This window comes from Variovorax sp. Varisp36 (genome assembly GCF_047304235.1).
Taxonomy (GTDB): Bacteria; Pseudomonadota; Gammaproteobacteria; order Burkholderiales; family Burkholderiaceae_C; genus Variovorax.
On record NZ_JBGLYU010000056.1, the window covers coordinates 1 to 43271 of the forward strand.

General features: G+C 68.2%; 34 protein-coding genes and 1 pseudogene. 12 read left to right on the plus strand and 23 right to left on the minus strand.

Features of this window, described 5'->3' with window-relative positions; genetic code table 11:
* The 3 genes and pseudogenes from ACCD11_RS24910 to ACCD11_RS24920 all read right to left on the minus strand — a co-directional run.
* Positions 1–506, minus strand: a pseudogene (locus tag ACCD11_RS24910) (histone deacetylase family protein); the annotation flags it as partial.
* 7 nt (positions 507–513) lie between these two features.
* Positions 514–1563 (minus strand): ornithine cyclodeaminase, encoded by a 1050-nt coding sequence (locus ACCD11_RS24915; RefSeq protein ID WP_413315861.1) that lies wholly within the window; start codon positions 1561–1563, stop codon positions 514–516.
* 135 nt (positions 1564–1698) lie between these two features.
* Positions 1699–3111, minus strand: a complete 1413-nt coding sequence (locus ACCD11_RS24920; RefSeq protein ID WP_413315863.1) for a PLP-dependent aminotransferase family protein — start codon at positions 3109–3111, stop codon at positions 1699–1701.
* 163 nt (positions 3112–3274) lie between these two features.
* Here ACCD11_RS24920 and gabT point away from each other — a divergent pair, with 163 nt between their 5' ends.
* The 7 genes from gabT to ACCD11_RS24955 are packed head-to-tail and all read left to right on the plus strand — an operon-like array spanning position 3275 to position 11382.
* On the plus strand, positions 3275–4567 hold the full coding sequence (gabT, locus tag ACCD11_RS24925) for a 4-aminobutyrate--2-oxoglutarate transaminase (protein ID WP_413315865.1): 1293 nt from the start codon (positions 3275–3277) through the stop codon (positions 4565–4567).
* Between the two features lie 27 nt (positions 4568–4594).
* Entirely contained in the window at positions 4595–5689 is a 1095-nt protein-coding gene (locus tag ACCD11_RS24930; protein ID WP_369648969.1) for an ABC transporter ATP-binding protein, read from the plus strand.
* A gap of 55 nt (positions 5690–5744) precedes the next feature.
* Complete coding sequence (locus ACCD11_RS24935) at positions 5745–6773, plus strand: ABC transporter substrate-binding protein (RefSeq protein WP_007827892.1); 1029 nt, start codon at positions 5745–5747, stop codon at positions 6771–6773.
* 54 nt (positions 6774–6827) lie between these two features.
* The gene (locus ACCD11_RS24940; protein ID WP_413315866.1) at positions 6828–8051 is read left to right on the plus strand and encodes an ABC transporter permease; all 1224 of its coding nucleotides are present in this window, start codon (positions 6828–6830) and stop codon (positions 8049–8051) included.
* A gap of 22 nt (positions 8052–8073) precedes the next feature.
* Positions 8074–8892, plus strand: coding sequence for an ABC transporter permease (locus ACCD11_RS24945; RefSeq protein WP_369648971.1), 819 nt, complete (start codon positions 8074–8076; stop codon positions 8890–8892).
* 14 nt (positions 8893–8906) lie between these two features.
* On the plus strand, positions 8907–9866 hold the full coding sequence (gene speB / locus ACCD11_RS24950) for an agmatinase (protein ID WP_042672569.1): 960 nt from the start codon (positions 8907–8909) through the stop codon (positions 9864–9866).
* Between the two features lie 37 nt (positions 9867–9903).
* Positions 9904–11382 (plus strand): NAD-dependent succinate-semialdehyde dehydrogenase, encoded by a 1479-nt coding sequence (locus ACCD11_RS24955; RefSeq protein WP_413315869.1) that lies wholly within the window; start codon positions 9904–9906, stop codon positions 11380–11382.
* A 39-nt stretch (positions 11383–11421) separates the two neighbouring features.
* Here ACCD11_RS24955 and uvrA read toward each other — a convergent pair whose 3' ends face one another.
* Positions 11422–17271 carry an excinuclease ABC subunit UvrA gene (gene uvrA, locus ACCD11_RS24960; protein ID WP_413315870.1) on the minus strand — a complete coding sequence of 1950 codons (5850 nt, stop codon included), beginning with the start codon at positions 17269–17271 and terminating at the stop codon, positions 11422–11424.
* 178 nt (positions 17272–17449) lie between these two features.
* Between uvrA and ACCD11_RS24965 the strand changes: the two genes are divergently transcribed.
* Entirely contained in the window at positions 17450–18565 is a 1116-nt protein-coding gene (locus ACCD11_RS24965) for an ABC transporter substrate-binding protein (RefSeq protein ID WP_007827880.1), read from the plus strand.
* Between the two features lie 18 nt (positions 18566–18583).
* Here ACCD11_RS24965 and ACCD11_RS24970 read toward each other — a convergent pair whose 3' ends face one another.
* The 5 genes from ACCD11_RS24970 to ACCD11_RS24990 all read right to left on the minus strand — a co-directional run bounded on the left by ACCD11_RS24970 (position 18584) and on the right by ACCD11_RS24990 (position 22098).
* Positions 18584–18730, minus strand: coding sequence for a hypothetical protein (locus ACCD11_RS24970; protein WP_007827873.1), 147 nt, complete (start codon positions 18728–18730; stop codon positions 18584–18586).
* A 119-nt stretch (positions 18731–18849) separates the two neighbouring features.
* The gene (locus tag ACCD11_RS24975) at positions 18850–20544 is read right to left on the minus strand and encodes an MFS transporter (RefSeq protein WP_413315871.1); all 1695 of its coding nucleotides are present in this window, start codon (positions 20542–20544) and stop codon (positions 18850–18852) included.
* 170 nt (positions 20545–20714) lie between these two features.
* Entirely contained in the window at positions 20715–21359 is a 645-nt protein-coding gene (locus ACCD11_RS24980) for a 2-hydroxychromene-2-carboxylate isomerase (RefSeq protein ID WP_413315873.1), read from the minus strand.
* The gene (locus tag ACCD11_RS24985) at positions 21356–21613 is read right to left on the minus strand and encodes a DUF1289 domain-containing protein (RefSeq protein ID WP_007827867.1); all 258 of its coding nucleotides are present in this window, start codon (positions 21611–21613) and stop codon (positions 21356–21358) included. The genes ACCD11_RS24980 and ACCD11_RS24985 overlap by 4 nt, the downstream gene beginning before the upstream one ends.
* Positions 21610–22098: a YbaK/EbsC family protein gene (locus ACCD11_RS24990; RefSeq protein WP_007827866.1), complete on the minus strand. Its 489-nt coding sequence runs from the start codon at positions 22096–22098 to the stop codon at positions 21610–21612. Before ACCD11_RS24990 ends, ACCD11_RS24985 begins: the two co-directional genes overlap by 4 nt.
* A 394-nt stretch (positions 22099–22492) precedes the next feature.
* Here ACCD11_RS24990 and nirB point away from each other — a divergent pair, with 394 nt between their 5' ends.
* The 4 genes from nirB to ACCD11_RS25010 are packed head-to-tail and all read left to right on the plus strand — an operon-like array spanning position 22493 to position 28003.
* On the plus strand, positions 22493–25024 hold the full coding sequence (gene nirB, locus ACCD11_RS24995) for a nitrite reductase large subunit NirB (protein WP_413315875.1): 2532 nt from the start codon (positions 22493–22495) through the stop codon (positions 25022–25024).
* A gap of 20 nt (positions 25025–25044) precedes the next feature.
* Positions 25045–25386 (plus strand): nitrite reductase small subunit NirD, encoded by a 342-nt coding sequence (gene nirD / locus ACCD11_RS25000; RefSeq protein ID WP_007827864.1) that lies wholly within the window; start codon positions 25045–25047, stop codon positions 25384–25386.
* Between the two features lie 51 nt (positions 25387–25437).
* The gene (locus tag ACCD11_RS25005; RefSeq protein WP_007827863.1) at positions 25438–26250 is read left to right on the plus strand and encodes a formate/nitrite transporter family protein; all 813 of its coding nucleotides are present in this window, start codon (positions 25438–25440) and stop codon (positions 26248–26250) included.
* A gap of 10 nt (positions 26251–26260) precedes the next feature.
* Complete coding sequence (locus ACCD11_RS25010) at positions 26261–28003, plus strand: bifunctional protein-serine/threonine kinase/phosphatase (RefSeq protein ID WP_007827861.1); 1743 nt, start codon at positions 26261–26263, stop codon at positions 28001–28003.
* Between the two features lie 15 nt (positions 28004–28018).
* Here the strand turns inward: ACCD11_RS25010 and ACCD11_RS25015 are convergent, their stop codons facing one another.
* From ACCD11_RS25015 to ACCD11_RS25080, 14 genes are all read right to left on the minus strand, one after another.
* Positions 28019–28939 (minus strand): hydroxymethylglutaryl-CoA lyase, encoded by a 921-nt coding sequence (locus tag ACCD11_RS25015; RefSeq protein ID WP_007827858.1) that lies wholly within the window; start codon positions 28937–28939, stop codon positions 28019–28021.
* Between the two features lie 168 nt (positions 28940–29107).
* Positions 29108–29413: an acylphosphatase gene (locus ACCD11_RS25020; RefSeq protein WP_413315877.1), complete on the minus strand. Its 306-nt coding sequence runs from the start codon at positions 29411–29413 to the stop codon at positions 29108–29110.
* A gap of 10 nt (positions 29414–29423) precedes the next feature.
* The gene (locus ACCD11_RS25025) at positions 29424–30593 is read right to left on the minus strand and encodes an acyl-CoA dehydrogenase family protein (RefSeq protein ID WP_413315878.1); all 1170 of its coding nucleotides are present in this window, start codon (positions 30591–30593) and stop codon (positions 29424–29426) included.
* Entirely contained in the window at positions 30590–31816 is a 1227-nt protein-coding gene (locus tag ACCD11_RS25030; RefSeq protein WP_413315880.1) for a CaiB/BaiF CoA transferase family protein, read from the minus strand. The genes ACCD11_RS25025 and ACCD11_RS25030 overlap by 4 nt, the downstream gene beginning before the upstream one ends.
* Positions 31817–31937: 121 nt before the next feature.
* Positions 31938–32954, minus strand: coding sequence for a Bug family tripartite tricarboxylate transporter substrate binding protein (locus ACCD11_RS25035; protein WP_413315882.1), 1017 nt, complete (start codon positions 32952–32954; stop codon positions 31938–31940).
* A gap of 25 nt (positions 32955–32979) precedes the next feature.
* Positions 32980–33369 carry a cupin domain-containing protein gene (locus ACCD11_RS25040; RefSeq protein WP_130428240.1) on the minus strand — a complete coding sequence of 130 codons (390 nt, stop codon included), beginning with the start codon at positions 33367–33369 and terminating at the stop codon, positions 32980–32982.
* Positions 33366–34115, minus strand: coding sequence for an IclR family transcriptional regulator (locus tag ACCD11_RS25045; protein WP_413315883.1), 750 nt, complete (start codon positions 34113–34115; stop codon positions 33366–33368). Before ACCD11_RS25045 ends, ACCD11_RS25040 begins: the two co-directional genes overlap by 4 nt.
* Positions 34116–34204: 89 nt before the next feature.
* On the minus strand, positions 34205–35125 hold the full coding sequence (locus ACCD11_RS25050; RefSeq protein ID WP_413315884.1) for a 2-hydroxyacid dehydrogenase: 921 nt from the start codon (positions 35123–35125) through the stop codon (positions 34205–34207).
* Between the two features lie 108 nt (positions 35126–35233).
* Positions 35234–36196: a DUF4349 domain-containing protein gene (locus ACCD11_RS25055; RefSeq protein ID WP_413315885.1), complete on the minus strand. Its 963-nt coding sequence runs from the start codon at positions 36194–36196 to the stop codon at positions 35234–35236.
* A 69-nt stretch (positions 36197–36265) separates the two neighbouring features.
* On the minus strand, positions 36266–38356 hold the full coding sequence (locus tag ACCD11_RS25060) for a biotin carboxylase N-terminal domain-containing protein (protein WP_413315886.1): 2091 nt from the start codon (positions 38354–38356) through the stop codon (positions 36266–36268).
* Entirely contained in the window at positions 38349–39020 is a 672-nt protein-coding gene (locus tag ACCD11_RS25065) for a DUF4126 domain-containing protein (protein ID WP_007827835.1), read from the minus strand. The genes ACCD11_RS25060 and ACCD11_RS25065 overlap by 8 nt, the downstream gene beginning before the upstream one ends.
* Before the next feature lie 9 nt (positions 39021–39029).
* Positions 39030–39824, minus strand: a complete 795-nt coding sequence (locus ACCD11_RS25070; RefSeq protein WP_413315888.1) for an enoyl-CoA hydratase/isomerase family protein — start codon at positions 39822–39824, stop codon at positions 39030–39032.
* Positions 39825–39837: 13 nt separating this feature from the next.
* A complete protein-coding gene (locus ACCD11_RS25075) occupies positions 39838–41463 on the minus strand; it encodes a carboxyl transferase domain-containing protein (RefSeq protein ID WP_413315889.1) in 1626 nt (541 codons plus the stop codon).
* Positions 41460–43139, minus strand: a complete 1680-nt coding sequence (locus ACCD11_RS25080; RefSeq protein ID WP_413315891.1) for an AMP-binding protein — start codon at positions 43137–43139, stop codon at positions 41460–41462. Before ACCD11_RS25080 ends, ACCD11_RS25075 begins: the two co-directional genes overlap by 4 nt.
* Positions 43140–43271 lie beyond the last annotated feature (132 nt).

The following is a 43271-nucleotide window of genomic DNA, read 5'->3' on the forward strand; positions in this document are numbered from 1 at the left end:
AATCCGGGGCCCCCGCCGGGGGGGCGGGGGGGGGGGGGGGCGGCGCGGGGGGGCGGCCCCCCCCCAACGACGCGCTGCGCCGCGGTCCACGCGCAGGCCGCGCCATGGCGCGCCGCGGCCCAGCTGCCCGCCATCAGCGGTGTGCCGGCATCGAACGAGAACAGCCCCATGCGCGCCGGAAAGCTCTTCGGCAGCACATCGGTGCGCATGCCGCGCGTGGGCCAGTACGAGGGCAGCGCATCGCGCGACACGTTGGACGGGTCGAGCGCCACCCACTCATCCCACGCATGCGCGATGAAGTCCAGGTAACGCGGCGCATGCACCTTGGCCAGCAGCGCCTCGTCGAAGGCATCGGGCGCCTGGAGCGCGCCGAGGCGGCGGCGCTCCAGTTCGTGTTTCACATGGTCGACGCGGGCCGGAACCTCGAAGCACGGCACGAGTTCGCCGCGGAACATTTCGACTCTGCCCTGGTGAAGAACGTGCTGGTCGTTGTAGATCGTGAGCATGCCGCCATCATGCCGCACGCCGCAGCACCGCCCGGCGCCGGCCCGAGGCCGTGAGGCCGAACAGGTCCTTCGGGTCGTCGAGCTCGGGCACCAGCGCGATCTGCTGGCCGATGCCGCGCTCGGTGGCGAGGCGCTGTATGTAGCGAAGCGCCGTGTAGTCTTCCAGCGCGAAGCCGACCGAGTCGAACAGCGTGACCTGTGTGGGAGTTTCGCGGCCGGGCACTTCGCCGAGCAGCACGCGCCACAGCTCGTGCACCGGAAAGTCGGCCCCCACCTGCTGGATCTCGCCCTCCACGCGGGTCTGCGGCTCGTACTCGACGAACACGCGCGCCTTGTGCAGCACGTCGGGGTGCAGCTCGGTCTTGCCGGGCGAATCGCCGCCCACCGCATTGATGTGCATGCCCGGCTCGATCATGTCGGGCGTGAGCACGGTCGCGCGCCCCTGGCAGGCGGTGACGGTGGTGACGATGTCGGCGCCGCGCACGGCATCCGCCACGGAGCCCGCGCGCACGATGTCCAGCGGCGTGCACGCCGACAGGTGCCGCACCAGCTTGTCGGTGGCGTGCGGATCGGTGTCGTACACGCGCACTTGCTCGATGCCCAGCAGCGCATGGAAGGCCAGCGCCTGGAACTCGCTCTGCGAGCCGTTGCCGATCAGCGCGAGGCTGCGCGAACCGGGCCGCGCCAATGCCTGGGCGGCCATGGCCGAGGTGGCGGCCGTGCGCAATGCGGTGGTGAGCGTGAGTTCGGAAAGCAGCACCGGGTAGCCCGTGTCGACTTCCGCCAGCACGCCGAAAGCCATGACGGTCGGCAGCCCGAGCTGGGTGTTGTTCGGATGCCCATTGACGTACTTGAAGGCATAGGCGCCGTCGTCGGCCACCGGCATGAGCTCGATCACGCCGAGGTGCGAATGGCTGGCCACACGGGCCTTCTTGTCGAACTCGCGCCACCGCAGGAAATCGTCGCGCAACGCGTCGGCCAGGGCCGTGAGGAACTGCGGAACGCCGGTCTCGTCCACCAGGCGGACCAGGCTGTGAACATCGATGAAGCGGGTCATGGCATGGCTCCTTGCGTAGCCCTGCCGCGGCGCTTCATCCCCTCACATGTTTACTCCACCATGGCTGGTTCAGGATGCGCCTGCGCCAAGGGTTGAAGCCATTGTGCGCCTGCTTGCGCGGCATTGCGAGCGACGTCAGTCGTACCTGCGCTGTTCTTCGATGCTGCGCTCCAGGAAGCGCCAGAGCCGCTCGTCCTCGCTGAAGGCCACGTTGAAGCGCAGCCAACCGGTGGGATGCGGATTGACCAGGAACAGCTGGCCCGGGCCGAGCATGATTCCCTCGACCGCAGCGCGCCGCGAGAGCTCAGAGCTGTCGGCGATGTCGGGGTGCCGGGCCCACAGGTACATGCCGGCCGCGGCCTCATGGAACAGCTCGAAGCCCAGCGCGTCCAGCCGCCTCGCGACGCTGCCCTGCGCCTGCGCGAGGCGGTCGCGCAGCGCCTTGAGATGCTTGCGCCAGCGGCCGTCGGTCACGGTGCCGAAGGCCAGGCGCTCGGTGATGTCGGAGGAGGTGAGGCCCGAGACCATCTTGAGCTGCGCCAGCTCATCGAGCAGCTCCGGCTGCGCGACCACGTAGCCGACACGGATGTTCGGCGAGATGGTCTTCGAATAGCTGCCCACGTAGACCACGCGGCGCAGCTGACCCAGGCTGGCGAGCGAGGGGCGCATCGACGCGTCCATCTCGGCGTAGATGTCGTTCTCGACCAGCGTGAAGTCGTGCGCCTGGGCCAGCTGCAGCAGTTGCACCAGCTGCGGCAGCGAAGCCATCGAGCAGGTCGGGCTCTGCAGCCGGGGCTGGGTGAAGAAGGCCTTGGGCCGGTGCTGAGCGAGCAGCGCCTCGAGCGCGGGCATGTCGTAGCCCGAAGGGATGCGCGGCACGCCGATGATCTCCACGCCCAGGAAGCGCAGCATGAACATCAGGTTCGGATAGCCGGGGTCGTCCACCAGCACCGCATCGCCCGGCTTGAGCAGCCGGCGCGCGACCAGGTCCAGGGCCTGGCTGGAGCCCTGGGTCAGCAGGACCTGGGCGGCATCGACCACGATCTGCTGCTCCGACAGCGCCTCGGCCGTCGCCATGCGCAGCGCCATGTGGCCGAAGGGCAGGCCGTAGCCGCCGATGTCGGTGCCTTCGGAGGCGAGGTGGCGCAGGCTGCGGCGCATGCCGTCCTCGAACAGCCAGTCGTGCGGCAGCCAGCCGCAGCCGGGCTTGAGCGGCAGGTTGCGGTTTTCGAAGATCTGCTGAAGGTACCAGCGGGCGTCGAAGCGGGGGTCCGGGCGGGGCGTGCTGGCCGCGCCGGCGGCGCTCTCGTCGCTGCGCCGCTTGACGAAGAAACCCGCGTTGGCGCGAGAGACCAGCAGGCCCTGGGCCACCAGCCGGTCATAGGCCTCGACCACCGTGAAAACACTGACGCCGTGCGCCGCGGCAAAGGCGCGGATCGACGGCAGCTTGCTGTCGGCCTTGAGCTTCTGGGAGCCGATCAGTCCGCGCAGCCCTTCCACGATCTGGCTTACCAGCGGCGTCGGCTGTTCGGGGCGAAGAATGAGCATCGGGGGGCGTCTCCGGCAGTCCGGGCTGCACCATATTGAGGAAAGTATGTACAGGATACAAGACCAGTACAGTCTTCCGGGCGATCACTTCCGGTGTACATGGCTGGATCGATTCGCGCGACCTAGAGTGCCGGCATTCCTCCTTCAAAGCACAGGTCGTACCATGCAACGCGAACCCCATCTCAGCAATGCCGCCCTCATGGCCCGCCGCAGCGCGGCCGTCGCCCGCGGTGTGGGCCAGGCCCATGAAATCTTCGTCGCCCGCGCCGCCAACGCTGAACTGTGGGACGTCGAGGGCCGCCGCTACATCGACTTCGCCGGCGGCATCGCGGTGCTCAACACCGGCCACTGCCACCCGGAGATCAGTGCCGCCGTGAAGGCGCAGGTCGATCTCTATTCGCACACCTGCTTCCAGGTGGTGGCCTACGAGCCCTATGTGGAGCTGGCCGAGCGCCTGAACGCACTGGCGCCGGGCGCGTTCGCGAAGAAGTCGATCTTCCTGAGCACCGGTGCCGAGGCGGTGGAGAACGCGGTCAAGATCGCCCGCGCCCACACCCGGCGCCCCGGCGTCATCGCATTCACGGGCGGCTACCACGGCCGCACGATGATGACGCTCGGCCTGACCGGCAAGGTCGCCCCCTACAAGATTGGCTTCGGCCCCTTCCCGGGCGAGGTGTTCCATGCGCTGTACCCGAACGCGCTGCACGGCGTGAGCGTGGACGACGCCCTGCACTCGGTCGAGCTGCTGTTCAAGAACGACATCGAGCCCGAGCGCGTGGCGGCCTTCATCCTGGAGCCGGTGCAGGGCGAAGGCGGCTTCTACGTGGCGCCCAACGATTTCGTCGAAGGCCTGCGCGCGCTGGCGGACCGCCACGGCATCCTCATCATTGCCGACGAGGTGCAGACCGGCGCGGGCCGCACCGGCACCTGGTTCGCCAGCGAGCAGTGGCCCGTGGCGCCCGACCTGATCACCACCGCCAAGTCGATGGCGGGCGGCTTCCCGATCTCCGGCGTGGTGGGCCGCGCCGAGGTGATGGACGCTCCCGCGCCCGGCGGCCTGGGCGGCACCTATGCCGGCAGCCCCATTGGCTGTGCCGCGGCACTCGCGGTGCTCAAGGTGTTCGACGACGAGCAACTGCTCGCGCGCAGCCGGGCGCTGGGCGAACGGCTCACGGCCGGCCTGCGCCGCATCGCGGCCGGCGAGCCGGCCATTGGTGACGTGCGCGGGCTCGGCGCCATGGTGGCCATCGAGCTGTTCGAGCAGGGCGACACCGCGCGGCCCGATGCCGCACTGACCCGCCAGGTGGTCGCGGAGGCGGCGCGGCGCGGGTTAATCCTGCTGTCATGCGGCACCTACGGCAATGTAATTCGTGTACTGGTGCCGCTCACGGCATCCGACTTGCTTGTGGACGAAGGCCTGGCGCTTCTCGCGGACAGCTTCGCCGCGCTGCGCTGATCGACCGATCCTTTCCCGGAATCCTCCATGACAGCAGAACCCTTGGTGCGCTTCCAGCGCGTCCAGAAGACCTACGACGGCGAACACCTGGTGGTACGCCAGCTCGATCTGGACATCCACCGCGGCGAGTTCCTGAGCCTGCTCGGGCCTTCGGGGTCGGGCAAGACCACCACGCTGATGATGCTGGCGGGCTTCGAGTCGCCGACCTCGGGCGAGATCCTGCTCGACGGCAAGCCGATCACCCGCACGCCGCCGCACAAGCGCAACTTCGGCATGGTCTTCCAGAACTACGCGCTGTTTCCGCACCTGAGCGTGGGCCAGAACGTGGCCTACCCGCTCACCGTGCGCAAGGTTTCGAAAGACGAGCAGCAGCGCCGCGTGCAGCGCGCGCTCGACATGGTGCAGCTGCGCGGCATGACCGACCGCCTGCCCGGCCAGCTCTCGGGCGGCCAGCAGCAGCGCGTGGCGCTGGCGCGCGCGCTGGTGTTCGAGCCGCAGCTGGTGCTGATGGACGAGCCGCTCGGCGCGCTCGACAAGCAGCTGCGCGAGCACATGCAGCTCGAGCTCAAGGACCTGCACCGCCAGCTCGGCGTGACCTTCGTCTACGTGACGCACGACCAGGGCGAAGCGCTCACCATGAGCGACCGCGTGGCGGTGTTCAACGAAGGCGTGATCCAGCAGCTGGACACGGTCGACCGGCTCTACGAGACGCCATCCAACCGCTTCGTGGCCGGCTTCGTCGGCGACAGCACCGTGCTCAAGGGCCAGCTGGACCGCGGCGGCGAGCACGCCGAGATGAAGCTGCCCGACGGCCGCGTGCTGCGCGGGCTCAACGTCGGCGGCGCGGCCGCGGGTGCGGCCGTGGAGGCCTGCATCCGCCCCGAACGCGTGGTGCTGCACCGCCGGCCGGAGACGCAGGGCACCAACATGCTCGCCGCCGAGGTGGCGCGCGTCATCTACTACGGCGACCACCTGCGGCTCTTGTGCAGCGTCGGCGGCGGCCAGACCGAAGCCACCGTGAAGCTGCCGCTGGACGGCCTCGACGGCGCCGCTGCGCCGCGGGCCGGCGAAGCGGTGGTGCTCGAATTCCCCACCGCGCACGCGCGCATCTATGCCCCCTGATCCCGGTCCGTTGTTGTTCCCTCGTTTCCTTTCATCACCCAGGAAGATTTCCATCATGAAAAAGACATTCCTCGCCTGCATCGTCGCCGCCAGCTTCGCGCTGCCGGCCCTGGCCCAGCAGCAGCTCACCGTGGTCAACTTCGGCGGCGCCAACGCCAATGCCCAGAAGAAGGCCTATTACGAGCCCTACGAGAAGACCGGCACCAAGATCATCCCGGTCGAATACAACGGCGAACAGGCCAAGATCAAGGCCATGGTCGAAACGAAGAAGGTCACCTGGGATGTGGTCGAAGTCGAATCGCCCGACGCGGTGCGCGGCTGCGACGAGGGCCTGTTCGAGAAGCTCGACTATTCGAAGATCGGCAGCAAGGCCGACTTCCTGCCGGCCGCGGTCACCGACTGCGGCGTGGGCCTGTTCGTGTGGTCGACCGTGATGGCCTACAACGGCGAGAAGCTCAAGACCGCGCCCACCAGCTGGGCCGACTTCTGGGACGTGAAGAAGATCCCCGGCAAGCGCGGCATGCGCAAGGGCGCGCGCTACAACCTCGAGTTCGCGCTCATGGCCGACGGCGTGAAGCCGGCCGACGTGTACAAGGTGCTCGCCACCAAGGAAGGCGCCGACCGCGCGTTCAAGAAGCTCACCGAGCTGAAGCCCAACATCCAGTGGTGGGAAGCCGGTGCGCAGCCGCCGCAGTTCCTGGTGGCCGGTGACGTGGTGCTGACCACGGTGTACAACGGCCGCATCGACGCGGCCAACCGCGAAGGCCGCGACCTCAAGATCTACTGGCCGGGCGGCATCTACGACCTCGACTACCTGGTGATCCCGAAGGGCGCCCCGAACAAGGAAGCCTCGCTGAAGTACATCCAGTTCACGATGCAGCCGGCCAACCAGGCGGTCTATGCACAGAGCATCGCCTACGGCCCCACCAACACCAAGGCGCTGGCCTCGCTCAGCCCCAAGGTGCTCGCCGACCTGCCGACCTCGGCGGCCAACGCCAAGGATGCGCTGCAGTTCAGCGTCGGCTTCTGGGCCGACCAGGGCGAGGCGCTCGAGAAGCGCTTCGCGTCCTGGGCCACGCAGTAAACGAGCGGCGCGAAGAAGGCCATGCACGCGGCAACGTCTGTCCCCCAGGTTTCGATGCAGGCTCCGCCCGGCGAGCTTCGGCGTGCGCTGGGGCGCGCCGAAGCCCGCCGCAAATGGCGCGCCTTTGCGCTCACGGTGCCGCTGCTGGTGTTCCTGCTGCTGACCTTGCTGGTGCCCATCGTGGCGCTGCTGCAGCGCGCGGTCGAGAACCCCGAGGTGGCCAACGCGCTGCCGCGCACCGTGCGTGCGCTCGACGGCTGGAACCGCAAGGAGGCGCCCGCGCCAGCGGCCTTTGCGGCCATAGCAGCCGATCTCGCCCAGCTGCCCGACAGCTCCGACGCGGGCGCCCTGGCGCGCCGCCTCAACACCGAGATCGCGGGCGCCCGCTCGCTGGTGATGGGCACCTTCCGGGCGCTGCCGATCGCCGGCACGCCGGAAGAAGTCAAGGCGCGCATGCTGGAGCTCGACCCGCGCTGGGGCGAGGCGCCGTACTGGCAGGCGATCGCCAAGAACGGCTCGCGCTGGACGCCCGACTACCTGCTCGCCTCGGTCGACCTGCGGCGCGACGTGGCCGGCGAGATCGAGCGCATGCCCGCCGACCAGCGCGCCTTTGCCGGCATCCTGCTGCGCACCTTCCAGATCAGCGCCGTCGTCACCTTCTTCTGCCTGCTGCTGGCCTATCCGCTGGCGTGGTGGCTGTCGACGCTGCCGGCGCGCAAGGCCAACGTGCTGATGATCCTGGTGCTGGTGCCGTTCTGGACTTCCATCCTGGTGCGCGTGGCTGCCTGGATCGTGCTGCTGCAGTCCGAGGGGCTGGTCAACCGGGGCCTCATGGGCATCGGCCTGACTGACCATCCGCTGGCGCTGCTGTTCAACCGCACCGGCGTGATCATCGCGATGGTGCACATCCTGCTGCCCTTCATGATCCTGCCGCTCTACAGCGTCATGAAGAGCGTGCCGCCCACCTACCTTCGCGCAGCCGTCTCGCTGGGCAGCTCGCCGCTGGCGGCCTTCTTCCGCGTGTACGTGCCGCAGACCTACCCGGGCATCGGCGCCGGCGCGCTGCTGGTCTTCATCCTGGCCATCGGCTACTACGTGACGCCGGCGCTGCTCGGCGGCGCGGACGACCAGATGCTGAGCTACTACATCGCGCGCTACACCAACGTGGAGATCAACTGGGGCATGGCCTGCGCGCTGGGCGCCGTGCTGCTGGTCGCCACGCTGCTGCTGTATGCCGTCTACCGCCGCATCGGCAAGGCCGAGCTGAGCCTCGGCTGAGCGGCACGAAGGACCGACAAGCATGTTCAAGCTTCCCCAATTCCCGGCCTACGCCACCTTCGCCGACAAGCTCGGCTGGTGGCTGGTGCGCGCCGGCTGCGTCGCGGTGCTGGCCTTCCTGCTGGCGCCGATCCTGGTGGTGATTCCGCTGTCGTTCTCCGACAGTTCGTTCCTGGCCTACCCGATTCCCGGCTGGTCGCTGCGGTGGTATCGCAACCTCTTCGAGTCGCCCGAGTGGGCGCGTGCGGCGCGCAACAGCTTCATCGTCGCGCCGGCCGCCACGGTGCTGGCCACCGTGCTGGGCACGCTGGCGGCGGTGGGGTTGTCGCGCACGAGCTTCGCCTTCAAGGGCCTGCTCATGAGCGTGCTGATCTCGCCGATGGTGGTGCCTATCGTGGTGGTGGGCGTCGCCACGTACCTCTACTTCGCGCCGCTCGGGCTGGCCGACACTTACTTCGGGCTGATCGTGGTGCACGCGGCGCTGGGTGCACCTTTCGTGCTGACCACGGTGCTCGCCACGCTGGCCGGCTTCAACCAGAACCTGGTGCGCGCATCGCTGAGCCTGGGCGAGACACCGTTCAGGACTTTCATGCGCGTCACGCTGCCGGTGATTGCGCCAGGCGTGATCTCGGGCGCGTTGTTCGCCTTCGCCACCTCGTTCGACGAAGTGGTGGTCACGCTGTTCCTCGCGGGGCCCGACCAGGTCACGCTGCCGCGCCAGATGTTCACCGGCATCCGCGAGAACATCTCGCCCACCATCGCCGCCGTGGCGACGCTGCTGATCATCTTCACCACCACGCTGCTGCTCGCGCTCGAATGGCTGCGCGGCCGGCGGCGCTGAACCCGCTCCACACGATGCCGATCACCACGACACCGAACCAGCCGCTCGGCGGCAACACCATGCCGCGCTTCGCCGGCCCCGGCACGATGATGCGGCTGCCGGCCGCAACTTCGCCGGAGGGGCTGGACGCGGCGTTCATCGGCGTGCCGCTGGACATCGGCACTTCCAACCGTCCGGGTGCACGCTTCGGGCCGCGCCAGATCCGCGCCGAATCGGCGCTGCTGCGCCCCTACAACATGGCCACCGGCGCGGCGCCTTTCGACCGGCTGAACGTGGCCGACTTGGGCGACGTGCCGATCAACACCTATTCGCTCGAAAAGTCGATCGACATCGTTTCGACCTTCTACGACTCGGTGCTGGCCGCCGGCTGCGCGCCGCTGACGCTGGGCGGCGACCACACCATCGCGCTGCCGATCCTGCGCGCGGTGGCGCGCAAGCACGGCCCGGTCGCGCTGGTGCACGTCGATGCGCATGCGGACGTGAACGACGACATGTTCGGCGAGCGCATCGCGCACGGCACGCCGTTCCGCCGCGCCGTCGAGGAGGGCCTGCTGGCCTGCGACAAGGTCTGGCAGATCGGCCTGCGCGGCACCGGCTATGCGGCGGACGATTTCGACTGGCCGCGCGAGCAAGGCTTCACGGTGGTGCAGGCGCACGAGGTCTGGTACCAGTCGCTCGCGCCGCTGATGGCGCAGGTGCGCGAGCGCATCGGGCCGACTCAGCCGGTCTATATCAGCTTCGACATCGACGGCATCGATCCTTCGTTTGCTGGCGGCACTGGCACTCCGGAGATCGGCGGGCTCACCGTGCCGCAGGCATTGGAGATCGTGCGCGGCTGCCGCGGGTTGAACGTGGTGGGCGCCGATCTGGTGGAGGTCAGTCCGCCCTACGACACGAGTGGAAACACTGCGCTGCTCGGGGCCAACCTCCTTTACGAAATGCTCTGCGTACTCCCCGGTGTACCTTTCCGCTGACACCGGCTACTCATTTCTCCCAGGACAACACGACACCATGGACACGAAGACTTCCCCTCTCTCGCTGCTGAACGACCCGACCCTGCTCAAGACCGATGCGCTGATCGCCGGCGAATGGACAAAGGGCGCCAGCCGCTTCGACGTGAACGACCCGGCCACCGGCCTGAAGCTCGTCGACGTGGCCAACCTCACGCGCGCGGACGCCGAGCTCGCCATTGCCGCTGCCGACAAGGCGCTCGCCGCCTGGCGCGGCAAGACCGGCAAGGAGCGCAGCATCGTGCTGCGCAAATGGTTCGACCTGCTGACCGCCAACACCGAAGACCTCGGCCGCCTCATGACCGCCGAGCAGGGCAAGCCCTTCGCCGAGGCCAAGGGCGAGGTCGCCTATGCCGCCAGCTTCGTCGAGTGGTTCGCCGAAGAGGCCAAGCGCGTGAACGGCGAGGTGCTGCCGCAGTTCGACAACAACCGCCGCCTGCTGGTGATGAAGCAGGCCATCGGCGTGTGCGCGGCCATCACGCCGTGGAATTTTCCGCTCGCGATGATCACCCGCAAGGTGGCTCCGGCGCTGGCGGCCGGCTGCACGGTGGTCATCAAGCCCGCCGAGCTCACGCCGCTGACCGCGCTGGCCGCGGCGGAGCTGGCCGTGCGGGCCGGCATTCCGGCGGGCGTGCTCAACGTGCTCACGGCCGACAGCGCCAACAGCATCGCGATCGGCAAGGCGCTGTGCGAGAGCGACGTCGTGCGCCACCTGAGCTTCACCGGTTCCACCGAAGTGGGCCGCATCCTGATGAGCCAGTGCGCGCCGACGGTCAAGAAGCTGTCGCTCGAACTCGGCGGCAACGCGCCCTTCCTGGTGTTCGACGATGCGGACGTGGACTCGGCAGTCGATGGCGCGATGGCCAGCAAGTACCGCAATGCCGGCCAGACCTGCGTTTGCGCGAACCGGCTGTATGTGCAGGACGGCATCTACGACGCCTTCGTCGAGAAGTTCGCGGCCAAGGTCAAGGCGCTCAAGGTCGGCAACGGCTTCGAGGACGGCGTGGTACAGGGTCCGCTGATCGAGGATGCGGCCCTCGACAAGGTGCAGCGCCACGTCGACGACGCCGTCGCCAAGGGCGGCAAGGTGCTCGCGGGCGGCCACCGGATGCAGGGCCAGTTCTTCGAGCCGACCGTGGTTGCCGAAGCCACCTCCGACATGCTGTGCGCGCGCGAAGAAACCTTCGGTCCCTTCGCACCCGTGTTCCGATTCAAGACCGAGCAGGACGGCATCGATGCGGCGAACAACACCGAGTTCGGCCTCGCGAGCTACTTCTACACCCGCGACGTGGGCCGGATCTTCCGCGTGGCGGAAGCGCTGGAATACGGCATGGTCGGCATCAACGCCGGCGTGATCGCCACCGAGCATGTGCCGTTCGGCGGCGTGAAGCAGTCGGGCCTGGGGCGCGAGGGCTCGCACCACGGCATGGACGACTACGTGGAGATCAAGTACCTCTGCCTGGGCGATATCCAGAAATAGGAAACGAGGAAGGGCGGGGACAGCGCCCCGCCCTGCCCGCTATCGCGCCAGCACCGGCGCCAGGGCCACCCCCGTGTGCGTGCCGAGCCGCACCACTTCCTCCGGTGCCGCCGCGGCCACGATGCGCCCGCCGGCGTTGCCACCCTCGGGCCCGAGGTCAAGGATCCAGTCGGCCTCGGCGATCAGGTCGAGGTCGTGCTCGATCACCACCACGCTGTGGCCGCCGTTCACCAGCCGGTGCAGCACGTGGATCAGCTTCTCGACGTCGGCCATGTGCAGGCCCACGGTCGGCTCGTCGAGCACGTACAGCGTGTGCGGCGCCTTCTGGCCGCGGCGGGTGACGTCGTCGCGCACCTTGCTGAGCTCGGTCACCAGCTTGATGCGCTGCGCCTCGCCGCCCGAGAGCGTGGGCGAAGGCTGCCCCAGCGTGAGGTAGCCGAGCCCCACGTCCTTCAGAAGCTGCAGCGGGTGGCTGATGTTGGGCATGGCCGCGAAGAACTCGACCGCCTCGTCCACTTCCATCTGCAGCACCTCGCCGATGCTCTTGCCGCGCCAGCTCACGGCCAGCGTCTCGGGGTTGAAGCGCGCGCCGTGGCACACCTCGCAGGGCACCTTCACGTCGGGCAGGAAGCTCATCTCGATGGTGCGCACGCCCGCGCCCTCGCAGCCGGGGCAGCGGCCTTCGCCGGTGTTGAAGCTGAAGCGTGCCGGGCCGTAGCCGCGCGCCTTGGCTTCGAGCGTGTCGGCGAACAGCTTGCGGATGGTGTCCCAGAAGCCGATGTAGGTGGCCGGGCAGCTGCGCGGCGTCTTGCCGATGGGGGTCTGGTCGACCTCGAGCACGCGGTCGATGGACTCGTAGCCCTCGACGCGGTCGCAGCCGGACCAGGCCGGGCGCTTGCCCGCGGCATCGGCGTCGCGGCCGGCCTTGGTCATGCGCTGGACCACGATGGCATGCACGCTGGCCAGCAGCACGTCGCGCGCCAGCGTCGACTTGCCCGAGCCGCTCACGCCGGTGACCACCACGAGGCGGTGCAGTGGCAGCGTGGCCGTCACGTCCTGCAGGTTGTGCAGGTCGGCGCCGTGCACGGTGAGCCATTGGCCGCTCTCTTCGGCCTTCGGGTCGGGCAATGGAACCAGGCGCCGCGCATGCAGTGGATGCCGGATCGCATCACGCAGGTAGCGTCCGGTCTGCGAATCGCTCGCCTGCTGGATGTCGGCCACCGAGCCCTCGGCCACGAGCCGGCCGCCGCGCTTGCCCGCGCTCGGGCCGATGTCGATGATGTGGTCGGCGCGGCGGATGGTGTCTTCGTCGTGCTCCACCACCACCAGCGTGTTGCCCTTGTCGCCGAGTTTGTGCAGCGCGTCGAGCAGGATCTGGTTGTCGCGCGCGTGCAGGCCGATGGTCGGCTCGTCGAGCACGTAGCACACGCCCTGCAGGTTGCTGCCCAGCTGCGCCGCCAGGCGGATGCGCTGCGCCTCGCCGCCCGAGAGCGTGGGCGCGCCGCGGTCGAGCGTGAGATAGCCCAGGCCCACCTCTTCCAGAAACTCCAGACGGCTCCTGATCTCGGGCACCAGGTCGCGCGCGATCTCGGCTTCACGGCCCGCGAGCGCCAGCCCTTCGAACCACTGCCGCACCTCGGTCACGCTCATGCGCGCGAGTTCGGTGATGCCGATGCCGCTCAGGCCATCCGCCGGCGAGGCGCCGAAGCTCACGGCGCGCGCCGTGGCGTTCAGGCGCGTGCCCTCACATGTCGGACAGGCGGTGTCGGCCAGGTCTTCCACCTCGGGCTCGGCGAAGGTCTGCTCGCGGCCCTTGTTGTCGTCATCGCGGATGGAATCGTCGAAGACCTTGCGCTGGTCCTTGCTGAGCTTCACGCCCGTGCCCACGCAGTCGGGGCACCAGCCATGCTTGCTGTTGTAGCTGAACAGGCGCGGGTCGAGCTCGGCGTAGCTGGTGCTGCACACGGGGCAGGCGCGCAGCGTGGAGAACACGTTCACACGGCCGATGCCCGAGGCCGACACGCCGGCCATCATCGCGGCCTTGAGCCCGTCGAGCTCGCTCAGCACATGCACCACGCCCTTGCCGTGTTCGAGCGCCTTGGCAAGCGCCTCGCGCAGCTCGGTTTCCTTCGCGGGCAGCACGTCGAGGCTGGCCACCGGCAGCTCGATGCTGTGCTCCTTGAAGCGGTCGATGCGCGGGAAGCCGGTGGTCGGCAGGAAGTCGCCGTCCACGCGCAGGTGCGTGAAGCCGCGCGGGCGCGCCCAGTCGGCCAGCTCGGTGTACACGCCCTTGCGGTTGCTCACCAGCGGCGCGAGCAGGCCGATGTGCTGGCCCTTGAAATTGCGCATCAGCTGCGCGGCGATGCTGTCGGGCGTCTGCGGCTGCACGGCGGCGCCGTCGTGGATGCAGTGCTGGATGCCCAGCTTCACGTACAGCAGGCGCAGGAAGTGCCAAACCTCGGTGGTGGTGCCCACCGTGCTCTTGCGGCCGCCGCGCGACAGGCGCTGCTCGATGGCCACGGTCGGCGGAATGCCGTACACCGCGTCCACCTCGGGCCGGCCGGCCGGCTGCACGATGCTGCGCGCATAGGCGTTGAGTGATTCGAGATACCGTCGCTGCCCTTCGTTGAACAGGATGTCGAAGGCGAGCGTCGACTTGCCCGAGCCGCTCACGCCCGTCACCACGCTGAACTTGCCGCGCGGAATGTTCACGCTGAGGTTCTTGAGGTTGTGCTCGCGCGCATTGACGATCTCGATCGCATGGCCGCCGGGCGCCGTCTTCGCATTGGCGATGTAGCGCCGCGCGGCGCGCTCGGCCACCTTGTAGGCCTCGGGGCCGATGGCCAGGTCGTAGTCGGCCAGCGCCGCGCCGGTGAGCGAGGCGCGGTTCTCGCGCAGCTGCTCGGGCGTGCCCTCGGCCACCACCATGCCGCCGCCCTCGCCGCCTTCGGGGCCGAGGTCGATGCACCAGTCGCTGGCGCGGATCACGTCGAGGTTGTGCTCGATCACGATCAGCGAATGGCCGGCGTCGAGCAGCTTGCGCAGCGCGCGCATCAGCCGCGCGATGTCGTCGAAATGCAGGCCGGTGGTCGGCTCGTCGAACAGGAACAGCGTGCCCCGGCGCGCCACCGACTGCTTGCTCGCGGTCGCGCTCTTCGCCGCTTCGGCGAGGAAGCCCGCGAGCTTCAGGCGCTGAGCCTCGCCGCCGGAGAGCGTCGGCACGGGCTGGCCGAGCTTGACGTAGTCGAGCCCCACGTCGGAGATCGGCTGCAGCACGCGCAGCACGTCGCGGTCGGCCTCGAACACGGTGGCCGCTTCGGCCACGGTGAGGTCGAGCACGTCGGCCACGTTGTAGCTCCTGCCCTTGCGCTCCACGCGCACTTCGAGAATTTCGGGGCGGTAGCGCTTGCCGTCGCAGTCGGGGCAGCGCAGGTACACGTCGGACAGGAACTGCATCTCGACGTGCTCGAAGCCCGAACCGCCGCAGGTCGGGCAGCGCCCGTCGCCCGAGTTGAAGCTGAACTTGCTCGCCGTATAGCCGCGCTGGCGCGACAGCGTGGCCGTCGCGAAGATCTCGCGGATCGCGTCCCAGGCGCCTACGTAGCTCGCGGGGTTGGAGCGCGCGGTCTTGCCGATCGGCGACTGGTCGACGAAGACCACGTCGCCGAGGTGATCGGCGCCGAGCATGCGGTCGTGCGCGCCGGGCGTTTCCGTGGCCTTGCCGAAGTGACGCATCAGCGCAGGCGCCAGCACATCCTGGATCAGCGTCGACTTGCCCGAGCCGCTGACGCCGGTGACGCACACCAGCCGCGCGAGCGGGAACTCGACCGTGACGTTCTTCAGGTTGTGCTCGCGCACGCCTTCGAGGATGAGCCGGTGCGTGTTCTCGCTCACGAGCCGCTTGAAGCCCATGCCGATCTTCTTGCGCCCGCCCAGGTACTGGCCGGTGAGCGTGTCGGCGTCGCGCAGCTGGTCGGTGGTGCCATCGAACACGATCTGCCCGCCGCGCGCGCCGGGGCCTGGGCCCATGTCGATCACGCGGTCGGCCGCGAGCATCACGGCCGGGTCGTGCTCGACCACGACCAGCGTGTTGCCCGCATCGCGCAGGCGCAGCATGGCCTCGGTGATGCGGTTCATGTCGCGCGGGTGCAGGCCGATGCTGGGCTCGTCGAGCACGAACAGCGTGTTGACCAGCGAGGTGCCGAGCGCGGTCGTGAGGTTGATGCGCTGCACCTCGCCGCCGCTCAGCGTGCGGCTCTGGCGGTCGAGCGTGAGGTAGCCGATGCCGACGTCGTGCAGGTAGCGCAGGCGGGTGGTGATTTCTTCGAACAGCAGCTTCAGGGCCTGTGCTTCCCCGGTCTTGGCTCCTTCCCCTGCTGGGGGAAGGCTGGGATGGGGGCTCGCGGCCTCATTCGAGGCAGCAGGGCTTGCAGGCGCTGCCGGCCCCCACCCCTGCCCTCCCCCGGCGGGGGAGGGAGAAACACCCATGCGGTCGAAGAATTTACGCAGCCGCTCGATCGGCAGCAGCATCAGGTCATGCAGGCACAACCCCGGCAGTGCCTCCAGCTGAGCCCGCGTCCACTTCGCCCCCGTCGGCATGAATCGCTTCCCGGGCGGCAACACCGCGTCTGCATCTTCCTTGCTGCCGATGCGCCAGATCAGGCTGTCGAGCTTCAGGCGCGCGCCGCTGCAGGTCGGGCATTGCGTATAGCTGCGGTACTTCGACAAGAGCACGCGGATGTGCATCTTGTAGGCCTTGCTCTCCAGGTAGCCGAAGAAGCGCCGCACGCCATACCACTGCTTGTTCCAGTTGCCTTCCTTGTAGTTGGGCGTGCCCTCGATCACCCAGTGCTTCTGCTCCTCGGTGAGCTTGTTCCAGGGCGTGTCGCGCGGGATGCCGGCGGCCTCGGCGTGGCGCATGAGGTCGTCCTGCGCTTCTTTCCACGCGGGCGTCTGGATGGTCTTGATGGCGCCGGCGCGCAGCGTGAGCTTGTCGTTCGGAATCACGAGGCCCAGGTCGACACCGATCACGCGGCCGAAACCGCGGCAGGTGTCGCAGGCGCCCACGGCCGAATTGAACGAGAACATCGACGGGATCGGGTCGGCGTAGCGGATGTCGCTCTCGGGGCAGTGCAGGCCGGTGGAGAACTTCCACACGTCCGTCGGCGCGTTTTCCTCGGCGCCGGTCGCATGCACGGTGACGCGCCCGCTGCCGCGCTTGAGCGCCACCTCGATCGCCTCGACCACGCGCGCCCGCTCGGCGCCCGATGCACGGAAGCGGTCGGCCACCACGTCGAGCACCTTGCGCGGACCGGTGGGCGTGGCCACCTCGCGCTCGGCCTGCACGCGCGTGAAGCCGCTGGCCGACAGCCACTGCGTCACTTCCTCGGCCGTGGTGCTCGCTGGCAGCTCGACCGGAAAGGTGACCACGAGGCGCGGATCGCCCGCAGCCGCCGCGCGCTCGACGATCTGCGCGTAGATGCTGTCGGGCGAGTCGTGGCGCACCGGCAGCGCGGTCTCGCGGTCGAACAGGTCGGCCGCGCGCGCGAACAGCAGCTTCAGGTGGTCGTTCAGCTCGGTCATGGTGCCGACCGTGGAGCGCGAGGAGCGCACCGGGTTGGTCTGGTCGATGGCGATGGCGGGCGGCACGCCCTCCACCTTGTCGACGGCCGGCTTGTCCATGCGGTCCAGGAACTGGCGCGCGTAGGCGGAGAAGGTCTCCACGTAGCGCCGCTGGCCTTCGGCATAGAGGGTGTCGAAAACGAGGCTCGACTTGCCCGAGCCGCTGGGCCCGGTGACCACGGTCATCTCGCCTGTGCGGATGTCGAGGTCGAGGTTCTGGAGGTTGTGCTGGCGCGCGCCGCGAATCCGGATGGAGCCCTGTGTCATGAGTGCCTTGGGGGGTGGGGCAAACATTCTAGGGAGTGGCCCATGACGGGTTCGTGCAGTACTTCACAAGGTCGGTGGCTTCGCAGGGGTTTGTCCGGATGGAGTTGAAGACACTTTTAGAAACAAATAGCACATTTGTTTTCGATTGCTTCCGAGCTTGTCGAGAGGAGAAATTTCCATGAAGAAGATGACGCGCACGCTGTGTGCCGCCGCGCTGCTGGCACTGTCGGCGGCCGGCGCTCCGGCGCAGATCCTGATCGGACAGACCGCCGGCATGACCGGCTCGGTGGCCGCGGGCGTGAACGAGACCATCGGCGGCGCCCAGCTGGTGATCGATGCGGCCAATGCCCAGGGTGGCATCCACGGCGAGAAGATCGAGATGATCCGCATGGACGACGCTTTCGACGTCAAGCGCGCCAGTGAGAACGCCCGCGTGCTGATCGAGGACAAGAAGGTGCTGGCGCTCTTCATGAGCCGCGGCACGCCGCACTCGCAGGCCATCATCCCGTGGCTCGACAAGTACGACGTGGCGCTCATCGGCCCCTCGACGGGCGCGATGGTGCTGCACAAGCCGCTGCAGAAGCACGTGTTCAACGTGCGCGCCACCTACCAGCGCGAGGCCGAGAAGGCGGTGCAGCACCTGCTGACCATCGGCCTCACGCGCATTGCGGTGGTGCATGTGACCGACTCGTTCGGCGCGGACGCGCTCGAGGGTGCGATGACCGGCTTCACCAAGGGCAAGGCCAAGCCGGTCGTGACCATTCCGGCCGACCGCGAGAAGCCCGACTACAAGACCATCGTGCCGGCCATCAAGGATGCCGATGCACAGGCCGTGGTGTGGATCGGCTCGGGCGTCGCCGTGGTGGACGGCATCAAGGCGCTGCGCGCCGCGGGCTCCGCGGCGCAGGTGGTCACGCTGTCGAACAACGCTTCGTCGGGCTTCATCAAGCAGCTGGGCGACGCGAGCCGCGGCGTGATCGTGACGCAGGTGTTCCCGAACGAGCGCTCGCTCGGCCAGCCGATGGTGAAGGAAGCCCTGGCCCTCGCGCAGGCCAAGGGCCAGGCCGAACTGTCGCCGGCCACGCTCGAAGGCTTCGCCTCGGCCAAGGTGCTGGTGGAGGCGCTGCGCCGCGCGGGCCCCAAGCCCACACGCGCAAGGATCGTGGCGGCGCTCGACAGCCTGCGGGGCTACGACCTGGGCGGCGGGCTCGAGGTGAGCTACTCGCCGCAGGACCACAGCGGCATCGATTTCGCGGACCTGTCGATCATCAGCGACGGCAAGTTCAAGCGCTGACCGCCGCGCGGCGCCTTCCTACTTCGGCGCGGCGGCGGGCGCCGTTTCGTGCGCTGCGTCGGCGCCATGCTTCTCGCCCGACATGTCGACCTTGTCGCCGGCCTTGGAAATCACGAACAGAGCGATGGCGGCAAAGACGATGAAGCCGACGGCGAGTTTCCACATGGGTGCTGTCTCCTGACGAGGTTGATTCAAGGGGCTCAAGAAAAAGGCTTCATGCGGTTGGCATGAAGCCTCTTTGTTGAACGGAGGGCGGATGGCGCCCTCCTTTGCGCGAGCAGCGATCAGTCGTTGGCGTAGATGTCCACGTTCTTCGTTTCGCGGATGAAGAGCGTGCCCACCACCAGCGTGACACCGGCGATGATGATTGGATACCAGAGGCCGTTGTACATGTTGCCGGTGGAGGCCACGATGGCGAAGGCGGTGGTTGGCAGCAGGCCGCCGAACCAGCCGTTGCCGATGTGGTACGGCAGGCTCATCGAGGTGTAGCGGATGCGCGTGGGGAACATCTCGACCAGCATCGCGGCGATCGGGCCGTAGACCATCGTCACCAGCAGCACCAGCCAGAACAGCAGCAGCACCGTCAGCACCTTGTTCATCTTCGCGGGGTCGGCCTTGGCCGGGTAGCCCGCGACCTTCAGGTCTTCGGCCACGCTCTTCTTGAAGGCGGCGATTTCCTTGGCGGAGCCCTCGTCGAACTTGAGGTTCACGACATTGCCGACCGGCGCCTCGATCGTCTTGTCGCCGATCTTCACGACGGCCTTCGAGCCCGGCGCGCCGGCCACGTTCTCATAGCTCACCGAGTTCTGCACCAGGTAGCGCTTGGCGATGTCGCACGAGCTCCTGAAGTCGATCTCGCGGGCCACCGGGTTGCCCTGGAACGAGCAGGTCGCAGGGTCGGCCGTCACCGTGACGCCGGCCGTGGCCTGTGCACGGGCCAGGTCGGGGTTGGCGGCTTCGGTCAGCATCTTGAAGACCGGGAAGTAGGTGACCACGGCCAGCAGGCAGCCGGCCATGATGATCGGCTTGCGGCCGATCTTGTCGGACAGCGTTCCGAAGACCACGAAGAACGGCGTGCCGATCAGCAGCGCGGCGGCGATCATCAGGTTGGCCGTGGTCGCATCCACCTTGAGCTGTGCCGTCAGGAAGAACAGCGCATAGAACTGGCCCGAATACCAGACCACGGCCTGGCCTGCCGTGAGGCCGACCAGCGCCAGGATCACGATCTTGAGGTTCTTCCACTGGCCGAAGGATTCGGACAGCGGCGCCTTCGAGGTCTTGCCCTCGGCCTTCATCTTCTGGAAGGCCGGCGACTCGGACAGCGAGAGCCGGATCCACACCGACACGCCGAGCAGCAGGATCGACACCAGGAACGGAATGCGCCAGCCCCAGTCGTTGAACACCGCTTCGCCCATGCCTTCGCGAACGCCCAGGATCACCAGCAGGCTCAGGAACAGGCCGAGCGTGGCGGTGGTCTGGATCCACGAGGTGTAGGCGCCGCGCTTGCCGTGCGGCGAGTGCTCGGCCACGTAGGTGGCGGCGCCGCCGTACTCGCCGCCGAGCGCGAGGCCCTGCAGCATGCGCAGCGCGATCAGGATCACCGGCGCAGCGACGCCGATGGTCGCGTAGCTGGGCAGCAGGCCGACGATGAAGGTCGACAGGCCCATGATCAGGATCGTCACCAGGAAGGTGTACTTGCGCCCGATCATGTCGCCCAGGCGGCCGAACACGATGGCACCGAACGGACGCACCAGGAAGCCCGCGGCGAACGCCAGCAGCGCGAAGATGAAGGCGGCGCCCGCATCGAGGCCGCTGAAGAACTGCTTCGCGATGATCGCGGCGAGCGAACCGTAGAGATAGAAGTCGTACCACTCGAACACGGTGCCGAGCGAGGAGGCGAAGATAACCTTCTTCTCCTCCGAGGACATGGGCCGGGGGGCCGGATGCGGCACTCCCCGTGAATCTAGTGTGGCTGCCATTGCGTCGTCTCCTGTGTGTGTGCGTTCATGCGGCGCCCGACTGTTTCGGGACCGTGAGGCATTCTTGGAGGCGCGACTGACCCGAGCCTTGCGCGAAACTGAACCGGTGCTTACGGTTTAAGGTGAAACCCGCGGGGCGCGTTTCAGGTTGTAAGAAATCCGGGGGTCGCTCAGTTTTTGCTGCTGCGCAGCAGGGACGGGCGCTGGTCCGCCGAGGTCCATTGCGGGCCGTCGAACCACGCATCGCCCGACAGGTAGGCGCGCAGCATCTGCAGGCCGTCGAAGCCCCAGAACAGGCGGCCGTCGACCACATAGGCGGGCGTGCCGAACACGCCGAGCTGCAAGGCCTCGTCGGTGTTGCGCTTGAGCAGGGCCTTGCTCTCGTCGCTGTTCGCGTCGCGCTTCGGCGCCAGCTGCGCGATGAGCGCGGCGAGGCGCGCGGCGTCGCCCGCGTCTTCGCCGCCGCGCCACACATGGCGGAAGATGGTCTCGGCCACGAAGCGGCTGATGCTGCCGTCGTCGCTCGTCGACACTGCCAGCCGCAGGTGAGGCAGCGGGTTGTAAGGGTGCGAGGCGGGCATTTCGATCCGGATGCCGTTCGTGTGGCCCAGCCAGAGCACGTGGCGGTAGGTCCAGCTGCGCTTCGACGGAATCTCCGCCGGCCCGAGCTGGCCGTGCTGCTTGAGCAGCGCCCCCAGCAGCACGGGCTTGTAGGCCACGCTGCAGCTCAGGCCTTCGAGCGCCTCCGGCAGGTGCTCGAACGCGAGGTGCGCGTAGGGCGAGATGAAGTCGAGATAGAAGTCGATGTGCTTCATGCGGCGTTGTCTCCTGAAGCGCGCCAGATGCCGGCCCGCGCCCGCAACTCTATCGCGCGCCACACGTGGCGCCGCGTTTCGTCCTCCATCCGGCTCCAGCCAGCGATCTCCGGGATGGTGCGCAAACACCCTTCGCAGAAGCCGCTCAGGCGGTCCATGCGGCACACGGAAGAGCACGGCGAGGGCACGTCGTCGGCCATGGCCTGCACGGCCACGGCGCGCTCGGCCAAGGTCTCGGCCTCGTCGAAGTTCACACCACGTCCGCCACCGGCGCGCCGGTGAGCTTCTCGAGGTCGTGCGGGCGCAGCTGGAACACCGCATGCGGATGGCCCGCGGCCGCCCAGATCTCCTCGAAGCGGAACAGCTCGCGGTCGATCAGCACCACGGGCTTGGTCACGTGCCCGACCGGCGACACGCCCCCGATGGTGAAGCCGGTGCGCGCCTTCACGAAGTCGGCGTCGGCGCGGCCGGTCTTGCCGACCAGCGCATCGACCTTCTTCTCGTCGACGCGCCTGTCGCCCGAGGTAATGACCAGCACCGCCGCCTCATCGCTCTTGCGGCGGAAGATGATGCTCTTGGCGATCTGGCCGACCGAGATGCCGAGCGCGTCGGCCGCCTGCTGCGCGGTGCGGCAGGCGTCGTCGAGCATGCGCGGGGCATGCGGATGGCCGGCGTCCTGGAGCACGCGCGAGACGCGCTGGACACCGTCGGGAAGGGAATGGAGTTCGGAGCCGCACATGGCAGGTTCAGCAGGTTCTGGGTTCATCGAGGCCCCAGAGCATACGGAAAAGCCTGCGCCGCCGCCCGGGGTGCACCAATGCGAAGAGCGTCGCGGCGCCACGGCGCACGACGCCCGTGCGTCCGGTGCCGGGCCCGGGGCGGTTTCGGTGCGCAACCGGCCGGTCAGGGCGGCCGCGGCACCCGCACGATTGGGCATGGATATTGCTTATCCCTCGGTTCACAGTGCCTCCGCTAACGACGGCGGGGTTCAAGCGAGCCGGCGGCCGACAAGCCGCGAGCTCGTCTGCTCCAACCCAATTTCGCATCCGTTCCGTCGCGGGGCTCTGCTGCCGCTGTCTGCCACGACAGCGCGGCGCTGCACCTCCAAGGGCCGGCTGCGTGCAGGACCCCCAATGAAGATCGCAGTCATCGGCCACGGCATGGTCGGCCACAAGTTCCTCGAGCAACTCCACGAGCTCGGCGTCGCGAACGCGCAAGTCACCGTGCTGTGCGAGGAGCCCCGCCCGGCGTACGACCGGGTTCACCTGTCCGAGTTCTTCGCCGGCAAGACGGCGGAAGACCTGTCGCTCGTCGAGCCGGGCTTCTTCGAACGCAGCGGCTTCACGCTGCGCCTGGCCGCGCGGGCGGTAGCCATCGAGCGGCGCAACAACACCGTCACTACGGCCGACGGCGAAGTGGTGCACTACGACAAGCTGGTGCTTGCGACGGGCTCCTTCCCCTTCGTGCCCGCCGTGCCCGGCCGCGACCGCCCGAACTGCTTCGTCTACCGCACCATCGAGGACCTCGAGGCCATGAAGGCCTGCGGCGCCCGCTCGAAGAGCGGCGTGGTCGTCGGCGGCGGCCTGCTGGGCCTGGAATGCGCCAAGGCGCTGCGCGACATGGGCCTCGAAACCCACGTCGTGGAGTTCGCACCGCGCCTGATGGCCGTGCAGGTCGACGAAGGCGGCGGCCGCGCCCTGCGCAACAGCATCGAGGCAATGGGCCTGCACGTGCACACCGGCCGCAACACGGTGGAGATCACCGACGGCGCGACCGCCCGCCACCGCATGGTGTTCGCCGACGGCACGCACCTGGAAACCGACATGATCGTGTTCTCCGCCGGCATCCGTCCGCGCGACGAACTGGCGCGCCAGAGCGTGCTGGCCGTCGGCCCGCGCGGCGGCGTGGCGGTCGACAGCCACTGCCGCACCAGCGACCGCAACATCTACGCGATCGGCGAATGCGCGTCGTGGAACGAGCAGACCTTCGGCCTCGTCGCACCGGGCTACGACATGGCCCGCGTGGCCGCCAGGCACATCGCCGGCCAGGACGACGCCGCCTTCACCGGTGCCGACATGAGCACCAAGCTCAAGCTGATGGGCGTGGACGTTGCAAGCATCGGCGACGCGCACGGCAAGACGCCGAGGTCGCGCGCCTACCAGTACGTCGACGAGCGCAAGCAGATCTACAAGAAGATCGTCGTCAGCGAGGACGGCAAGCAGCTGCTGGGCGCGGTGCTGGTCGGCGATGCCGCCGAGTACGGCACGCTGCTGCAGATGGCGCTCAACGGCATCGCGCTGCCCGCGGACCCTGAATTCCTGATCCTGCCGTCGAGCGACGGCAAGGCCAAGCCAGGCCTGGGCGTCGATGCGCTGCCCGACACCGCGCAGATCTGCTCGTGCAACAGCGTCACCAAGGGCCGGATCTGCGAGGCCGTGGGCGAGGGCGCATGCACCGTCGCCGAGCTGAAGGCCTGCACCAAGGCCGGCGCCACCTGCGGCGGCTGCGTGCCGCTGGTCACGCAGGTGATGAAGATGGAGATGTCCAAGCGCGGCATGGCGGTCAACAACCACCTGTGCGAGCACTTCCCCTACTCGCGCCAGGAGCTGTACCACCTGATCCGCGTGGGCGAGATCCGCAGCTTCGCCGACCTGCTGGCAAAGCACGGCAAGGGCCTGGGCTGCGACATCTGCAAGCCGACGGCCGCGAGCATCTTCGCTTCGTGCTGGAACGAGTTCGTGCTGAAGAAGGACCTGGCCAGCCTGCAGGACAGCAACGACTACTTCCTCGGCAACATCCAGAAGGATGGCACCTACTCGGTGGTGCCGCGCATGCCGGGCGGCGAGGTCACGCCCGACGGGCTGATCGCGGTGGGCCAGGTGGCGAAGAAGTACGGCCTGTACACCAAGATCACAGGCGGTGCGCGCGTGGACATGTTCGGTGCGCGCGTCGAGCAGCTGCCCGCCATCTGGGAAGAATTGATCGCGGCCGGCTTCGAATCGGGCCATGCCTACGGCAAGTCGCTGCGCACGGTGAAGAGCTGCGTCGGCTCCACCTGGTGCCGCTACGGCGTAGACGACAGCGTCGGCCTGGCCGTGGAACTGGAGAACCGCTACAAGGGCCTGCGCGCGCCGCACAAGATCAAGTTCGGCGTGTCGGGCTGCACCCGCGAATGCGCGGAAGCGCAGGGCAAGGACGTCGGCATCATCGCGACCGACAAGGGCTGGAACCTCTACGTGTGCGGCAACGGCGGCATGAAGCCGCGCCATGCCGAACTGCTCGCGAGCGACCTCACCAAGGCCGAGCTGATCCGGCTGATCGACCGCTTCCTGATGTTCTACGTGCGCACGGCCGACCGCCTGCAGCGCACCAGCACGTGGCGCGAGAACCTCGAGGGCGGTCTCGACTACCTCAAGGATGTGCTGCTGCAGGACACGCTGGGCCTCGGCGACGAGCTGGAAACACAGATGCAGCGCGTGGTCGACACCTACCAGTGCGAATGGAAGACCGCGGTGAACGACCCGGTCACGCGCCAGCGCTTCCGCTCCTTCGTCAACAGCGAGAAGCCGGACGAGCACATCGTTTTCGTGCAGGAGCGCGGCCAGATCCGCCCCGCCCGCGTGGAAGAGCGCGGCGAAGCCGCCTCCGACGTCTCGATGGCCTGAAAAACACCCAAGGAAATCCCATGACCCAAGACAAGCTCCAGTGGACCCCGGTGTGCGCGGCCACCGACATCCTGCCCGACACCGGCGTGTGCGCGCTGGTCGACGGCGTGCATGTCGCGATCTTCAGCGTCGGCCATGAGCAGGCGCTGTTCGCCATCGACAACATCGACCCGAAGGCGGGGGCCAGCGTGCTCTCGCGCGGGCTGGTCGGCAGCCTGGGCGAGCGCATCGTCGTGGCTTCGCCGCTCTACAAGAACCACTTCGACCTGCGCAGCGGCGAATGCCTGGAAGCGCCCGAGCACTCGGTGCGCGCGCATGCCGTGCGCGTGCAGGAAGGCCGCGTGCTCGTCGCGCTGGCTTGAGGCCTCAGTCTCCCTTTTCAGTTTCGTCTTTATCGCTTCCAAGGAACCAGAATGGCCTATCTAGCCCCCGCCGAATTCGTCACCAAGATGGTGGACGCCGGTGAATCCAAGCTGCTGATGTCCACGCGCGACACGCTCATCCGCTCGTACATGGCGGGCGCGATCCTCGCGCTGGCGGCGGCCTTTGCCGTGAGCATCACCGTGAACACCGGCAATGCGCTCGTTGGCGCGATGCTGTTCCCGGTGGGCTTCATCATGCTGTACCTGCTGGGCTTCGACCTGCTGACCGGCGTGTTCACGCTGGCACCGCTGGCCGTGCTCGACAAGCGCCCCGGCGCCACCTGGGGCGGCGTCATGCGCAACTGGGGACTGGTGTTCACCGGCAACTTCGCGGGCGCGCTGACGGTCGCGGTGTTCATGGCCGTCATCTTCACCTTCGGCTTCAGCGAGGCGCCCAACGCCATCGGCGAGAAGCTCGGCCACATCGGCGAAGGCCGCACCATCGGCTACTCCGCGCATGGCGCCGCCGGCATGCTCACGTTGTTCATCCGCGCCGTGATGTGCAACTGGATGGTGTCGACGGGCGTGGTGGCGGCCATGATGTCGACCACCGTGTCGGGCAAGGCGATCGGCATGTGGATGCCGGTCATGGTCTTCTTCTACATGGGCTTCGAACACTCGATCGTCAACATGTTCCTGTTCCCCACCGGCCTGATGCTGGGCGGCAAGTTCACGATCATGGACTACCTGATCTGGAACGAGCTGCCCACGGTGCTGGGCAACCTCGTCGGCGGCCTGACCTTCGTCGGGCTGACGCTCTACTCCACGCACTACAAGACGGCGCCCAAGCGCGCCGCCAGCTGAGCCGGCCTGGATGCCGCGCAAGGCATTGCGCGTGACGCTCGGCCAGCATTCGCTGGCAGGGCGCAAATCGCCGGTCAACCAGGACTTCCACGGCGCCATGCTGCCCGAGGGGGCGCTGCGCGCCTCCAAGGGCATCGCAGTGGCGCTCGCCGACGGCATCGGCTCCAGCCGCGTGAGCCAGGTGGCGAGCGCGGCGGCCGTGCGGGGCTTTCTCGACGACTACTACGCGACCTCCGACGCGTGGTCGGTGCGACGCTCCGCGCAGCGGGTGCTGGACGCCACCAACTCGTGGCTGCATGCGCAGACGATGCGCAGCGACGCGCGCTTCGACAAGGACAGCGGCTACGTCTGCACCTTCAGCGCGCTGATCCTCAAGGGCCGCGACGCGCACCTGCTGCACGTCGGCGATGCGCGCATCTACCGGCTGCATGCCGGCGCGCTGGAACAGCTCACCGAAGACCATCGCGTCAACGTGTCGTCGGCCGAGTCGTACCTCGGGCGCGCTCTGGGCGCGGGCGCCAATGTGGAGATCGACTACCGCTGCTGGCAGGCTGAGGCGGGCGAGGTCTACCTGCTGGCCACCGATGGCGCGTACGCGCATCTCGACAGCGGCACGGTGAACGAGGTGCTCGGCCGCTGCGGGGACGATTTCGACGCGGCCGCCCGCCTGCTGGCAGAAACCGCGCAGGCCAAGGGCAGCGACGACGACAGCACGGTCCAGCTGCTGCGCATCGACGAGCTTCCCGAAGCCGACGCGCCGCATGCGCAGCTGCAGCGCGAAGGCCTGGCGCTGCCGCCGGCCCTCGCGCCGAGGGACCGCTTCGAGGGCTTCACGCTCGTGCGCGAGATCCACATGAGCGCGCGCAGCCACGTGTACCTGGCCACCGACGAGGCCACGGGCCAGCCGGTGGTGCTGAAGCTCCCGTCGATCGACCTGCGCGGCGACCCCGACTACCTCGACCGCTTCGTGCTCGAGGAATGGGTGGCGCGGCGCATCGACAGCCCGCACGTGCTCAAGGCCAGCACCGTCGAACGCACGCGCAGCCACCTGTACGTGGCCATGGAGTACGTGGACGGCCAGACGCTGGCGCAGTGGATGGTCGACCACCCCCGGCCCGCGCTGGACAGCGTGCGCGGCATCGTCGAGCAGCTGGCGCGGGGCCTGCAGGCGCTGCACAGCAAGGAAATGCTGCACCAGGACATGCGCCCCGAGAACGTGATGATCGACCGCACGGGCACCGTGAAGATCATCGACCTCGCCGCCACCCACGTCGCGGGCCTGTCCGACGGCAGCGGCGAGCGCCGGGCGCTCGCCATCGAAGGCACGCTGCAGTACACCGCGCCGGAATACTTCACCGGCCATGGCGGCACGGCCCGATCCGACCTGTTCTCGCTGGCGGTGATCGCCTACCAGATGCTCGCCGGCCAGCTGCCTTACGGGCTGCAGGCGTCGCGCATCCGCTCACCCGCCGATGTCGGCCGGCTGCGCTATGTGCCGGTGCGGCATTTCCGTCCCGACCTGCCTGCGTGGGTCGATGCCGTGCTGCAGAAGGCGCTGCAGCCGCAGGCGGCGAAGCGGCAGGAGGCGGTGTCCGAATTCGCGCACGACCTCAGGGCGCCGGGGCCGGAGTTTCTTCGCCCGCGGTCACCCGCGCTGATCGAGCGCCGGCCGGTGCTGTTCTGGCAATGCACGACGGTCCTGCTGGCCGCGGCGGTGATCGTGCTGCTCGGGCTGCGCGCCTTCGGGCGCTGAAGAAGACGAAGCCGCTCAGCCGGCGCGCTTGGTGCGGATCGCCTTCGACGCGCGCGAGTTCGGTTCGCGGCCCAGCGCCTCGCTGATGTAGACGCCCGCGTCGATCAGCTTGTCGAGATCGATGCCGGTCTCGATGCCCATGCCGTGCAGCATGTAGACCACGTCTTCGGTCGCCACGTTGCCCGTTGCGCCCTTCGCGTAGGGGCAGCCGCCGAGGCCGGCCGAGGACGACTGGAAATTCCACACGCCCAGTTCGAGCGCCGCCAGCGTGTTGACCAGCGCCTGCCCGTAGGTGTCGTGAAAATGGCCGGAAACGGCATCGACATCGAAGTGCGCCAGCGTGGCCTCCATCGCCCCTTGCACCTTGCGCGGCGTGCCCACGCCGATGGTGTCGGCCACGTCCACGCGCTGCACGCCAATGCCCTTCATCAGCTGCGCGAGGTAGCCGACCTTGGCCGGTGCGATCTCGCCTTCATACGGGCAGCCCACGGTGCACGACATCGCGCCGCGCACGTGGATGCCCTTCTCGCGCGCCGCGGCCACCACGGGCGCGAAGCGTTCGATGCTCTCGGCAATCGAGCAGTTGATGTTCTTCTGGCTGAAGGCCTCGCTCGCGGCGCCGAACACCACGATCTCGTCGGGCCATTCCTCGCGCGGCGCGGCGATGGCGGCCTCGAAGCCCTTCATGTTGGGCGTGAGCACCGAGTAGCGCACGCCGGGCTTGCGCACGATGCCATGCATCACCTCGGCGTTGTCGGCCATCTGCGGCACCCACTTGGGCGAGACGAAGCTGGTGACCTCGATCTCCTTCAGGCCCGCGTCCTGCAGGCGGTGCACGAGGCCGATCTTGACCTCGGCCGAGACGGGCTGCTTTTCGTTCTGCAGGCCGTCGCGCGGGCCGACGTCGACGAGCTTGACGCGGGTGGGGAGTTTCATGGGATGTCTCTTATGTCGCGGGAGGATGAAAGGCCGTCGGCCATTGTCCGACACATGGAAATGCCCTGCCAGGCACACAGGCCGCGGAAGGTAGCAATGCGCGCCTGCGGGGTTGCAAATGGTGCCAACCGCACGGCACCCGGGCTCGGACGCAGACCGAAGCGGGCGCTAGACGGTTCCCCGCTGCTCGAAGCCGCCGGGTATGCCGCCCGCGGCGACAGCGTCGAGGCGCTCGTCCACGTCGACCGCATCCACGCGCGCACCGTCCGGCCCCTGCTGCGCCCAACGGACCAGCGCTTCGACCGCGCCAGCCTCGCCGATCGCCAGCGCTTCCACGCTGCCGTCGCGTCGGTTGCGCACCCAACCCTGCACGCCGAGCCGCTGCGCGGCCTGCACCATCGACCAGCGATAGCCCACGCCCTGCACGAGGCCGCGGATGACGAGGTGGCGAGTCACGGTGATGGCGTTGTTCATGGCATTGCGATCAGTACGACTTGGGCAGCCCCAGTGCCTTCTCCGCGATGAAGTTCAGGATCATCTGCGGGCTCACCGGCGCGATGCGCGGGATGTAGCTCTCGCGCAGCAGGCGCTCCACATGGTATTCCTTCGCATAGCCCATGCCGCCCAGCGTGAGGATCGCGTTCTGGCAGGCATCGTGCGCCGCCTCGGCCGCGAGGTACTTGGCGGCATTGGCCTCGATGCCGCAGGGCTCGCCCGCGTCGTACAGCGTGGCGGCCTTGAACACCATCAGGTCGGCGGCCTCGAGGTTGGCCCAGGCCCGTGCGAGCGGATGCGCCACGCCCTGGTTCTGCCCGATGGGCCGGCCGAACACGATGCGCTCCTGCGCGTACTGCGAGGCGATGCGCAGCGCCGCGCGGCCGATGCCGATGGCTTCCGCAGCGATCAATATGCGCTCGGGGTTCAGGCCGTGCAGGATGTACTCGAAGCCGCGCCCTTCCTCCCCGATGCGATCCTCCTGCGGCACTTCGAGCCCGTCGATGAAGAGCATGTTCGAATCCACTGCCGCGCGGCCGAGCTTGTGGATCTCGCGCACCTCGACCTTGCTGCGGTCCAACGCCGTGTAGAACAGCGTGAGGCCTTGCGTGGGCTTCTTCACCTGGTCGATCGGCGTGGTGCGCGTGAGGATGAGCATGCGGTCGGCGACCTGCGCGGTCGAGATCCATATCTTGCGGCCGTGCAGCAGGTAGCTGCCGCCGGGCTGGTGCACCGCCTGCGTCTTGAGGCTGGTGGTGTCGAGCCCCGCGTCGGGCTCGGTCACGGCGAAGCAGGCTTTCTCGGTGCCCGCGATCAGCGGCGGCAGGAAGCGCTGGCGCTGGGCCTCGCTGCCGAACACCACCACCGGGTTGAGCCCGAAGATGTTCATGTGCACCGACGATGCGCCCGACATGCCCGCGCCCGACGCGCTGATGGAACGCATCATCAGCGCCGCCTCGGTGATGCCGAGCCCCGCGCCGCCCTGCGCCTCGGGCATCGCGATGCCGAGCCAGCCGCTCGCTGCAACAGCGCGGTGGAATTCATGCGGGAACACGGCGCGATCGTCGTGGTCGCGCCAGTAGTCGGCGGGGAAGTCCTCGCAGAGGCGTTCGATGGCCGCGACCAGCGAGCGCTGGTCTTCGTTCAGGGAGAAGTTCATGCTTTGCTGTCCTTCGGTGGGTCGGGTTGCAGCGTGACGCCGCGTTCGAGCATGCGGGCAATGGCCTCGTCGCCATATCCCGCTTCGCGCAGCAGCTCCACGCTCTGCTCGCCGATGCGCGGCGCGGGCCGGCGGATGGCGGTGGGCGTGGCGCCGTAGCGGCCGACCGGCGCGAGGGTGCGGATGCGGCCCTCGGTCGGATGGTCGAGCTCGGGGTAGAAATCGACGGCGCGCAGGTGCGGATCGTCGAGCAGGCTCTCGGTGCTGTGAAGGCGCGCGACGGGGATATCGGCAGCATCGAGCGCGGCGAACCATTCGTCGCTGGTGCGCGTGGCCATCGCTTCGGCGACGAAGGCGTACACCGCGCCGATGTTCGCGGCGCGCGCGGTGTGCGTGCCGAACATCGGCGAATCGCGCAGCCCGGGGCGGCCGATCAGGTCGAAGAAGGCCTGCCAGTGCTTGTCGTTGTAGATCAGCACGCTGAGGTAGCCGTCGGCCGTGGCGTAGGGCTTGCGGTGCGGCGCGAGCAAGCGCGCATAGCCGGTGGGGCCGAGCGGCGGCTCGAAACTGTGGCCGCCGAGGTGGTCGCCCATGACGAACTGCGAGAGCGCTTCGAACATCGGCACCTCGACCGCCTGGCCCTTGCCGGTGCGTTGCGCGTGCAGTACGGCGGCGAGCAGCGCGATGGCGGCCTGCAGTCCGACGGCGCGGTCGGCGAGCGTGACGGGTGCATAGCGCGGTTCGCCGCCGCTTTGCTGCGCGAACAGCGAGGCCACGCCTGCCGCGCCCTGGATCAGGTCGTCGTACGCGGGCCTGCCGGCGTAGGGCCCCTGCTCGCCATAGCCGAAGGCGCCGAGGTAGACGATCTTCGGATTGGCCCCGGCCACCGCGTCGTAGTCAAGCCCGAGCCGCGCCATCGCCTGCGGCCGCGTGTTGTAGATCAATGCATCGCAACTTGCCGCGAGCTTCAGGCAGGCCTCGCGCCCTTCGGGCTGCTTGAGGTCGAGCACGATCGAACGCTTGTTGCGGTTGAGGTGCAGCGCCATCGCGCCCATGCCGGGGTGGCGCATGGGGCCGACAGCGCGCAGGTTGTCGCCGCCGGGCGGCTCGACCTTGATGACGTCGGCGCCGAGGTCGCCGAGCGTCTGCGTGGCGTAAGGCCCCATCACCACGGCCGTGAGGTCGAGGATGCGGATGCCTTGGAGAGGTCCGGAGGTGTTCATGTCTTCGCTCCTTCCCCCGCTGGGGGAAGGTCGGAATGGGGGCAGGCAGGGCGCCAAGCAGGGACGCCGCTTGCCCCCACCCCTGCCCTCCTCCAGCGGGGGAGGGATAAAGTCGGATCACTCATTCGGGTTGAATCCCCGCAGCCTGGATCAGCTTCTTCCATTTCGCCAGTTCCGACACCGTGAACGCCCCCAGCTCCTCGGGCGTACTGCCGAAGGCATCGAAGCCCAGCTTGCTCACGCGCTCGCGGAAGGCCGCGCCGTTCGCCATCTCCGACAGCGCCTTGTTGAGCTTCAGCACGATGTCGCGCGGCGTGCCGGCCGGCGCGAACACGCCGTTCCACGAGGTGATGTCGAAGCCTTTCAGCTCGGGCGTGTCGGCCAGCGGCGGCAGCTCGGGGAAGAGCTTGGTGCGCTCCTGCGTCGTGACCGCAATCGCGCGCATCTTGCCGGCCTTCACCGTCGCAAGGCCCGCGGCGAGGTCGACCACCATCATCGACACCTGCCCGCCGATCAGGTCGGCAATGGCCGGCGGTGTGCTCTTGTACGGCACGTGCAGCATCGGCACGCCGCTCATGCGCGACAGCGTGGCGCCGCTCACGATGCCGGTGCTGTTGCCGCTCGCATAGGTCAGCTTGCCGGGGTGCGCGCGTCCCCAGGCCAGCAGCTCGGCCACGCTCTTCACGGGCAGGTCGTTGTTCACCACGAGCATGAACGGCAGGTTGCCCATGCGGCTCACGGGCGCGAAGTCTTTCACCGGGTCGTAGGGCAGCGACTTCATCAGGCTCGGGTTGGCCGAGTGCGTGGTGTTGGTCGTCATGAAGAGCGTGTAGCCGTCGGGCGGCGCCTTGGCCACGGCTTCGGCGCCGATCACGCCGTTGGCACCGGCCTTGTTGTCGACGATGACCGAGCCCTTGAGCGCCTCGCCCAGCATCTGCGCGGTGATGCGTGCCACAGCGTCGGTGCCGCTGCCGGCCGCGAAGGGCACGACGATGCGTATCGGCTGCTTCGGGTAGCCGTCCTGCGCAAAGGCCCAGGGCACTGCGCTGGCGAGGCCCGTGGCGGCACCGATGGAAATGAAACGGCGGCGGTTCGCCACCGCGACCGATGGCTCGGTCGCGTTCTTCGTTGTCTGCATTTGCTTGTCTCCGGGTGGTTGTCGTTCAGGGCCGGATCACGCGCTCCGGCAATTCCTCGTACGGCGGGCTGTAGATCACCAGCACGCGCACCGGCTCGTCGCTCACCACCGTGAAGGTGTGCATCGCGTCGGCCGGAAAAAAGCAGCTGTCGCCAGGGTGCAGCTCCTGCCGCTGGCCACCCACCTCGGCGACTGCACGGCCTTCGAGCATGTAGCAGACCTGCTCGATGCCCGGGTGCGCGTGCGGCAGCGCGCCCTTGCCCTTCTGGATGTGGCCGACCAGCACTTCGAGCTGCTTCGCGCCCACGGTCTCGGGGCCGATCAGGCGCTTGTTGAGCGTGCCGGTATGGTTGGCCGGGTGGTAGCCGGCGATCTCGTCCTCGCGGACGAAGTAGCGGGGGGTGCTTGCAGTCATCGGGGACTTTCGGTCTTGGGTTCGATGGCGAGGCAGGCCGAGCGCAGCATCGCCGCGATCTCCTCGATGCGCGCCTCCATGCGGTAGCGCGGACCGGCGACCGAGATGGCATAGGCCTCGCCGCCGATGCGCAGCGGCCAGGCCAGGCCGATCAGGTCGGGAATGCTTTCGCCGAGGTTGCCGTACCAGCCGCGCGCGGCAGAGCGCTGCAACTCGGCTTCGATGGCATCGGCGGTGGTGAGCGTGGCGTCGGTCAGCGGCGCGAGCGTCATGCCGTCGAGCAGCTTGCGGCGCGCTTCGGGCGTGAGCGTGGAGAGCAACGCACGCCCCAGCGAGTTGGCGTAAGCCGGGCGCGTCTCGCCCGACTCGGCCGTGTAACGAATGCTCTGCGGCGCGCTCAGCACTTCCAGGTACACCACCAGGCCCGCATCGCGGAACTTGGCGAACACCACGGTTTCGCGCGCAGCATCGCGCAACTCCTCGAGCGTGGCCTTCACCCGGTCGAGCACCGGGTCGTGGGCGGCGATGACCTGCGCCATCGCGAGCAGCCGGCCCGTCGGGTAGTAGCCCTGGCGGCGGCCGGTTTCGTACATGTAGCCCTGCTCTTCGAGCGTGCGGATCAGGCCCAGGCAGCTCGACACCGGCATGTCGAGCAGGCGCGCCATCTCGGACAGCGCCAGCGGCTGCTTCTCGCGAGCGAAGAGCTCGACGATCTCGATCACGCGGAATGCAGTTTTCACAGTCATGAAAATATTTTCATGCTTATGAAAAATCGGCGCTTCGGGGTTTCCCCTGCCCGCCTTGCGCGGCGGGCTCGCAAAAGGTGACGCCGCCGTCAGTACCCGCGCGCCGGATCGACCACGCCGGCGATCGGCAGGCCCTGCTCCATCGCCCGGATCTTCCCGGCGATCTGCGCAATGGACTCCTCGCGCAGCGTGCGCGCCGAGCCGTGCGGCGTCACGGTGATCTTGGGATGCCGCCAGAAGGCGTGGTCGGCCGGCAGCGGCTCGACCTGGAACACGTCGAGCGTCGCGCCCGCGAGCTGGCCGGCGTCGAGCATCGGGATCAGGTCGTCTTCCACGAGGTGCGCGCCGCGCGCGATGCTGATCAGGTAGCCCTCGGGCTTCAGCTTGCCCAGCGTGTCGCGGTTGAGGATGCCGCGCGTCGCCTCCGTCAGCGGCAGCAGGTTCACGAGCACGCGCGTGGACGACAGGAACTCGTCGAACTGTGCCCCGCCGCTGAACACGCGCACGCCGTCGATCTCCTTCGGCGAACGGGTCCAGCCCAGCACCGGAAACTCGAACTGCGCGACCGCCTTGGCCACGCGCTCGCCGAGCACGCCCAGACCCATGATCCCGACCGGGAAGTCGCGCCGCAGCTTCGGCTTGCGGTAGCTCCACTTGCCCTCGCGCGCATCGGCCTCGTAGGCGTCGAACTCGCGGAAGTGGCGAATGAGCGTGTGGCAGACGTACTCCGCCATCTGTACCGACATGCCCGCGTCGTCGAGCCGCACGATGCGCGTGTGCGCCGGCACCTTCAGCTTGAGCAGCGCATCGACGCCCGCGCCGATGTTGAAGATGCCGCGCAGCTTCGGCTGCTCGTCGAGAAACTCCTGCGGCGGCGCCCACACCACGGCATGGTCGGCCTGCGGCGCGCCGGGCTTCCAGGCCTCGATGACGGCATCGGGTAATTCGGCCTTGAGGCCCTCGATCCAGGGGTCCGGGCGGTTGTCGGTGAGGTAGACGGTGATTCGCATGGGGACGAATCTTAGTGAAGGCGCTGGCGCGGCGTTCGGGCCGCACGCGAAGGAGATCAGGGACGGCGTCAGCGACGGGGCGGTGGGCTGACCCCGGGGGTCAGGGGGTCAACCCGCCTTGATGCGGCGACGGCGCCACAGCACCCGCACCAACCATCCCATCGGCAGTACCGCCAGCAGCAGCCAGGGCAACACCGCCGCGACGAAGGTGATCAGCGAGCCGACGCTCTCCGCCAGCACCGCGCCCGCGTTGCGCAGCGCCCTCCCCATCGGGCTGTAGCTGTCGCCGCCGCTCACCAGTGCGCGTCTGGGCGTGAACTGGATCTGGATGTGCTGCTTGCTGGTCTGCTGCGCCAGCACCTTGCGCTGCGTGGCGATGGCGTCGAGCTCGGCCTGCGTGTCCGACAGCGTGCGCTGGATCGCCAGCAGGTCGGCCATGGTGCGCTTGGTGACGGTGTCGCGCAGCATGACGCGCAGGCTGTCGCGGAACTCGGTGCGGTTCCTGATGCGGGCTTCGACGTCGATCACCTCGGCGGTCTTGTCCTCGCTCGTGGTGGTGTGCGAGACCACGTTCGCCACGCCGGCTAGGCCGCCGAGCAGCTTGTCGACGTCGGCGGGCTCCACGCGCATCTCGAGCATGGCGTTGCCGGGCTGCTGCGGCGTCTCGCGCAGCAGGGAGGACGACAGCAGCTCGCACTTCAGCGAGCCGCAGAGGTCGCGCACCTTGCCCCAGGCATCGGCCAGCTGCTCGGACGGCACCTCGACGTTCAGGTCTTGCCGCACGGCCAGGAAGCGCTGCAGCGGGGTGTCCTGCCCGCCCTGGGCCTGATCGGCGGAAGCCGTTTCGGCCGACCGCATGCGCTGCTCCTTCCTGGCCATGCCGCTGGCATAGCTGGCCGCGGCCTGCATCGGCGCGGGCGGCGGAGCCGGCTCGGCGAGCGTGGCGGCCTCGTCGTGGGTGCGGTTGCAGCCGGCGAGCGACAAGGCGGCCGCCAAGGCCAGCAGGACGATGCCCGCGCGGTGGCGGCCAGACAGGAAACGCGGCGCGCCGGACAGCGTGCGATAGGTCATGGGATATCCCTTGAGTGATGACTACCGCAGCTGATACGGACAGGCGCCCGCAACGGGGTTAACTATTTTTCAGGCTGCGGCGGCACTCATTCGCAACAATTCCTCGCCTTCGGCCACCTGCTCGCCCGGCGCGAACATCAGCTCGTCCACCATGCCGTCGGCCGGTGCCGCGATGGTGTGCTCCATCTTCATGGCCTCCATCACTGCGAGCGGCTGGCCGCGGCTGACCTTGTCGCCGGCCTTGACGGCAAAGGACACGACCTTGCCGGGCATCGGTGCCGTGAGCCGGCCGCCTTCGGCGTGGGTGTCGCCCGCATGGGCGAGGCGGTCGATGGCGGTGATCTTCGTCGCGCCTTTCGAGGCGAAGACGTGGGCCGTGGCGCCGTCGACGTGCACGTCGAGCGTCTGGCGCGTGCCGGCGAATTCGACCTCGAATTCACCGCTCGGGAACTGGCCGATGACCAGCGGGCCTTCGGCACCGCCGGCTTCGAGCCACAGGCTGCCGTCGCGCTTGTAGGTCAGCAGGGCGGTCTGCTCGGCACCGCGGAACTCGAAGTCGAAGTGGCGCCGGTACTCGCCCAGCGAGCGCCAGCCGTCGCGCCGCGCAAAGGGATCGGGCATCTTCGCGGGCCACTCGGTGATCAGCGTGCGCGTGATCGCGGCGGCCGCGGCCAGCGGCAGTCCCAGCGGCTCGCGGTCGAACAGCACGGCGCGCTCGCGCTCGATCAGCGCGGTGTCGAGGTTCGCCTTCGAGAACGACTCGGTGGCCAGGATGCCGCGCAGGAACTGCACGTTGGTCGACACGCCCACGATCTGCACTTGCGCGAGCGCCGCATCGAGCCGGGCCAGCGCCTCGGCGCGCGTGCTGCCGTGCACGATCAGCTTGGCGATCATCGAGTCGTAGAAGGGCGAGATCTCGCCGCCCTCGCGCACGCCGTCGTCGATGCGCACGCGGCTGCGCTGGAAGGCGGTCGCCTGCGGCTTGCGGTACACGCGCAGCGTGCCGGTGGCGGGCAGGAAGTTGTTGTCGGGGTTCTCGGCGCAGATGCGCGCCTCGATGGCGTGGCCGTGGATCTGCAGCTCCGCCTGCTTCGCGGGCAGCGTCTCGCCCGAGGCCACGCGCAGCTGCCATTCGACGAGGTCCTGGCCGGTGATCGCTTCAGTGACGGGATGCTCGACTTGCAGCCGCGTGTTCATCTCCATGAAGAAGAAGTTCATCTCGACGGAATCGGCCCCCACGCTCGGCACTGACGTGTCCTCGCTGCCCCCCGAGGGGGCGCTCGCTTGCTTGCGGCGGCCCGGCGCTGCGCGAGTTTCGCGCTGTTCGACGATGAACTCGACCGTGCCAGCACCGACGTAATTCACGGCGCGCGCCGCAGCGACGGCGGCCTCGCCCATCTGCTTGCGCATCGCCTCGGTCATGCCCGGCGCGGGCGCTTCTTCGAGCACCTTCTGGTGGCGGCGCTGCACCGAGCAGTCGCGCTCGAACAGGTACACGTAGTTGCCGTGCGTGTCGCCGAAGACCTGGATCTCGATGTGGCGCGGGCGCTGCACGTACTTCTCGATCAGCACCGCGTCGTCACCGAAGCTGTTGATGGCCTCGCGCTGGCAGGAGGCGAGCGCGGCGGCGAAGTCTTCCGCCTTGTCGACTGCGCGCATGCCCTTGCCTCCGCCACCCGCACTGGCCTTGATGAGCACCGGGTAGCCGATGCGGTCGGCCTCGCGCTGCAGCAGCTGCGGGTTCTGGTCGTGGCCGTGGTAGCCGGGCACCAGCGGCACGCCGGCCTTTTCCATCAGCTGCTTCGACTCGGCCTTCAGGCCCATCGCCTTGATGGCCGAGGGCGGCGGGCCGATGAAGACCAGGCCGGCGTCGGCGCAGGCCTGCGCGAATTCTTCGTTCTCGCTCAGGAAGCCGTAGCCCGGATGCACCGCCTCGGCGCCCGTGGCCTTGGCCGCTTCGAGGATCTTTTCCCAGCGCAGGTAGCTGTCCTTCGGGGCACTGCCGCCGAGGTGCACCGACTCGTCGCAGGCGCGCACATGGTTGGCATGCGCGTCGGCATCGGAGTACACGGCGACCGTGCGAATGGCCATGCGGCGGGCCGTTGCAGCGACCCGGCAGGCGATCTCGCCACGGTTGGCAATCAGGATCTTCTTAAACATTCGGAGTGTCTCCCGGAGGATTCTTTTTCAGTTGAAACGCGGGCACGACGCCCGGATCGGGTCGGCCGCTGAAGATGCGGGCCACGCGGCTGAACAGCGCCTTGAGGAAACGCCAGCTCTTGCGGATCAGCCACACGCTGAGCACCAGCACGAAGACGAACAGCACCAGAAAGACCAGCGGATGCGCCACCGCGAGCCACAGCCCCGCCGGCACCATCGTGTCTTCGACCAGCGAAGCACCCACGTTCGAGAACGGCTCGGGCGAGGTGTTGATGGCCGCGCGCGTCGTCGCCTTGGCCGCGTGCGCCGTGGCAGCGAAGCTGCCGCCCAGCAGCGCGGCGACGATGGCCATCACGCCATGGTCGGCGCCGAACACGCTGGCCGCGAGCGCGGCACCGGCCGGGATGCGGATGGCGGTGTGCACCACGTCCCACAGCGAATCGAGGCCGGGGATCTTGTCGGCGAAGAATTCGACGAACACCATGAAGCCACTGGCTGCGATGACCACCGGATGAGCCAGCAGTTGCAGCCCGCTCGGCAACGGCACCCAGCCGAAGTAGCCGACAAGTCCGGTCAGCAGCACGACGAGGTAGAGCCGCACGCCGCTGGCCCAGCCGATGGCGGCGGCCAGTGCGAGCAGCTGGGGCATGTCGAGTGCGTTCATCGCGTGTGCTCAGCGGCCCAGCCAGGACGGCTTGCGCTTCTGCAGGAAGGCCTGCACGCCTTCACGGCCTTCCTCGCTCGCGCGGATGTCGGCGATGCCTTCGACGGTTTTCGCGATCAGCGCGTCGTCGATCTCGCGGCCGGCCACGTCGGCGATCAGTTGCTTGCAGGCGCGCACCGCGGCCGGACTTGCACCGGTCAATGCCTTCACGAGTTCGTCGACCTTGGCATCGAGCGCATCGGCAGCAATCACTTCATGCACGAAGCCGATGCGATGCGCTTCGGACGCAGTGAAGCGCTCGGCCGTGAGGAAGTAGCGCTGCGACGCGCGCGTGCCCATGGCACGCAGCACGTACGGGCTGATGGTCGCGGGCACGAGGCCGATCTTCACTTCGCTCAGGCAGTACCAGGCCGTGTCCACGCTCACGGCCATGTCGCAGGCCGCGACCAGCCCCATGCCGCCCGCATACACGTCACCCTGCACGCGCGCGATGGTGGGCTTGGGGCACTCGGCGATGGTGCGCAGCATGGCGGCCAGCTTGCCCGCGTCGGCGATGTTCTCGTCGCGCGTGTAGTCTGCCATGCGGCGCATCCAGTTGAGGTTGGCGCCCGCACAGAAGGCCGGGCCGTTCGCGCCGAGCACGATGGCTTTCACCTGCGGCGCGGCGCCGGCTTCGGTGAAGGCCTGCGTCAGCTCGGCGATGACCACGTCGTCGAAGGCATTGCGCGCGCCGGGCTGGTCGAGCCAGATGCGTGCGATGGTGCCTTCGCTGGTTTCGAGTTTCAGTTTGGTGAAGTTGCTCATGCCGCGTCCCTCGTCACATGCGGAAGATGCCGAACTTCGGCTCTGGAATGGGCGCGTTGCGTGCAGCGGCAAGACCGAGCGCCAGCACCCGCCGCGTGTCCGCCGGATCGATGATCCCGTCATCCCACAGCCGCGCCGTCGCGTAGTACGGGTGGCCCTGGTCTTCGTACTGCTGGCGGATCGGGGCCTTGAAGGCTTCTTCCTCTTCCTTGCTCCAGCTGCCGCCCTTCAATTCGATGCCGTCGCGCTTCACCGTGGCCAGCACGCTCGCGGCCTGTTCGCCGCCCATCACGCTGATGCGTGCGTTGGGCCACATCCAGAGGAAGCGCGGGCTGTAGGCGCGGCCGCACATGCCGTAGTTGCCGGCGCCGAAGCTGCCGCCGATGATGATCGTGAACTTGGGCACGTTGGCGGTGGCCACGGCCGTCACCATCTTGGCGCCGTGGCGCGCAATGCCTTCGTTCTCGTACTTGCGGCCCACCATGAAGCCGGTGATGTTCTGCAGGAACACCAGCGGGATCTTGCGCTGGCAGCACAGTTCGATGAAGTGCGCGCCCTTCTGCGCCGATTCGCTGAACAGGATGCCGTTGTTGGCAACGATGCCCACGGGCATGCCCTCGATCTCGGCGAAGCCGCAGACCAGGGTGGCGCCGAAGCGCGCCTTGAACTCGTGGAACTCGCTGCCGTCGACGATGCGCGCAATGATCTCGCGCACGTCGAAGGGCTTGCGCGTGTCGGTGGGGATCACGCCATAGAGTTCTTCGCGCGGGAATGCAGGTGCGCGCACCGGGGTGTTCGCCGGCGTTGCCGCCGCGGCCTTCGCATTGAGGTTGGCCACCGCCGAGCGCGCGAGCGCCAGTGCATGCAGGTCGTTCTGTGCGAGGTGGTCGACCACGCCCGACAGCCGCGTGTGCACGTCGCCGCCGCCCAGGTCTTCGGCCGTCACGACCTCGCCGGTGGCAGCCTTCACGAGCGGCGGGCCGCCCAGGAAGATGGTGCCCTGGTTCTTCACGATGATCGATTCGTCGCTCATCGCCGGCACGTAGGCGCCGCCGGCCGTGCACGAGCCCATGACCACCGCGATCTGCGGAATGCCCTGGGCGCTCATGTTGGCCTGGTTGAAGAAGATGCGGCCGAAATGGTCGCGGTCCGGGAACACCTCGTCCTGGTTCGGCAGGTTGGCGCCGCCCGAGTCGACGAGGTAGATGCACGGCAGGCGGTTCTGCTCGGCGATCTCCTGTGCGCGCAGGTGCTTCTTGACGGTCATGGGGTAGTAGGTGCCGCCTTTCACCGTCGCGTCGTTGCACACGATCATGCAGTCGACCCCGTTCACGCGGCCGATGCCCGCGATGAGGCCGGCGCCCGGCGCCGATTCGGCGCCCTTGGCGTCAAGGTACATCGCATGCGCGGCCAGCGGCGCGATCTCGAGGAAGGGCGTGCCCGGGTCGAGCAGCTCGGCGACGCGGTCGCGCGGCAGCAGCTTGCCGCGCGACGTGTGCTTGGCGCGCGCGGCCTCGCCGCCGCCTTGCTCCACTTTGGCGAACTGCTGGCGCAGGTCGTCGACCAGCGCGCGCATCGCTGCGGCATTGGCCTGGAAGTCGGCCGAACGGGCATTCAGTTTGGTTTCGAGTTGGCTCATGCTGTCTTTTCTTGGCTGAGGCCGAGTTGCTCGGTCATGGCATCGCGGATCTTGAATTTCTGGATCTTGCCGGTCACCGTCATCGGGAACTCGGTGACGAACTGGATGTACTTCGGCACCTTGTAGTGCGCGATCTGGCCCTTGCAGAAATCGCGGATCTCGGTGTCAGTTGCGGTCTGGCCGGGCTTGACGATGATCCAGGCGCAGAGTTCTTCGCCGTACTTTTTATCGGGCAGGCCGACCACCTGCACGTCCTGCACCTTCGGGTGGCGATACAGGAATTCTTCGATCTCGCGCGGATAGATGTTCTCGCCGCCGCGGATCACCAGGTCCTTGATGCGGCCGACGATGTTGACGTAGCCCTCGGCGTCCATGGTGGCGAGGTCGCCGGTATGCATCCAGTGCTCGGCGTCGATGGCTTCGCGCGTCTTCGGCTCGTCTTCCCAGTAGCCGTGCATCACCGAATAGCCGCGCGTGCAGAGCTCGCCCGATTTTCCGACCGGCATGATTTCGCCGGTTTCGGCGTCGACGATCTTCACTTCGAGGTGCGGCTGCACGGTGCCCACGGTCGACACGCGGCGGTCCAGCGGCGTGTCGGTGCTGCTCTGGCAGCTCACGGGGCTGGTCTCGGTCATGCCGTAGGCGATGGTGATTTCGCTCAGGTGCATCTCGCTGACCACGCGCTTCATCACCTCGATCGGGCACGGCGAGCCGGCCATGATGCCGGTGCGCAGCGTGGACAGGTCGAACTCCTTGAAGCGCGGATGGTCGAGCTCGGCGATGAACATCGTGGGCACGCCGTGCAGGCCGGTGCACTTCTCGGCCTGCACCGTCTCGAGCACGGTGAGCGGGTCGAAGCCGTCGTTCGGGTACACGATGGCCGAGCCGTGCGTGAGGCAGGCGAGGTTGCCCAGCACCATGCCGAAGCAGTGATAGAGCGGCACCGGAATGCACAGCCTGTCGACGGGCGACAGCTTCATGCACTCGCCGATGAAGAAGCCGTTGTTCAGGATGTTGCGATGCGTGAGCGTCGCGCCCTTTGGAAAGCCCGTGGTGCCGCTGGTGAACTGGATGTTGATCGGATCGGTGGCTTTGAGCGTCTTCTGCACCTGTCCCACGCGCGGATCGGCGGCATCGCCGCTCGCGAGCAGCTGCGAGAAGCGCTGCATGCCGGGCTGCTCGTCACCCTGGCCGGGCTTGTCGATCCAGAAGGTGTGCAGCAATTGCGGCAGGCGTTGGGGGCCGAGTTCGCGCAGCATGCCGAGGTAGTCGCTGGTCTTGAACTGCGCCATCGTCACCAGCGCCTTGCAGCCGACCTTGTTGAGCGCGTATTCGAGCTCGGAGGTCCGGTAGGCGGGGTTGATGTTGACGAGGATCAGGCCGACCTTGGCGGTGGCGATCTGCATCAGCACCCACGCGACGTTGTTGTGCGACCAGATGCCGACACGGTCGCCGGGGGCGAGGCCGAGGTTCAGCAAGGCGCCGGCGAGGCGGTTCGATTCGGTCTGCAGCTCGCGGTAGGTGAAGCGCTGGCCTTCATGGCGGCTGACGAGCGCCTCGCGGTCGGGCTGCTTCGCAACCATGTCGTCGAAGAAGTCGCCGATGGGTTGTTCGATGAGGGGGACGTCGGTGGCGCCCTTGCCGTAGCTCTCGGTCAGTGCTGCAGTCATGTTCATTTCCTTGTCTCCGTTTGTCTTGCTCCTTCCCCCTCTGGGGGAAGGCTGGGACGGGGGCTCCCGGCGCCTGTTCGGTGCAGTGCCTCATCGAACGCCGCTTGCCCCCACCCCCGCCCTCCCCCTCTGGGGGAG

Bases quoted from the DNA above. Each gene is read 5' to 3' on its own strand.
- ACCD11_RS24935 (WP_007827892.1), top strand. From the start codon at position 5,745: ATGAAAAAGACATTCCTCGCCTGCATCGTCGCCGCCAGCTTCGCGCTG.
- nirD (WP_007827864.1), top strand. From the start codon at position 25,045: ATGACCCAAGACAAGCTCCAGTGGACCCCGGTGTGCGCGGCCACCGAC.
- ACCD11_RS25015 (WP_007827858.1), bottom strand. From the start codon at position 28,939: ATGAAACTCCCCACCCGCGTCAAGCTCGTCGACGTCGGCCCGCGCGAC.
- ACCD11_RS25070 (WP_413315888.1), bottom strand. From the start codon at position 39,824: ATGAGCAACTTCACCAAACTGAAACTCGAAACCAGCGAAGGCACCATC.
- ACCD11_RS25030 (WP_413315880.1), bottom strand. From the start codon at position 31,816: ATGAACACCTCCGGACCTCTCCAAGGCATCCGCATCCTCGACCTCACG.
- gabT (WP_413315865.1), top strand. From the start codon at position 3,275: ATGCAACGCGAACCCCATCTCAGCAATGCCGCCCTCATGGCCCGCCGC.
- ACCD11_RS24940 (WP_413315866.1), top strand. From the start codon at position 6,828: ATGCAGGCTCCGCCCGGCGAGCTTCGGCGTGCGCTGGGGCGCGCCGAA.
- ACCD11_RS24975 (WP_413315871.1), bottom strand. From the start codon at position 20,544: ATGGCAGCCACACTAGATTCACGGGGAGTGCCGCATCCGGCCCCCCGG.
- ACCD11_RS25040 (WP_130428240.1), bottom strand. From the start codon at position 33,369: ATGACTGCAAGCACCCCCCGCTACTTCGTCCGCGAGGACGAGATCGCC.
- uvrA (WP_413315870.1), bottom strand. From the start codon at position 17,271: ATGACACAGGGCTCCATCCGGATTCGCGGCGCGCGCCAGCACAACCTC.
- ACCD11_RS24930 (WP_369648969.1), top strand. From the start codon at position 4,595: ATGACAGCAGAACCCTTGGTGCGCTTCCAGCGCGTCCAGAAGACCTAC.
- ACCD11_RS25010 (WP_007827861.1), top strand. From the start codon at position 26,261: ATGCCGCGCAAGGCATTGCGCGTGACGCTCGGCCAGCATTCGCTGGCA.
- nirB (WP_413315875.1), top strand. From the start codon at position 22,493: ATGAAGATCGCAGTCATCGGCCACGGCATGGTCGGCCACAAGTTCCTC.
- ACCD11_RS25045 (WP_413315883.1), bottom strand. From the start codon at position 34,115: ATGACTGTGAAAACTGCATTCCGCGTGATCGAGATCGTCGAGCTCTTC.
- ACCD11_RS24965 (WP_007827880.1), top strand. From the start codon at position 17,450: ATGAAGAAGATGACGCGCACGCTGTGTGCCGCCGCGCTGCTGGCACTG.
- ACCD11_RS24990 (WP_007827866.1), bottom strand. From the start codon at position 22,098: ATGTGCGGCTCCGAACTCCATTCCCTTCCCGACGGTGTCCAGCGCGTC.
- ACCD11_RS24945 (WP_369648971.1), top strand. From the start codon at position 8,074: ATGTTCAAGCTTCCCCAATTCCCGGCCTACGCCACCTTCGCCGACAAG.
- ACCD11_RS25025 (WP_413315878.1), bottom strand. From the start codon at position 30,593: ATGAACTTCTCCCTGAACGAAGACCAGCGCTCGCTGGTCGCGGCCATC.
- ACCD11_RS24980 (WP_413315873.1), bottom strand. From the start codon at position 21,359: ATGAAGCACATCGACTTCTATCTCGACTTCATCTCGCCCTACGCGCAC.
- speB (WP_042672569.1), top strand. From the start codon at position 8,907: ATGCCGATCACCACGACACCGAACCAGCCGCTCGGCGGCAACACCATG.
- ACCD11_RS25050 (WP_413315884.1), bottom strand. From the start codon at position 35,125: ATGCGAATCACCGTCTACCTCACCGACAACCGCCCGGACCCCTGGATC.
- ACCD11_RS25080 (WP_413315891.1), bottom strand. From the start codon at position 43,139: ATGAACATGACTGCAGCACTGACCGAGAGCTACGGCAAGGGCGCCACC.
- ACCD11_RS25035 (WP_413315882.1), bottom strand. From the start codon at position 32,954: ATGCAGACAACGAAGAACGCGACCGAGCCATCGGTCGCGGTGGCGAAC.
- ACCD11_RS24920 (WP_413315863.1), bottom strand. From the start codon at position 3,111: ATGCTCATTCTTCGCCCCGAACAGCCGACGCCGCTGGTAAGCCAGATC.
- ACCD11_RS25005 (WP_007827863.1), top strand. From the start codon at position 25,438: ATGGCCTATCTAGCCCCCGCCGAATTCGTCACCAAGATGGTGGACGCC.
- ACCD11_RS25075 (WP_413315889.1), bottom strand. From the start codon at position 41,463: ATGAGCCAACTCGAAACCAAACTGAATGCCCGTTCGGCCGACTTCCAG.
- ACCD11_RS25020 (WP_413315877.1), bottom strand. From the start codon at position 29,413: ATGAACAACGCCATCACCGTGACTCGCCACCTCGTCATCCGCGGCCTC.
- ACCD11_RS24970 (WP_007827873.1), bottom strand. From the start codon at position 18,730: ATGTGGAAACTCGCCGTCGGCTTCATCGTCTTTGCCGCCATCGCTCTG.
- ACCD11_RS25060 (WP_413315886.1), bottom strand. From the start codon at position 38,356: ATGTTTAAGAAGATCCTGATTGCCAACCGTGGCGAGATCGCCTGCCGG.
- ACCD11_RS25055 (WP_413315885.1), bottom strand. From the start codon at position 36,196: ATGACCTATCGCACGCTGTCCGGCGCGCCGCGTTTCCTGTCTGGCCGC.
- ACCD11_RS24955 (WP_413315869.1), top strand. From the start codon at position 9,904: ATGGACACGAAGACTTCCCCTCTCTCGCTGCTGAACGACCCGACCCTG.
- ACCD11_RS25065 (WP_007827835.1), bottom strand. From the start codon at position 39,020: ATGAACGCACTCGACATGCCCCAGCTGCTCGCACTGGCCGCCGCCATC.
- ACCD11_RS24915 (WP_413315861.1), bottom strand. From the start codon at position 1,563: ATGACCCGCTTCATCGATGTTCACAGCCTGGTCCGCCTGGTGGACGAG.